The organism is Snodgrassella gandavensis, assembly GCF_914768025.1.
Classification (GTDB): domain Bacteria; phylum Pseudomonadota; class Gammaproteobacteria; order Burkholderiales; family Neisseriaceae; genus Snodgrassella; species Snodgrassella gandavensis.
Genome location: NZ_CAJZCE010000003.1, coordinates 173,014 through 230,684, shown reverse-complemented (window position 1 = coordinate 230,684; position 57,671 = coordinate 173,014). Strand labels below are relative to the sequence as shown.

Genomic DNA, 57,671 nt, shown 5'->3' with positions numbered 1-57,671 from the left:
CAGAATCATTGGTAATTAGCTTAATTTCTGCCTGTTTGATGCGATTTTGCTATTGAGCTGGTTATTTTTAGTTTGATGCTCAAGAAATTACGCAATATTTGTAATCCTTTTTCAGCGTGTGGCTACTATTATTTTAATAAAGTCTGTGTAAGTGAAGTATGCTTGGCATGTTGTTGGTATATTGAGGAAATTCTGAGTTGTATGAGAAAAATTTTGGTTTATATTTTATATGCTATATTTGTGCTAATGTTTTAGTTTTTGGTATGCGTATATATTTTTTATAAAATGTGTTTAGTATCGATATATTTATAGATTTGTTGAATAATTTAATAAAAAGCAGATTTATCAATAAATTCTATAAATAATTATAATTTCTTTTGTATTTTTTATGTTATATATAGAAGTATTATAAATATAAAAGATGAGGTGTGTGATAATGGAATTACAAAAATTTTTAAGTCATTATGTGGATAAAGCTTTTGAAATTAGTGGCTTGTTTTTATATCCAGTTTTATTACGTCTGCATTGAAAGCTGATCTGTCTAAAAATAGAACTAGTGATTATATCTTTAACTGGGAAGGCATGCTGTCTTTCGATGGGAATACTGCGCCTTATTTATAATATGTTTATACACGTATTCAAAGTTCGCTTAATAAAAGCGGACAGTCTATTGAGCCTGATGTTGATCATGTTATCAGGGCAATAGAGTAGGATGAGATAAATCTGTTATGCTTATTGTTGCAGTTTGAGGATGTGATGATTTCTGTGGCGAAAGAATGTATGCCTCATTATCTTGCTAATTATTTATTTCAATTAGCCTCTTCTTTCTCTAAATTTTATGAAAAATATCTGATTTTAAAAGAAAAGGATGAAATCAGAAATAGTTGTTTACAGATGGCCAGATTAACAGGGAAAACCTTAAAACAGGGAATGCACCTTTTGGGGTTAGATGTATTAGATAAAATGTAAGAAATAAAAAAGCCTGTAAATTCAGGCTTTTTTATTTCTATATTTAAATTTCTATTTCTGTTGTCCATTTCACAACCTGTAATGGTATTTCTGTTCTGATATTACAGACGCCTGGTAACAATGCTAAGGTATTGACTTGAAAACTTCTATACTCTTCTAAATCTTTACACAAAACCCGCAGTAAAAAATCATTTTCTCCTGCCATTACATAACATTCTTGGATTTGTGACAGTAATTTTACTTCATAAATAAATCTTTCGATGGCAGCAGAGTTTGTGTTGGCAATATCTATCTTTATTCTGACGTATACTATTAGTTGTTTGTTAATGGTTTTTTTATCGAGTAGTGCTACGTATTGTTTTATAAATCCGGCATCTTCTAATATTTTTATGCGTCGCAAACAAGGGGATGGAGATAATCCTACTTTTTTGGCAAGCTCATTATTTTGAATATTACCTTCTCGCTGAAGTATTCGAAGTATTCTTTTATCAATGTTATCCAATTTCATTATATATGCCTCATTGTTAGTACAGCAATTGCATAGAAAATTATGTATCTTGTTCAAATAATTTATATTTTATTGGTATCATATTGCTTAATTCCTTATGAGGATGCTTGGTGCTATATATCGTTAATTTTTTATGCTTTTTGCATTTTAAAGGTTAGCAAAAAGATATACATTATGTACTCCTGATTAATCTATTTGGTTAAATCACTTAATATAGCTACGTTAGTTTAGGGTTGTCAGTTTATTTGCTCCTGTACTTTTAATTTCTGAAAACTAGCTGTTTTATCATTTCTGTAATGTATAAATACCTCTTTCGTATTGGCAGCAAAAGCTTTTGACAGGTATGTCAGCTTTGGCTTTTTCTGATATTGATACTGTTTGATGTTCTGCTGGTTTTGTCATGCTTCATGCTTCCCTTTTTGCTTAATGATAGAGAATTTTGAAGAATTTTGCAGAACTTTTTTCAGCTTGATTTACATTTAAAATCTGATTCTATTAATCATGGATTGTTTGAAACAAAATTTCAAAACATATTAAAAATAGATAATTAAAAAAATTTAATTTCAATACAAAAAAGTCATAATAGTTCTGAATTCAGTATCTTAATGTTAAATAATGTATTGAGGAGTTTTGATAATGTCAGGAAATTTCGGTGTTAATTCAGAGTGCGGTAAATTACGCAGTGTCATGGTGTGTCGCCCTAATTTAGCCCATAACAGATTGACCCCAACTAATTGCCATGATCTTTTGTTTGATGATGTGATTTGGGTTGAAAAAGCTCAACGTGATCATGATAACTTTGTGAAAATAATGAAAGATCGTGGTGTTCATGTCATTGATGCCAATATTGCGTTAAGTGAAGTATTACAAAATAAAGAACATAGAAACTGGATTCTTGATCGTCTTTTTATTCCTCAAAACATTGGGGCTCATATGCTAAGTGATGTGCGTGCCTGGTTAAATGAGCTTGCTGCTGAAGATTTATCTGCGTTTTTATTCGGTGGTATTACAAAATCAGATTTACCTTTTAAGACAAGTAGTGATTTGATGTTTAATTATATGAGCGATGATGATTTTTTAATTGCTCCTACGCCAAATGCTCTTTTCCAACGTGATCCAAGTTGCTGGATCTATGGTGGTGTCAGTTTAAATCCGATGTATTGGCCTGCACGTCGTCCAGAAACATTAATCATGCGCGCAATCTATAAATTTAATCCTTATTTTGCAGGTAAGGCCAAAATCTGGTGGGGCGATACTGATGAAAATTCAGGAACATTATCGGTAGAGGGGGGAGATGTTATGCCGATAGGAAACGGCATTGTTTTGCTTGGTATGGGCGAACGCACTAACCCGCAAATGGTATCTCAATTAGCTAAAAGTATTTGTGGTCAAGAGGATGGAGCAACTAGGGTAATTGCATGTCAAATGCCTAAATCGCGTGCCGCCATGCATCTGGATACCGTATTTTCGATGTTAGATTATGATTTATTTTCAGTTTTTCCGGAAGTTGTCGATCAGATTAAATGCTACAGCTTATATAGAAGGAGTGCTGAAGAAGAAATCACTATTGAAGAACATAAGGGGCAACATTTTGTTGATGTTGTTGCCGAAGCAATGGGCAAGGTAACAGGTTCGCAAGTTACCCGTATTCAAACTGGCGGGAATAGTTTCCAAGCTCAAAGAGAACAATGGGACGATGCTAATAATGTAATTATGCTGGATAGACGGGTTTGTATTGCTTATGACCGTGATATTTATACAAATAAGATAATGCGTGATCACGGTGTAGAGGTATTAGAAGTGGATGCAGGTGAATTGGGACGCGGGCGTGGCGGCGGCCATTGTATGACTTGTCCAATTATCCGTGACGCAATCATTTAAATTTAAATAAAGGAAATTCATTATGGCTTTCAATTTAAAAAATCGTAATTTACTTAGTCTGGTTCATCATACTGAACGTGAAATTAATTATTTAATTGATTTGGCTCGTGATCTTAAAAGAGCTAAGTATGCAGGTACTGAACAACAGTTACTGAAAGGTAAAAATATTGCTTTAATTTTTGAGAAAACTTCAACTAGGACACGTTGTGCTTTTGAGGTGGCTGCTCATGATCAGGGCGCCAATGTAACTTATATTGGTTCAAGTGGTTCACAGATTGGTCATAAAGAAAGTATGAAAGATACTGCCCGTGTGTTAGGACGTATGTATGACGGGATTGAATATCGTGGTTATAAGCAATCTGTTGTGCAGGAACTTGCTGATTATGCCGGTGTTCCTGTATGGAATGGTTTAACCGATGAATTCCACCCAACGCAAATGCTTGCCGATGTATTAACGATGTTGGAATATTCTAATGGCAAACCAATAAATGAAATTAAATATGCATATGTTGGTGACGCGCGCAATAATATGGGTAATTCATTGTTGTTAATCGGGGCGAAGTTAGGGATGGATGTTCGTATTTCCGGCCCGAAATCATTGTTGCCTGAGCCTGAGTTAGTAGCAATGTGTGAAAAATTTGCAGAGGAAAGTGGTGCTCGTATTACGGTTACTGATGATGTCAAAAAAGCAGTAAAAGATGTGGATTTTATTCATACGGATGTTTGGGTTTCTATGGGTGAACCTATTGAATCTTGGGGGGAACGTATTGATGCATTAACTCCCTATCAGGTTAATAAAGAATTAATTGCGGCTACAGGTAATCCGCGAGTTAAGTTCATGCACTGTTTACCGGCTTTTCATAATTCTGAAACGAAAGTTGGTAAGGAAGTTGCCGGACAATATCCCCAATTTAAAAATGGGATTGAAGTTACAGAGGATGTATTTGAGTCTCCTATTAACATTGCGTTCGAACAAGCAGAAAACAGGATGCATACCATTAAAGCAGTTATTGTATCCAGCTTGATTTAAAATAAAAACGATTGGAATTAAAATGAGAATTGTCATTGCTTTAGGTGGTAATGCGCTCTTACGCAGAGGAGAGCCTTTAACGGTTGAGAATCAACGCCAGAATACTAAAATTGCTTGCCAGCAAATTGCTAAGGTTTACCCGGGAAATGAGTTGGTTATTGCGCATGGCAATGGTCCGCAAGTGGGATTAATTGCATTGCAGTCTTTGTCATATACTGATGTTCCTTCATATCCTTTAGATGTTTTGGGGGCAGAATCTATTGGGATGATTGGTTATATGATTATGCAGGAATTAGGTAATTTGCTTCCTCTTGAGACTCCATTGGCAACGTTATTATCTCAAGTGGAAGTTGATAAAAACGATCCGGCATTCATGAATCCAACTAAGCCTATTGGTCCTGTTTACACAAAAGAAGAGGCTGAAAAGCTGGCAAAAGAAAAAAATTGGAGTATTGCTCCTGATAACGATCAATACAGGCGTGTTGTTCCTAGCCCGATTCCTAAACGTATTTTTGAAATTAGGCCGGTTAAATGGTTATTAGAAAAAGGTACTGTGGTTATTTGTGCTGGTGGTGGTGGTATACCGACATTTTATGACGATGATGGTACTTTAAAAGGAGTCGAAGCGGTAATAGATAAAGATCTTTGTTCGGCGGTGTTAGCAAAGCAGGTTGCGGCTGATATTTTTATTATTGCAACGGATGTATCTGCAACTTTTGTTAATTGGGGCAAACCAAATCAACATGCGATTAAGAAGGCACATCCGGATACGTTAGAGAAAATGGGCTTTGCCGCCGGCTCTATGGGGCCAAAAGTACAGGCTGCCATAAATTTTGCACGAGAAAATCCGGGAAAATCAGCAGTCATCGGGTCTTTGGCTGATATTGATGATATTGTTAAAGGTATTGCTGGTACGAAGATTAATACATCGTTTTCTGCTGAGCTAACATACTATTAATTAAAGCAAATTAGGTATCGTATTGAATAAATGCGGTACCTTTTTTTTAAGGATTCGTTATTATGCAATCTGAAAAAAATACTCAATCAAAAGAAAAGAAAAAATCCTTATCAGCATTTAGTATTTTATTTATTATTCTGACTTTGCTATGGATTATTTCTAAATTATTATCTGGTCATTCATTTACTCCGGTCACTCTGCCTGAAAGTTCAGAAGTAGTCTCTACTGTTATTTCTCCATCACTTAGTAATCTGGTGATGGCTCCGTTCAAATCTTTTCAAAATTCAATCAATATAGCGGTATTTATTCTTGTTTTGGGCGGTTTTATCAATGTGGCGATGAAAACAAATTCTTTAGAAGCTGGTATTTCTGCATTGGTGCAGAAATTAAAAGGAAAAGAATTGGTGCTTATCCCGCTGCTGATGTTTTTGTTTTCTGTTGGCGGAACTGTATATGGCATGGCTGAAGAAACTATTGCATTTTATGTTCTTATCACTGCAACTTTAGTTGCTGCTGGTTTTGATACTTTGATAGCAGTGGGAGTTATTCTCTTAGGAGCAGGAGCGGGGGTATTGGGATCAACGGTAAATCCTTTCGCTACTGGTGTGGCTGGTGATGCGTTGAAGGGTGTTGGCTATAATCCGAATCAGGGAACCATAATTACGGTAGGAACAGCCCTCTGGCTGTCAACGCTTGCTTTCTGTATATGGTATGTGATGAGATATGCCAAAAGGATTAAAAAGGATAAAACAGTTACATTATTGTCCCAGCAAGAACAAACGGAAATGAATTTGTATTTTAATACGGAAAATACAGAACATCTTAGATTCGGACGGCGTGAAAAAAATATTTTAATTTTGTTTGCATTCACTTTTATTGTAATGATAATTTCATTGATACCTTGGGGAGAGTTCAATATAACCGTTTTTAATGATTGGACGTCATTTTTGACTGGCAGTAACTTCGGAGACTGGACCTTTGGTGATTTAGCCATGTGGTTTTTGCTGATGTCAGTAGTCATTGGTATTGCGGCAAAAATGTCAGAAAAAGAAATTGTTGATAATTTTATTGCGGGAGCTTGTGATATTTTATCTGTAGTGTTGATTATTGTTGTTGCTCGTTCTATTTCGGTATTAATGGGGGAAACACATTTTGATCTATTTATTTTAGATAAAGCCCAAAATCTGTTAACAGGATTGTCGCCAGTTATTTTTGTTCCTGTAGCCTACTTGATTTATTTAGGTCTGTCTTTCTTGATTCCTTCAACATCTGCTCTGGCCTTTGTTTCTATTCCAATTCTGGGACCGCTGACGGCTAAGTTAGGGATGGATCCTAATATTATGATTATGATTTTTGTGGCTGGTAGTGGTTTGGTAAATTTGATTACGCCAACATCTGGTGTTGTTATGGGCGGCTTGCAATTATCTAAAGTAAATTATAGTACTTGGTTAAAATTTATGGGGAGTCCAATTGCTGTTATATTGATTATGAATATAATTATTTTGACTGTATCGATGATGTTATTAACTAAATAGTTGTTGAATTTATGTTGGCTATTTTTCTTCTGCCCCCACTAATCTTTAGCAGATTATAGGGGGCATGGTTATTATGAGCTAAATTGAGAATCAAGCTCTGGGAGGTGGTCTATTTTATGCAGGATAAGTTTAATCTGAGAAATTTAACGGTATTTTTTATTTAGATTAGAATAAAAAATAATTGCACCCATAGCTCAGTTGGATAGAGTATCTGGCTACGAATCAGAGGGTCAGGCGTTCGCATCGCTCCGGGCGCACCATTTTGGTAATTTGTATTTGTTAGCTTATATCATAAGCTAGTTTTAGAATTTTGAGTTGGGTTTGATTTTATATCAAAATTTTGTAATTAAATTCGTTAAATAATTTGTTATTGCATTTTCAAAGTAGTTCATTGGCTGTCATTACTCCACTGAAATAGTATAACTATGATTTCTCTTTCTGGTGTGGCAATATGTTGGCACTCAATAAAATTAATATGTGGATGTTTTTAAATTCCGCAGCAGGCAGGTTGCCTAATGATGGATGCAACCATTTGTGTATGTACTAATGAGTATAAATAGCAAAGGCCTGTAGCAATTTTTGAGCTGGCATAAAATTTTCGCCTTTGGCAAATTTCGCTCTGACTGTTTTAATTTTTACATGCTCTACTGCATTATCATATGAGCATGCTTTTTTTACTCGGGGAGCAGCGTTGAATAGTCAATGCGCTGCATGCTTATTTGGTAATTGATTAGCACGCTTCTTTTCTCTATTAAAATGAAATAAATTTAATGATGATGGTGGTTGCTTAATCTGGTTTTAAGTGTAACCAGTTTTAAAGAATATAAGTGTTTCTATCATTATTATTCATGATATGGTACTAGTGAAAGCTATATTTTTAAAGTTATATTATTATTAATCTTTATTTTTTTAGCAAATGTGTGCGCAGTTGCTGTGTTTTGATATCGCAGTGTATCGCTTTCTATTTATACAGCTCTTATATTTCGTATGCTGGGTTGATCGGGGTTTTCAGGTTTTGGTTTGGCGATAATCTGACTTGATTTTTTTGGCCGGTGCGACCATATTGGCTGATTATTTTGCTGGGATGGTAATGATGACGGAAAGTAAGATGGCTAAGGCAGATCAGTTGACGCGTTTTATGTTTGATGATTGTCCGGTGCGTGGTCTGCATGTGAATTTGCAGCAGGTATGGCGGCATGTGGCGCAGAATAAGGCTTATCCAAAGGCGATTCATCAGGCTTTGGGGGAGCTGACGGTAGCGGCGGTGTTGCTGGCCAGTAATCTGAAGTTTGATGGTAATCTGATTGTGCAGGTGCAAGGTAAGGGGGTGTTGAAAATGCTGGTGGCAGAAGCTACGTCAGCAGCAACCTGCCGGGCAACTGCGCGCTGGGATGAGTCTGCGGTAATTGATGAGAATATGAAGCTGGCGGATTTGCTGGGTGAGGGCGGCATGTTTGTGCTGACTTTGCAACCGGCTCAGGGTGAGTCATGGCAGGGGGTGGTGGAACTGGCCGGTGACAGTATTGCGCAGATGCTGATGAATTATATGGCGCGCTCGGAACAAATGGCGACTCATATTACGCTGGCGGCAGATGATGAGCATGCCAGTGGATTGTTGCTGCAAAGATTGCCAGAACAGGATATTGAGGAAGATAGCTGGACGGAATTGTCTGCGCTGGCTGGTACGCTTACCGGGGATGAGTTGTTGCAACTGGATGCTGAGACTTTGTTGTACCGGCTGTTTCATGAACATGAGGTAAGGCTGTTTGCGCCGCAGGATGTGGAATTTGCCTGTACCTGTTCCCGTGCCAAGGTAGGTGATATGCTGCTGTTGCTGGGCGGTCAGGAGGTAGGTGAAGCGGTAGTGGAGCAGGGCAGTATTGAGGTGAATTGTGATTTCTGTTATGCGCGCTATGTGTTTGATGAGGCTGATGTGAATGCTCTGTTTGGCAGTGATGTTGTGGCAACGGCACAGCAGGAGCTGGCGGCGCGGCAGTTGAATCATTAGTACTGAGTTTGCAACAGAAAGCAGCCGGCGGTATTCGCTGGCTGCTTTTTTTGCAGGCAATCAATTCAAATAATAGCTTTATATTATTTTTGATAAAGGTCTGTATGCAGGTAGCGAAAATCAATTACGTCATTTTTTCCAAAGCCATACTTGATATTATTGGTATAGGTTGTAAAAGAATTAATTGTATTTATCTTATCCTGAAAAGAGGCTTTACTTGATTGTCAAAATTAACTTAGTTTTTTGATGAGGTAGAAAATAATAAGGGTACATAATAAGGGAACACCAAAAATAACCCATAATCCAGATGGGTTAAATTCACCATCAGCCAATGCGATTCCAGTTATATTTAGTAAATCATCTATGAGGAATGATAATTTTTCTATGAGTTGCCAAACAGGGTGGACGAAAAATACTATTCCCTGACATATTATGTAAATAACTATGAATAATGCAATAGAATGAAAGCGACTATTTGATTTTGCAGTTTGCATAATTGGTGTTTCCTCTAATGACAATTTGTCCATATGCTTGAACGCCATCTTTGACTTTAACTTTTTTTGTAGAAAGAAGTGCCCATCTAAGCATTTGAAACTGCGAATATTGGCGAAATGTTATACAACCCCATGATTCACCGGAACCATTTGGGCGTAATGGATGTAGCCTAAATCCGCCTCTTTCAACGCCATTAACAAAAAGGTGATCACTCATCGTTAAATTGCTATACAGCCCAAACTATTCACTGTGGTCTGTTCCATTTATATAATCTTTTATGAAAGTCTGTACACGATTAGCAAAGCTACCCTCAGGACGCGGGACTATCCCATAAGTTCCAGAAGGAAGGGCTGCCTTATTCTTAAATGCACATTCTGCAATATTTGTTGTTGGATTTACGCCCGAAAAGACGTCAAATACTCCTATCCCAAAACATATTTAATTTAATAGATTTACCATCTGCCGTAACGTTATTTTAATCCTTAGCACACTGAATCATCGATTATCCTTTTGTCATTTATAACGGTTATTGCTTGATCATGTTTATCCATCTATGGCCAGTACGTGATATATATATATTTGTTATATATAAAAATATAACTATTTCTATCACTATTGTTAATGATATTATATTATTGAAAATCGTAATTTCAAAATGATATATGGTGTAATTGTTTCTTTTTTATCTATCAGCTAACGTGAGTGCTTTATTTGGCAGTGATGTTGTGGCAACGGCACAGCAGGAGCTAGCGGCGCGGCAGTTGAATCATTAGTACTGAGTTTGTAACAGAAAGCAGCCGGCGGTATTCGCTGGCTGCTTTTTGGCTGTCTGATTGTGGTAATGCTGCTGTTTTAATGCTGCATTAATGTTTCTATCTCTGTGGTGGTTTTGGGCACGGAGGCGGTAAGGACTTCGTTGCCTGTTTCGGTAACGAGTACGTTGTCTTCTATGCGGATGCCGATGTTATGAAATGCTGCTGGTATGTCATCGGCAGCGCTGATATACAAGCCGGGTTCGACTGTGGTTACCATGCCGGGCTGTAACAGGATAGGCTGTTCGTTTTCATCAAAGCGGCCGCCAACATCATGGACATCCAGACCGAGCCAGTGGCCGAGGCCATGCATGTAAAAGCGTCGGTAGGCTTTAGTTTCGATATTCTGTTCAAGGCTGCCATGCAGTATACGCAAATCTATGAGCCCCTGAGTAAGCATGCCGATGGCTGTGGCGCTGATAGTTTGCCAGTTGGCTTGTTTGACGGTAGCAGCAATGCTGGCCTGATTAGTGGCCAGTACGATGTCGTAAATATCTTTTTGCGCGCTATTGAAGCGGCCGCTGATGGGGAAGGTACGGCTGATGTCGCCTGCATACATCTGGTATTCGGCACCGGCATCTATCATGAGTAGTTCGTTGTGCTGAAGCTGGCTGTTATTGCTGACGTAATGCAGGCAGCAGGCATTTTTGCCACTGGCGACGATGCTGTTATAGGCAGGGTAGCGTGCTCCGCGCTGCATGAATTCGTGCAGGATTTCGGCTTCTATCTGATATTCATATTGTCCCGGGCGGGTGGTCTGCATGGCGCGGATATGCGCTTGTGCACTGATTTCGGCGGCTGTGCGCATTAATGCCTGCTCATGCTGATCTTTAATGAGACGCATTGGGTCGAGTATGGTGGCAAGATTGACCATGCTGTCTGGTGCGAGGGTGCTGCCATTGGCGCTGCGGTAGTTGGCAATACGGGCAACTTCGTACCATGATTCGATTAGTTTCGGGTCGTTTTCAGGATACAAACCCCATAGGGCAAAAAGTCGCCGATGCCCGGGCAGGGCATTTCTGAGATAAGTCGGCCATTGGCTGATGTCGTCGGTGGCATCGAAAGCAAATATTTCCCGTGCTGCTGTGTAGCCATAGCGAAAGCCATTCCAGATTTCTTGTTTGGGGTCTTTATTGCGGCACAGCAGGGTGGCGCTGTGTTCTCGGCCATTTAGTATCAGTGCGGCGCCGGTTTCGGGAAAGCCGGTTAGGTAATGAAAATAGCTGTCCTGCCGGAAAGGGTATTCTGTATCGTTGCTGCGGCGCTGTTCTGGTGCAGCAAAAAGAATGGCAATGCCATCTTCGCCGATTTGTTCCAGTACTTGCTGACGACGTTGCTGATAAACGGTAATGTCGATATCCATTGTTAGTATTTCTCCTTGCTGTTGTTGCGACGAGCAGTTTGTATTTGTTGAGCCAGCCACAGTGCCAGTGCTGCACCGATGAGGTCGGCAATGGCATCTATTATATCCCCCTCACGGGTGGTGAATAGTGCCTGAATGGTTTCGCTGGCTGCTGCCCAGATGATTGCTGTTATGATAAACAGGCGTTGTGGTATGGTGATGTTGACGCTGAAGCAGGCTTTGGCCAGTAACCAGAACTGACCGAAAAACAGGCCGAAGTGGCAGATTTTGTCGAACTGGGGAATGGGTACTGGATTGCCGCTGGCTTTGAAAAACAGAAAGTAGATGCTGGCGATAAACCAGCAGGTGGCCAGTAACAGCCATTTGTTAAGGTAGGCGGTTTTCATTGGGGGTTGGTTTCGTTCAGCCATTGCTGGCATAGGGAGGCCAGACGGATAAATTTGCTGCCACGCTGCTGGAAGAGTTGCTGCCATTGCTGCACTATCTGTGCATCCGGTGCTTGATCAAGACTGCATTCGTTTAACCAGAAATCGAGAACTTCGGCACATTCTCCGGCTGAAGCTGTTTGGAAAAGTTGGGTTGTGGCTTGCATGAATCTGTAGGTACTAATGGTTGTAGGGCGGTGAATAATAAAAAACGGACTGGATTGCAGTCCGTTTTGTTTTATTCAGTTTCCAGTACGGCGGTGGTGTATACGTTCTGGACATCGTCCAAATCTTCGAGTGCATCCAGAAGTCGCTGCATTTTTTCTGCTTCGGCTCCTGCCAGTACGGTTTCGTTGACTGGGCGCATGGTTACTTCGCCATCTGCGGCATGAAAGCCGGCAGCTTCGAGGGCTTCTTTGATGCTGCTGTACTGATAGGGCTCGGTGATGACTTCTTTGGAACCGTCTTCCTGAATAATAACATCTTCGGCACCTGCTTCGAGTGCGGCTTCCATTAAGCTGTCTTCGTCTACATCCGGGCTGAAAAGCAGATAGCCCTGATGGGTAAACTGGAATGCCACGGAACCATCGGTGCCCAGATTACCGCCATGTTTGGTGAATGCGTGGCGTACGTCGGCCACGGTACGGGTTTTGTTATCGGTGAGGCAGTCTACCATGACTGCTGCGCCGCCGATGCCATAGCCTTCGTAACGCAGTTCTACATATTCAACGCCTTCGAGATTGCCTGTGCCTTTGTCTATTGCACGCTGAATATTGTCTTTGGGCATGTTGGCATCGGTGGCTTTATCCATGGCCAGACGCAGGCGCGGGTTGGCGTTTGGATCACCGCCTCCAAGTCTGGCGGCAATGGTAATTTCTTTAATCAGGCGGGTGAATATTTTACCGCGTTTGGCGTCCTGACGTCCTTTACGATGCTGGATATTGGCCCACTTGCTGTGTCCTGCCATTTTGAAATCCTTGTTTTTGTGATGATTTTATGCGTTAAAACAAAGCCAAAGCTTGGGGCTTTGGCAGGTTGGAACGCCATCAAATAGTTGAAATATGGTATTAATTTTACCATATTGCTTTTTTATTGAGTAGGTTGCTATCTTGTATAAATTGGGTGGGCAATCTGGGCTATTTTGTACGGTTGTTTTGCCAGTGGTTTAGCCAGGCGATGCAGCCGGCGTGGACGATGGTGTAGGTTTCGCTGAAATTGCCGCTGAAATAGGGGTCGGGTACGTAATCGTATTCGCTCTCTGGCAGTAAGTCGGTAATTTTATAGACTTTGTCTGGGCGATTGCTGCCAAAAATCCGGGATAAATCTTGCAGATTTTTGTCGTCCATGGCGATGATATGGTCGTAGATGGCGATGTCTTCCGGCTTTACTTCGCTGCTTTGGAAGTCATTGGTGTTGATGTTGTGCGCATGCAGAATGTTTTTACTGCCTTGATGCATGTCTTCGCCATTGTGCCAGCCGGAAGTACCGGCGCTGGCAATTTCAATTTGTTGACTCAGGCCTTTTTGGGCTACCAGATCACGCAGAACATATTCAGCCATGGGTGAGCGGCAGATGTTACCCAGACAGACAAACAGGACTTTGGTGACAGACATGTTAGTGACTCCGTGGAAAAAGGGGATTGTGCCCTATCATGTTGATGGACTGGGCATAACTAGGCAGTTGCGCCTGTGTGCTGATGGGTTCGTGCAGCAGGCGGATATTTTCAACTTGGCATTCGGCCAGTAAATCAATGAAATTTTGTACGATGCTGTCGATATTATCAGCCTGAGTGAGCGGCCAGTGGAAAATTTGTGGCTGTAGTTCGAATGCGCTGTCGGTAGCGTTAAAGCCAAACAGAATTTTTCCACCTTCCTGTGCTGCGATGACGACACCTACGCGCGGACTTTGCAGGCGTATGGCGCGTATGGCGTTGGTGGTGAATACATCGCAGGCCATGCGCAAACGCATGGCATTGCCTGAGCGTAAGGCATTCAGGGGCGATTGCGGAGAAAGCGGGTTGATGAATAAAGTGGCACCGGCGGTAGCCAGATGGGTTTGCCAGACTTGCATCAGGGGCAGAGCGGTGTCGGCCAGATTGCAGTTTAGGGCAGGCTGAATGTCTGTGCCGGCAAAACCCAGGGCGTAGAAAACCTGTACTGATTGTCCGCTTTCTACCAGTAACGGTGAGTACGGTAACTGGCTAAGGAAGTCGGCGGCCACGTGTGGGTTTTGTTTGGCTGCAAACCACTGGCTGGCCTTGATATGGGTTAAGGTGGTGTCGTTGATGAGGTGGGCAGCCCAGTGAATGTTATTCCAGGCTTCAGCCCAGGGCTGGTTTTTAAAGGTTTCGGCGATGGCGGCTGTGGGAATGGTTTCGGGCAGGCGGATATTTTCTTTGGCACCACCTACTACTATGACAGGTAAGGCCAGCCACTGTACTTCTGTCTGGTTGTGTGCCTGTAATACTGTTGCCATGGTGTCCCACAGGATATTGTAGGTATCGCTATTGGCAGCCATGGCCAGTGCTACTGAGAGGTTGGTGTAATTATTTTGTGCCAGCATCCGGGTGATTTCTGCTTGCAGGCTTTCGCGGGCGAGGGTGGTTTGGGCTTTTGATGTAGGCGTTACCAGACTGGCTGCATGCAGTAACAGCTCGTTTTTAACGTGGTCGGTAGGATAGGCACGTGTATCTGGCAGGCAGTGATGTGTGGTATTCATAATGTTGAGTCAATTTTAGTATACTTGTGTAAATGCGTTATTGTAGCAAATTAGTTTTGGCTGAAATGCAGATGCTGATATGTGGTTGTATTTATTTGCTTGCTGGTGTAAGTGGGCAAGCTGGTAATTTGGGCAACAGGCTGGCTTGAAACTGGATTGTGCTGCCCTTATTTTGAATCTACAACAATTATTTTTGGGTATTTTGAGAAAGACTATGAAACAGACACACAGTTTCCAGACTGAAGTAAAACAGTTGTTACAGTTGATGATTCATTCTTTATACAGTAATAAAGAGATTTTTTTGCGTGAGCTGATTTCCAATGCGGCAGATGCCTGCGATAAATTACGCTTTGAGTCATTGAATGATGCTTCTTTGCTTGGGGATGATACGGAATTCAGAATTACTGTTACTGCGGATGCGGAGGCTAAAACGATTACGGTATCTGATAATGGTATTGGTATGAATGAAGCAGATGTGATTGAGCATCTGGGTACGATTGCCAAATCTGGTACTAAAGCATTTCTGGAAAAGCTGACGGGTGATGATAAGAAAGATGCCAATCTGATTGGTCAGTTTGGGGTGGGCTTTTATTCTGCATTTATTGTGGCAGACGGGGTAACTGTTGAAAGCCGTAAGGCTGGTGTGGCTGAAAATGAGGCGGTGCGCTGGGTGAGCGCCGGTGATGGTGAGTTTACTGTTGAATCCATCAGCAAGGCTGCGCGTGGTACGGATGTGATTCTGCATCTGAAAGAAGACGAAAAGGATTTGTTGTCTGACTGGACGTTACGCCGGATTGTGACTACTTACAGTGACCATATTTCTGTGCCGATTTATATGAAAAAGGCGCCGGAATATGATGAGGAAGGTAATGTAAAACCTTCAGATGAGCTGGAGGTGGTTAATCAGGCTCAGGCTTTATGGCAACGGCCGAAAAATGAAATTACTGCTGAGCAGTATCAGACTTTTTATCGTCATGTATCACATGATTATGATGATGCTCTGGCGTGGACGCATTTTCGTGTGGAAGGCCGGCATGAATATACGGGATTGCTGTATGTGCCTAAACATGCGCCGTTTGATTTGTATGAACGTGAACCCAAGCACGGAGTGCAGCTGTATGTAAAACGTGTGTTCATCATGGACGATGCGAAAAAGCTGATGCCTTCCTACCTGCGTTTTATCCGCGGGGTAATTGATAGCAGTGATTTACCGCTGAATGTATCACGTGAAATTTTGCAGGAAAGCCGTGATCTGGATGCTATTCGTTCTGGTAGTGTGAAAAAGGTATTGTCTTTACTGGAAGACCTGAAGAAAAACCAGCCGGAGAAATACACTGAATTCTGGCAGGTATTTGGCAATACGCTGAAAGAGGGTATTGCTGAGGATTATAATAATAAAGATAAAATTGCTGGCTTATGCCGTTTTGCCTCTACGCATAATGATAGCAGCGAGCAGAATGTGACGCTGGCTGATTATATTGCCCGCATGAAAGAAGGGCAGGAGAAGATTTATTATATTACTGCCGATAGTTATGCTGCTGCCAAGAACAGCCCGCATCTGGAAATTTTCCTGAAAAAAGGTGTTGAGGTATTGCTGCTGACTGACCGTGTGGATGAATGGGTGGTAAACAGTCTGCCGGAATTTGATGGTAAAGCTTTGGTGAGTGTGGCCAAGGGCTCACTTGATTTGGGTAATCTGGCCGATGAGGAAGAAAAAGCGGCACAGGCTAAAACTGAAGAAGACAATAAGGATTTGGTTGAACAGGTTAAAGCAGCTCTGGGTGATAAAGTAGATGCTGTGCGTGCAACAGCGCGGTTAACTGAAAGCCCGGCCTGTCTGGTGGTTGGTGAGCATGATATGAGCCAGCATCTGGCGCGCATGCTGGAAGCTTCTGGCGCGGCCGGACAGATTCCGCACACCAAGCCAACGCTGGAAATTAATCCGGAGCATCCGCTGATTAAAAAAATTGCAGGGGAACAGGATGAAACCCAGCGCAATGAGCTGGCTGAGCTGGTATATGATCAGGCGCTGCTGGCCGAAGGTGGTAAACTGGAAAATCCGGCTGCATTTGTAAAACGCATGAATCATTTGTTACTGACGTTAAACCAGTAAGCTGTTTATATGGTTTATAAAGGCTGTCTCGTCTGAGGCAGCTTTTTTATTGCTGTTTGAATAGTTGTTTTATTGCCTGACAGGGCTTATGGCAGGTAGGTATGGCATAAGGTAGATAGATTCAGTTATTTATTTTGCTGTGATTATAATTTCTTTCCGATATGCTTTGTTTGATAAGAAAAATTAAATATATTCAAAAAGATGATTAGTGGTATGAGATTGCGTACTATCTTTATCGCTTAGATAGGTTAGTTCAACACGGGTTTATGGTTTCAGAAGCTGTTTTATCAAATAAAATGTAAAGAAAATTTTGATTAAATTATTTTAATATATTTATATTAATAAAATAGATTAGATTAATAAATCAAGTTTAAATTTAAGATTGAATTTCGAGTAAAAATTATTATTTGTTAAATATAATTAAAATTTATTTTTAATTGTTTGGATATCATTTGATTTTGTCAATTAGGGCTGAGTAAGGCATGGCAGTTCAGATTTCAATTTTACGAAGAAAATGGTTTACCAAAATTAAAACCCACTGCTCAATATAAAGAAAAATTTAAAGCTTTATCATTTGGGCAGAGGATTATATTAAGCAGTAATTTTTGGGCAGCTTTTTTCGGATATTTTTATTTTTAGGTATGTGGCGTAAAGCAATAGCGCTAGTGTTGTTCTTGTTTGCTATTAAGGTGGTTTTAGTTATCTGTGGAGCAACTGGCGGTGCTGTAGGCGGTGCTTATGCTGCTTTTTCAATGACACTTGCTAATCCGGCCTATTATTTACATAGAGTAAAAAAATCCAAATCCTTTAATATATTTGAGAGAGTATTTTAATAGCTTAAGTAATATTTTATTGATAACGGCTATCTATCGTATTCTCAGGAATTCGTTATTTAGCCGTTTTATTTATTTCTATTTTGAAAAATAGGAGTTTTGCTGATGATATTTATGAAAAAATCAAAGCTTTATACTAACAGTTTTGTACTGACAGAATGTGCAGTATGGGTATAATTAGTTAATTAAATTACGCAAATTGAATAAAATAGATTGTAGTATATCTTTTATGTTGTTGATTGAATTTTTGGTTCGATCTCAGACAATATTTGCCACTGCTAAATAAGCTGCAATTTATATTTGTTACGGTTAAATCCTGATATGGAAGTATGAAATAGCAGCTTCATGGCTGTTACTATTGAAGCTGCTATTGTATGCGATTAAGCATGGGCTTATTTATTTGCCTGTGCTTTTTTTATGATATGCCTGAATAATATACACCAGAATTAGAAATGCCAGAAAAGGAATGCCAAATAACAAGGTGGCATGGAAGATTGGTGTAAACCAAGTAGTAATCATGATACTGATGATGGCAATCAGGCCGGCTAGGGTGATAAATGGAAATCCTGGAACTCGGAATTTAAGTGTTTTTTGCTGCTGCCGCATGCGGATGCGAAAACACAGATGCGTTAGAAACACTGCACCCCAGCTAAACAGTGCCCCAAACATGGACAGGGCTATCATGATGGGAAAGGCGGTTTCTGGATTAAACACATATACCAGTGCTGCCACAGCAATGCCTGCAGAAGACAAAGCCAGTGCATTGAGTGGTACGCCGTTGCCTTTTACTTTGCCAAATATTTGTGGTGCTTCGTGGGCACGTGACAGGCTGAACATCATGCGGGTGGCGATATAGAGCATGCTGTTCATGGCTGAAAGTGCGGCTACAATGACAATAAAGTTAAGTATGCTGTCGGCAAAGGGTATTCCCACATTTTGCATCACGGTAACAAACGGGCTGGTGCTGTTTTCTTGAATCAGCTCGCGCCACGGCACCAGCATAACAATCAGGCTGAGGGCTAGCAGGTAAAATATCAGTAGTCGTGCTAGTGTGCCCTTGAATGCTGTTTTTACTGCCTGCTCGGGATTGGTGGCTTCGCCTGCGGCTATGGCAATCATCTCGATACCCAGATAGCTGAATATGGAAATGATGACGCCAGTCCAGATACCGGAAAATCCATGCGGGGCAAAGCCGCCGCTGAAAAGATTATGCTCAATCCTGCTGATACTGCCCTGTGACAGTAATACGCTTACCGCCAGTACGATGAATACCATAATGGCGAAAATCTTGATGGTGGAAAACCAGTACTCTACTGAACCGAATGCTTTGACACTATAGGCATTGACGCCAATCAGGCTACAGGAAAACAGGGCAATCCATATCCATGAGTTTACCTGCGGAAACCAGAATTTCATGTATTCGGCAATGGCGGTGACTTCTGTGCCTACGGCCAGTACGATACACGCCCAGTAGCTGTAACGCACCAGAAAACCGGCCATTGGGTGTAGATAGAATTCTGCATAGGCGCCAAAAGAACCGGAAGTAGGGTGTTGTACGGTCATTTCTGCCAGACATCCCATCAGCGCCAGTGCAATCAGCCCGCCCAAAGCATAGCTGATTATCACGGCCGGACCGGCAAAACCAATAGCAAATTTGCTGCCCAGAAACAGCCCCGTACCAATTGCACCGCCAATGGCAATCATACTCATCTGGCTGGCAGACAGTTTTTTGTGTAACCCCGTTTCCCGCGACTGTATTCGCTCGAAATTACCCATCGTTTTTCCTTATGATGAGAAGCACAAGCCGAGCAGAATATTTATGCCCGGCCTGTAACTGTTTGAGTTAAAAATGCAAATCAGGTTACCTGTCCGCGCGTATGAAACTGGGGTTGTGCCCATTCCTGATTGAGCAAAACCTGTTTTAGGTGTTGTACAGCTTGCCAGATATCGACGTGACTGAGATATAGCGGGGTTACGCCAAGACGGATAACTTCGGGTTCGCGGTAGTCACCTATCACACCGCGGGCAATCAGTGCCTGAACGATGGCATAACCATGCGGATGGCGCAGACTGACGTGGCTGCCACGCTGTGCATGCTCACATGGGGTAATCAGGGTGAGGTCAAAGCCGGCACATTCCTGTTCGGTTAGCGCAATCAGTAAGTCGGTTAGTTGCAGGGATTTGCGCCGCAGAGCATGCATATCGGTCTGTAAAAAGATATCTATACCGCTTTCTATCAGACTCATGGAGACAATCGGCTGCGTGCCGCATAAATAGCGGCGTATGTTGTCGGCAGGCGTGTAGTTTACGGCCATATCAAAGGGTTTTGCATGTCCCCACCAGCCGGAAAGGGGCTGGCTGAATGCAGTCTGGTAGCGTTCATGTACCCACAACATGGCTGGTGCGCCGGGGCCACCATTCAGGTATTTATAGGTACAGCCAATGGCAAAATCGCTGTTACTGCCATTTAAGTCAATGGGTACGGCGCCAATTGAGTGACACAGGTCCCAGATGATCAATGCGCCATGGGCGTGTACCAGTTCGTTGGTTGCGGCCATATCATGCAGGTAGCCGGTGCGGTAGTTGACATGCGAAAGCACTACTACGGCGGTATGCTGATTGATACTGGTAGCCAGATCAGCAGGTGTGTCAATTAAATGAAGCTGATAACCCTGATTAATCAGGGCCATAAAGCCTTCAATCATGTAAATATCGGTGGGGAAGGAGTCGCGTTCGGCAATAATAACTTTACGGCTGTTATCATTATTCTGCTGAATGTGTACCGCAGCAGCCAGAACTTTAAACAGGTTGAGGCTGGTGGTATCGGTAACCACAGTTTCATGTTCCTGTGCCCCAATCAGCCGGCCGATTTTGTTGCCCAGCCGCACGGGTAAATCCCACCAGCCGGCCTTGTTCCAACTATTAATCAGGTCTGTGCCCCATTGCTGATTAATCACAGCCTGTGCGCGCTCTGCTGCCTGTTTGGGTTTGGCACCCAGAGAGTTACCATCCAGATAAATGATGCCTTGTGGCAGTTCAAACTGGTTTTTGAGTGATGCCAGAGTGTCGGCGGCATCCCATTGCTGACATTGTTCTAGTGTAATCATTTTGCGCAGGTTGAGTTTGAAAAATGAATAGTGTACAGAATAGTTGCTTGACATGGCGAATAAATTTTAAATTAATTTATCTGAATGCTTACCTTAAACTAACTTTGTGAATATTTTGATATAAAATGATAAAGCCAGTGTGGTGGATACTGGCTGTCGGTTTTATTTTGCTCTGGTTGTGTTACTGCCCAAGTTGCATGCCTGTGCCAGTATGCCCATAAGCAGAATGATGGCTGCCAGTATGCTGGTGTAAATCACTTCATGTTTATAGGTGCCCTCAATAACCATGGTGATGATAGAGGCGATAATCAGCCCGATAATTATGTAGGTTAACCACGGAAAGCACCACATTTTGTATGTCAGTATCTGCCCCTGTCTTTCTAGTTTTTTACGCAAAAATAACTGTGAAAAACTGATGGCCAGATAGACATACAGGGCAATGGTGCCGGTAGCGGTCATCAGTAAATCATAAACATTCATTTTGGCACTGGCAGTCAGGTAAACGGCGAACAGGGTAAAGATACAGGAAATGAGCACGCTGATTTGCGGACTGCCGTTTTTCGAGGTATAGGCCATTATCCGGTGTGCATCGCCACGCTTGGCCAGTGAATACAGCATGCGCGAACAGGTATACAGGGCAGAGTTAAAGCAGCTTAATACTGAGGTGAGTACGACAAAATTGACGATATGACGAGCCTGCGGAATACCTAAAGAGGTTAATACTACGCTGTATGTGCCCCATGTAGGATCGTTCAGGTGTGGGTCGTTGTAGGGAATTAGGCACACGGTGATGAAAATTGAACCGACGTAAAATAGGATAATGCGCCAGACTACGGATTTGGTGGCTTTGCGGATTTCTGTTGCCGGATGGCTGGATTCTGCTGCGGCAACGGTAACGATTTCCGCACCAATATAGGCAAACATTACTCCCAGTAGTGCGGTGATAACTGAGGATACGCCGTTGGGCATAAAGCCCTGATTGCTTAAATGTGACCAGCCTTTGGCATCTGCCAGCCCCCAAGGCCATAAATGCATAATGGCCAGACTGCCCACAATCAGAAAGAGGACGATGGCTATCACTTTGATTAGGGCAAACCAGAATTCAAATTCACCATAATTTTTGACATCCATCAGGTTAATGATGACTAAGGCTATTGTTACTGCCAGCATATAGCCCCAGATGGGTATTATTGGGAACCAGTTATTAAGAATTTTACCGGCTACATACGCTTCCCAGCCCATGAGCAGTGCCCAGAAATACCAGTATAACCAGCCGATGCTGAAACCGGCCCAGCGGCCGATAGCAATGTCAGCATAGGTAGAGAAAGAGCCACTGTCTGGATGGGCAACAGCCATTTCACCGAGCATGCGCATAATCAGCATAACCAGTATGCCACCGGCGCCGTAGGCAAGAATAGCGGCTGGTCCGGCATGGTAGATTACTGGTCCGGAACCGATAAATAATGCGCCACCAATGACGCCGGCAATGGATATCATGGCTAAATGGCGTGTTTTAAGTCCGTTTTTGAGTGCGGATGATGTACTCAACGTGTTCTCCTATGTGATAGTGAATGCCAGACTGGTAAGCTGGAATGAGCAGATTACAGTCGGCCACGGGCTCTCCTGATTTATGCAAAGCATTCAGGATTTTTTTACTCTTGCAGAAAAGAAGGCGGCAGCATCGTGTGTTGATGCTGCCTTAGATTCAGGAATTACTGGTCTATACCGGCCAGAAGTACATATTTGATTTCAAGGTAGTCTTCAATGCCATATTTGGAACCTTCGCGTCCAAGGCCAGACTGTTTAACGCCGCCAAATGGGGCTGCTTCATTCGAAAGCAGGCCGGTATTGATGGCCACCATGCCATACTCCAGATTTTCGCTGACACGCACAATCCGGCCGATGTCACGGCTATAGAAATAACTAGCCAGTCCAAATTCAGTATCATTAGCCCAGTTAACCACTTCTTCTTCGGTTTCAAAGCGGAATACTGGAGCCAGCGGGCCGAAAGTTTCTTCGCGGGCAACTTTCATCTGCTGCGTGACATTTTTCAGCAGGGTAGGCTGAAAAAACAGCTCACCGTGATGGTCTGCTGTCCCGCCGGTAACGATTTCTGCTCCTTTGCCAACGGCATCAGCAATATGTTCCTTAACTTTGCTGACTGCACTGGCGTCAATCAGGGGGCCAACGGTTATACCTTGTTCTAGCCCATTGCCGACTTTCAGTTTGGCAATGGCTTGTGCCAGTTTGGTGACAAACTGATCATATACTGCACTTTGTACATATAACCGGTTGGCACAGACACAGGTTTGGCCGGCATTGCGGAATTTGGAAATCATCGCCCCTTCAACGGCTGCATCGATATCAGCATCGTTAAAGACAATAAAAGGTGCATTACCACCGAGTTCCATGGAAACTTTTTTTACGCTGCTGGCACACTGGGCAATCAGTTTGCGGCCTACTTCAGTGGAACCGGTGAAGCTGAATTTTTTAACTCGGTCGTCTTCGGTTAATACCTTGCCGATTTCACTTGAGCTGCCGGTAATCACATTCACTACGCCGGCTGGAATACCGGCGCGCTGTGCCAGCTCAGCGATGGCCAGTGCTGATAGGGGAGTTTGTGAAGCAGGACGAATAACAAAAGTACAGCCAGCCGCCAGAGCCGGTGCAATCTTGCGCGTAATCATTGCATTGGGGAAGTTCCACGGAGTAATCGCTGCGCATACGCCGATAGGCTGCTTGAGCACCATAATCCGCTTGTCGTTTGCCGGAGCAGGAATGGTATCGCCATAAATGCGTTTGGCTTCTTCTGCATACCATTCCAGATAGGATGCGCCATAAGCAATTTCGCCTTTGGCCTCAGCCAGCGGCTTGCCCTGTTCTGAAGTCAAAATAATACCCAAGTCTTCCTGATGCTGCATCATCAGTTCAAACCAGCGGCGCAGCAGATTGCTACGTTCTTTGGCTGATTTGGCCTGCCAGGGTTTCAGAGCTGCATAAGCTGCGGCTACGGCACGTTCTGCTTCTACTGCACCCATTCGGGGCACATCGGCCAGATTGTCTCCGCTCGCCGGATTAGTCACTGAAATTACTGCGCCGTTGTCGGCGTTTACCCATTGACCATTTATATAGCACTGGGTTTTTAATAGTGCAGAATCATGCAATTGCATAGGTTTTTCCCAAAGTAACTAAAACACACACAACAGGCTGCCTGCAACCAGTTTGCACAGGCAGCCTCAAGACACCGGATATTATTGAGCTTGACGCAGGGCTGCTTCAAGTATATCCAGTGCTTCGTCAAACACGTTGTCTTCGATGGTCAGCGGATACAGGCAGCGAATCACGTTATAGTACTGGCCGCAGGTCAGAATCATCAGGCCGTTTTCCAGTGCTAGCTGCTGTACTTTTTTAGTCATCTCGGCATCTGGTTCGGTGCTGCCGGGTTTGACTAATTCAATGGCAACCATTGAACCGGGGCCACGTACTTCGGCAATTGCTGGAATAGTTTGTTTCAGGCCGTTGAAGCGTTCTTTCAGCCGGTTACCCAGAATATTGGCGCGTTCACACAGTTGTTCTTCTTCAATAACGTCAATAACGGCATCGGCCGCAGCCAGCCCCAGCGGGCTGCCGGCATAAGTGCCACCCAGACCACCAACAACAGGAGCATTCATGATGGCTTCCTTGCCCACTACGCCAGACAACGGGAAACCTCCGGCCAGAGATTTGGCAATGGTCATCAAATCCGGCTGTACACCAGTCAGTTCGGTAGCAAACATTTTGCCGCTACGGGCAAAGCCTGATTGGATTTCATCAAAAATCAGTACGATTCCGTGTTCATCGGCTAGCTGGCGCAAGGCGCGCAGGAATTCATTTGGTGTGACATTAAAGCCACCTTCACCTTGTACCACCTCGATAATGATTGCCGCAACATCACTGGCGGCCAGATGGCATTTGAAAATATTGTGCAGTCCATGCAGCGCATCTTCTACACTGACACCATGCAGGGCATTGGGATAGGGTGCATGCACGATATCTGCCGGAAATGGCCCGAAATCGACTTTATAGGGGGCAATCTTGCCGGTTAAGGCCATGGTCAGGTTAGTACGTCCATGAAAAGCACCATTGAATGCAATTACGCCACGTCTTTTGGTATAGGCTCGTGCAATTTTAATGGCATTTTCAACCGCTTCCGCACCAGAAGTGACAAACATGGTGCGCTTGTCGCCGGCAATAGGGGCGCGGGCATTGATTTTTTCTGCTACTTTGGCATACAGCTCATACGGTACGGTATTAAAGCAGGTATGCGAAAATTTCTGTAACTGGGTAGCCACTGCCTGTTGTACTTTCGGATGCAGGTGGCCGGTATTCAGAACGCCAATACCGCCAGCAAAGTCAATATAACGCTTGCCTTCAGGTGTCCAGAATTCGGCATTCTTGGCATGATCAATGTAAAAATCACACATAAAGCCGACACCACGCGGAGCGGCAGCCAGTTGACGTTGGCGGACGTTGCCTGTTTGATTCATAAATTCTCTCCAGAAAAATGTAGACCGGCCTGAGCAGGTATATCACGCATACCACCGGTATGATGTGCGTTGTAACAGTATAATTAACTGGCTGAAATGAGTCAGTCAAGAGGGGGATTGCATTATTCCGGCAAGTTACGGGATTAAATTTATGCTGTCAATCCAGCCAGATACTTCGCTGATATGGCTTGTAAGTAAAAATTTCCTATTAATTGGAATAAAATAGTTTTTATGAAATGAATATTGGCAAATTATATTAAAAATCATTATTAAGAATTAATTTGATTGCTTAATTTATGCATATATTCTTATAGATATGGATTTTTAGTAGTTATTTGATTCTTCTCGCTTATGCTTAACGATATTGAGGCGGCTGACATTACCGCTACAGGCTCAACCAGAATGGTTTAGCTGAAAATATGATAAATAATTATTTGTTGGCGCGAAAATGCCTGATGGGTGCAGTATTTTTTACAGCAGTTCAGGAGCGTACCTTAATACGGGCTGGCTTGCCGATGAGCAGACAGAAAACAAAGGAAACAGATACCATCACCAGTGCAATTTCATAAATCACATGATGGCCTAAATTGGCAGAAATTACTCCCTGTAGCATACCGGCGAGAATAATGCTGCAAGATACGCAGTTATTAAACAGTGTAGATGCAACACCGGTGCGCCCGGGTAGCAAATCCTGAAAATAAATCAGGCCGATACTGGCTACGATGCCGATAAAAAGGCCATTGAACAATTGCAGGGCAATCAGCATCCGTTCATTCTGGGTAAAAAGCATACCAATATAGAATATGATGCCGCAAATAACAGCAAAGCAAATCAGATTCTTGTTGCCAAAACGCGGTACCAGCATACTGGCCACCAGCATAGCCGGAATTTCAATTGCTGCGGCAATACCCATTAAATGGCCGGGCAAGGAGGGGGAACCGGGCAGAATCTTGTCGATATACAAAGGCATGTCAATCATATACATCATGTTGGCCGTACCCATGCTGATAGAGGCGATAAACAGCAAGACAACATTGTGATTACTGAAAATCTTTTCTTTCTGCTCCTGCTGCTTACTGACAGGCGCAGGACGTCTGATGGCTGGAAAAAACAGAAAAACAATCAGCAAGGCCACAAAGAACATGGCTGCGGCACTCAGATACATGATGGTAAAGCCGTAATTTACCGCCAATAAAAATGATAAGGGCGGCCCGATTACCCACGCCAACGATAATTGTGCCCGTAAAATGCCATTAAAAACCACGACATTGCGGCCAGTCTGGTCGGTATATTCACGTGCAGAGGCGAAAATCTGCGGCATGGCTGCCGAAGCGAGTGCAGAAAAAAAGATACCAATCGTGACCAGTATCAGGTACTGGCGAGAGTACGCAAATGTAATGCAGTTACCGATACCCATCAGGCAGCAAAATAAAATGATGTTGCGCCGGATACCTTTATCATCCGAGTACTGTGCCAGTAGAAAGCTCACTACTATTCCGGCAATAGCATTTATTGAATAAAACAATCCTACCTGATACGGATTTACTTTAACATCTTCAGCTAAATAGCGGCTGAGAGTAGGCGCCTGTAAGGCACCGGCAATACCAATAATAAATGCAGCTACCAGAAAAGACCCCAGAATAATGTAAGTCTTTTGTTTTATAGCAATATTTTCTTCCACGGGTAACTTTTCTATTCTGAAAAGAAAGGGTTATATCACATCTCATGCTGATGGATATCTAAAATTCTACCTGAATAGGCTGTTGCAGACAGTATGATAGTATAAATTATTGTTAATCTGTTAATTAATTGGCTAGCTAATTTTAAATTATTATTTATCTGATAGATATGTATTGGTAATTAGTATCTGAATAGTAGTATAAACAATTGGCGGCTGGAGATAATAGGGGCTGGTTGCTATGCACTGTATCAATCAGGCATGGCTGGCATTTTATTTTGCAAGAGCAGATATGTTTATATAATTGATATACGCTTTTAAATGATGGTTTATTTGTTCAGAAAATTCTTTCAATATGCATGATATGCTATTCATAATGAAAAGATAATTATTAAACCGGATTATTAATGGTTAAAAGCACAAGATTAAACGGTTTTTAAATTGACCGAATAATCCTGTGCTGACACAAAGGTTTAGATCAACTGCTGTTGATGCAGCAGATTTTCAATCTGTGCTTTTTGCCAATGATTGCTGACGGCCAAAGTCAGGATAGCCAGTGCGGTTTCCAGATTGCATTTCCCACCATTAATCACACCAGCCGCGCGCAGCTCATGCCCTTGCGCATAAACCGCGGAGGCACAACCCTGTAAAACCTGACTGATATTCAGAACAGGTATGGATTGCTGGCCGATTTGTCTGATTGCAGCCAGAAAGCTGGCATCAGTTGGCGTATTACCATTGCCATAGCTTTGCAAAATCACACCATCGGGTGGATTGTGAGTCAGGCTGGCGGTAATCATGTCTAAATTGGCGCCCGGAGTAAGGGTAAAGCAGTGAATTCTGGCAGCCGAGCTGATGTTATGGCACATTGGCGCAGCAGAGGGGGTGCTGACAGGCAGATTGATGTTGAACCAACCGTCTGTGGCCGACCATTGTGCCAGTGTGCCAAATTGCGGGTTGGCAAATGCGTCTGCCCGCTCCGTACTGATTTTGCTGCTGCCAATGGCAGGCCAGAGCTGGCCGTTGAAAGCTATCGCTGTCTGGGTAAACCCAGACAGGCTGAAAGCAGCCAGCGCTGTGCGCAGATTCAGTGGCGCATCACTATTGGTTGCAGCCAGCGGCAACATGGCACCAGTAAGGATGACGGGAATACCAAATTGTGGCCGTGCCAGTGCAATGATATTGGCACTATAAGCCATGGTATCGGTGCCATGCAGGATAAGCAGGCCATCATAATCTGCGACCTTGCTGTCTAACCAGTTAAGCCACGTCTGCCAGTTGCTCAGGGTAACGGCTGAAGAGTCGATTAAAGGTTCGCTGATAAACCAGTCACACTGAAGTTGATGACTGTATTCCTGAAAGATGGGCGCGGCCAGACTAGCGAGGCTGGCTGCGGGTGCCAGCCCGGCAGGGGTTTGCTGCATACCTATGGTACCACCGGTGTAGTAAACAGCCACACGTTTCTGGGTTGTCATATGCGTATACCGCCTTTCAGACAATAAAAGTATCAGATGCAAGCATAGCACGGATGGGTTTTGTTTAGTTCGGCTTGCGCGTACAATAGCGGTTTTCTGTGTCCGAATGGTAATCATGATACGTACTCGTTTTGCTCCCAGTCCTACCGGTTTTCTGCATATTGGCGGTGTGCGCACAGCTTTGTTTTCATGGGCGTTTGCGCGTAAACAGCAGGGTAAATTTGTGTTACGGATTGAGGACACGGATCTGGAACGTTCTACGGCTGAATCGGTGCAGGCTATTCTGGATGGTATGCACTGGGTCGGTCTGGATTATGATGAAGGTCCGTTTTACCAGACGCAACGCTTTGACCGCTATGCGGAAGTTTTGCGTGAACTGCTGGCATCCGGCCATGCCTACTATGACTATACCAGCCGTGAAGAACTGGAAGCGATGCGGCAGGAAGCCGAAGCGCGTGGTGAACATTTCTGGTACGACCGTCGCTGGCGTCCGGATGAGGGTAAAACCCTGCCGCCTGTACCAGAAGGTGTGCAGCCAGTAGTGCGTTTTAAAATGCCGCTCACCGGTGAAACGGCTTGGGATGATTTAGTTAAAGGACACATTGCCATTGCCAATCAGGATTTGGATGACCTGATTATTGCGCGTGCTGATGGTACACCTACCTATAATTTCTGTGTCGTAGTAGATGATTATGATATGGGTATCACACAGGTAATTCGTGGTGATGACCATGTCAACAATACTCCCAAGCAGATTAATATTCTGCGTGCCATGGGCGCTACATTGCCGCAATATGCTCATTTGCCAATGATATTGAATGAAAAAGGCGCGAAAATGAGCAAGCGCCGTGATGCGGTAAGTGTGGTTGATTACGATAAGCAGGGTATTTTGCCGGAAGCCTTGCTGAATTATCTGGCGCGGCTGGGCTGGGGTCATGGTGATGATGAATTCTTCACCATGGCACAATTTATTGAATGGTTTGACTTAAAGGATGTCAGCCCCTCAGCCAGCCGTTTTGACCATGAGAAACTGTTGTGGCTGAATGCGCAGCATATTAAGGCCAGTGATGATACCCGGCTGGCTGAGCTGATACGTCCGCGTCTGGCACAATCAGGCATTGAAGTTACTGAACAGCCGGCTTTGACTGCTGTAGTTGCCTTAGTTAAGGAGCGTGCTCAGGATTTGAATCAGTTGGCCGAAGAATGCAGATATTTCTATGCAAAAGCCACGCCGAGTGAGAAAGAAGTAGCTAAACACTGGGATGCAGATGCGCCTGTGCGCATGCAGCGCTTTGCTATTGAGCTAGAACGGCTGCCACAGTGGAATGCAGAAAGTATTCATGCACTGTTTGCGCCATTCTGTGAGGCAGAAAATATTAAAATGGGTAAATTGGGTATGCCTTTACGTCTGGCCGTATGTGGCACAGGTAAGACCCCTTCGATTGATCAGGTACTGGCGTTACTGGGGCGTGATGAAGTATTGCGCCGACTGCGCCAGAATTGAGTCTGATTTGCATTTGCACAGGCTGCCGGTATTGTGATTGTTTGTCCGTGGGCAAATAAAGCAGTGCTGGCAGCCTGTGTTATTTATTCTGTTGCTGCTCTGTTAGATTTTTTTTATGTTAAATAATGCTGTTTTTTTGCTGATTACTGTGTATTTATGCTGGCAGAAAGTTAGTTTGCTACAGAATTAATTATGCCGGTAAGTTGTGGCTAAGCTCTGGCTGTGGCACAATCTGCGCCGGTTTTGGATGAATGTAAATGAATACAAAAGCAAATTTATCACAACGTATTGTTGTTGGTATGTCCGGTGGTGTGGATTCATCGGTCACTGCTTGGCTGCTCCGACAGGGCGGTTATGATGTGCGCGGTGTTTTCATGCAAAACTGGGAAGACGATAACGATGACGAGTATTGCTCCATCAAGCAGGATTCACTCGATGCGGTAGCAGTAGCCGACCTGATTGGTATGGATATCGATATTGTTAATTTTGCCGGCCAGTACAAAGACAATGTTTTTGCGTATTTTTTGCAGGAATATCAGGCTGGGCGTACCCCCAATCCTGATGTACTGTGCAATGCTGAAATTAAATTCAAGTGTTTTCTGGAGCACGCACTGGCCGGTGGTGCTGATTTGATTGCTACCGGACATTATGCGCGCAAAGATGTGCGTGATGGCGTACATTATCTGCTCAAGGGGCAGGATCAGAATAAAGACCAGAGCTATTTTCTGTATCGTCTGCAACCCTATCAGTTGCAACGCGCTTTGTTTCCGCTGGGTGAGCTGGAAAAATCTCAGGTACGTCTGCTGGCTGAACAGGCACAATTGCCGACAGCAAAGAAAAAAGACAGTACCGGTATCTGCTTTATTGGTGAGCGACCTTTCAGACAGTTTTTACAGCGTTATCTGCCTACCAACCCGGGTGCAATGGTAACGCCAAAAGGCAAAGTAGTCGGCGAACATGAAGGCCTGATGTATTACACTCTGGGACAGCGTAAAGGTTTGGGTATTGGCGGTGATGGCGAACCTTGGTTTGTTGCGGGTAAAAATCTGCCGCGTAATGAGCTTGTGGTGGTGCAAGGACATGATCACCCGCTGTTATTCAGTCGCAGCCTGATTATGCATGATTTGAGTTTTACTACTCCACAGCGGCCGGCTGAAGGCCGTTATGGGGTAAAAACCCGTTACCGGATGCCAGACGCGCAGGCTACTTTGCGTTATCTGGATGATGGGTGTGCCGAGCTGGTGTTTGATGAACCGCAATGGGCAGTGACGCCCGGGCAATCTGCGGTACTGTATGCTGGCGAGATTTGTCTGGGTGGTGGTATTATCAGCGATACCGATAGTCACAGTATTTATAATAATTAGTTTAGTTTCAACAGATTGTCTGGATGCAGGCAGTCATCTTACTGGCAATGATGCTGAAGTTCTGATTTGATGTTTTCTTTACAGTCGGTTTCGACTGAAATTTCCTTACTTCCTTTTAAATCAGCCGCATTGTTGCAAAGGATAAAAGATAATGGAAAAAATCTGGTTACAAAGTTATCAGGAAGGGGTGCGGGCAGAAGTAGATGTGCGTGCTTATTCGTCGATTATTGACGTGCTCCACACCAGTGTGAAGAAGTTTGGCCCACAGCCAAGTTTTTCCAATATGGGCACAACGCTTACTTATACGCAAACTGCTACTTATGTGAATCAGTTTACTTCTTATTTACAGAATGTACTGAAGCTGCAAAAAGGTGAACGGGTAGCAATCATGATGCCGAATGTATTGCAATATCCGATTACCGTATTTGGGGTATTGCAGGCTGGTGGCGTAGTGGTAAATGTCAATCCGCTGTATACACCAAGGGAGCTGGCACATCAGCTAATTGATTCAGGTGCCACTGCCATTATCGTGCTGGAAAATTTTGCCCATACAGTGGCTGAAGTATTGGCGCAAACCGCAGTTAAGCAGGTAATTGTTGCCAGTATGGGCGATATGCTTGGCTGGCTGAAAGGCAGCGTCGTCAATTTCATGCTGCGCAAAGTTAAAAAAATGGTGAAGCCTTTTCATCTTCCCCAGTCGATAACTTTTGCTCAGGCATTGGCGCTGGGGAAAAAACAGCGTTTTACCCCAGTACCATTGGAACTGGAAGATTTAGCGTTATTGCAGTATACCGGTGGTACAACTGGTGTTTCCAAAGGGGCAATGCTGACACATGGCAATATCGTGGCCAATATGCAGCAGGCATCGGAATGGATTAAGGCCAATCTGACGCCGGGCGAGGAAGTGGTGGTAACGCCATTGCCGCTGTATCATATTTTTTCACTCACTGTGAATATTATGATTTTTGCCAATACCGGTTCCAAGAATATTTTGATTACCAATCCGCGTGATATCAATGCTTTGGTTAAAGTATTGAAAAAGAATCGGGTAACGGTAATGAGCGGAGTCAATACACTGTTTAATGCGCTGATTCATAATGAGGAATTTAAAACCATTGATTTTTCATCATGGAAATTGGTTCTGGGCGGCGGGATGGCTACTCAGAAAATAGTGGCGCAGGAATGGAAAGCCATTACCAGTGTACCGATTATCGATGCCTATGGCCTGACTGAAGCCAGCCCGGGCGTGTGTGCCAATCCTTTAAATAATCCTGAATACACAGGTACGGCTGGCTTACCGGTATCGAATACGGATATCGAAATCCGTGATGATAATGGTAAGGTGCTGGGTATTGGTGAAGTAGGTGAATTATGGGTACAGGGGCCGCAGGTGATGAAGGGCTACTGGAACCGGCCGGAAGAAACCGCTAAAGTACTGGATAGCCGTGGCTTTGTGGCTACTGGTGATATGGCTGAAATTGATGCCAAAGGCTATGTACGTCTGGTTGACCGCAAGAAAGATATGATTCTGGTATCGGGATTTAATGTTTATCCGAATGAAGTGGAAGAAATCGTGGCCGCCATGCCTGAAGTATTGGAAGTAGCCTGTATTGGTGTACCCAATGAGAAAAGTGGTGAGGCGATTAAATTATTTGTGGTTAAGCGCGACCCCAATCTAACGCGTGAACAGATTATTGCCCATTGCCGCCAGAATCTGACTGGCTATAAGGTGCCAAAAGATATTGAGTTCTGCACGGAATTGCCTAAATCTGCGGTAGGCAAGATTCTGCGTAAGGATTTACGCACCAACAAATAATTTTTCAGATACAGAAAAACGGTTACTGCCATTATGCAGTAACCGTTTTTGTTCTATCCGTGTGTATTATTTGCGGACAGGATAATAATATTTAGTTATGACTAAATACTGCTCGAATCTGATTTGTATTTTTCAGTAATGAAATAGGTAGTATATAAATATATTATAAAAAATAATTATATTTATAAGTATATAACTCAACCATTATTATGGTGTACAGGATTTTTGGTTAAATAATTTATTGTCAATATTTAAAATAGGAATGAATCCTGCGCAGATAAACTATGCAATTATCTCACTAAAAAGCTGTATGAGTTAGTATAGCCTATCCAAGTATTAAAACTAAGTTGGTTAAAGCAGAGAAATATAATCACAAACGAGTGAGTGCAACAATTTTTTTGCGGCTTATGTTTATTGATACAATCACAAACGATTACATTCATCCTTGGGTTATTAGCCCCTAGCGGAATTTAACAAATAACTACCCCTTAATTTTATTATTTGAATATGTCTTGCCATTCCACAAATCAGGATATGATATCTATATAGAATGCGATGTTAGAAAATTACCGCTTCTTTGAGATACAGAAAATATAGGTGTATTTTCTGTTAATTCGCATAGCTCTGGTTTTCGGTATGCGAATGGCTGGAAATTATCTTCTGATGACTTTGAGAAAACTTACATTATTAAGGTGAAAGAAGCAGGGGAGTGAAACAAGAAATTTTTCTCCCATTTATTAAGTTGATTAATTAGCTCGAACCAGTTCATGAAATTTTGAAATAATATTTTTAATCAATGAATTAGATGTATATAAAATCTTAAAAAAGAGAAAATGAAACATTCTAAGAGTTTAAAATAAGTGAACTCTTTTTTTAATATCTTTTTTAGTCTCATTTCCTCCTTTCTAGTCTCATCTTCTCTTTTTAAGAAAATGGTTATAGGATTATTTTAATTAGTTTGTTTGTGTACCAACTTAACTATTTAACCACTAAACAGCGTTTATAATTACGCGTAATAGGTACAATATTGGGAATTATTATTGGCGTACAATTAATCTTTTCACTCCCAAGTATAGAAGAATAGTTGCTCTTAATTGTGATTACAGGGTGATTATTTTTTTATTTAAGAATTGGCAATACGTTTATGTGATTGCATTTATTATGCTAACAGTATTTTTAATTTTAGTTTGTATGGTGAAAGTAGCTTTTTCACTTTGAAGACTTGGTCATTTATTACTGTTAATCGCGGAATCTAATCAATAATTGTTATTATGGTACATTCGCTAATATATTAAAAAAGAGAGTGTTATATACCCAAAATATAGATTGAGCCATATTTTTGTATATTGCCATCAATCCATGTTATAAAGTCACTAATCATCTGTGACAACGGTAATTTATATTGGGAAAAATTTTTTGTCATTTCTTGTAAATCATCATCATCAAAAATAAATTTAAAATCAAATAAATCATGTTTAAGCTCGTTTAGCTTTTGGGAGTGATCAACCTTATATTTGAGTTTAATTAACTCTGATTTTATAGAGAACCACTGTGCTTTATTCACTTCAGTTGTTCCCCAATGGCCATAGTTTTGATACTTGGATACATTGTTGTATATAATACCTTCAATAAAGCAAAATGCGCTTTCTGCCAGATATTTTGATGTTTCACTCCAAGCATTATCTTTGGTTGCTGGTATAGCGAACTCAAAAGTTAACCCAGGCAAGCCTTTTTCTAGTGACTGCAAAGTAAAATTAATCATAAATATACCATTATTACCAATAAATTTAAGGCACTATCAAATATCAATATAATATTTTTAGCGTACTATTGAGTTAACTCATCTTTAGTATAATTATATTGATTAAAACTAATTTGTTTTTCTGGTTTTAATATTTTTTAGTTCACCTAATTTGTAAAAAATTTATTTAACACTATTTTTTCTATCTTCTCGGCAGTTATCTAATGCTTTTGTGTTTTATTCGCTGTATTAACTCGATATTGTTGTTTTGCAATAATGCGGCGATAGAACCGCAGGCAGGTAATGATGTAATATTTAATCTGCGTGGGTAATAAACATATATCATACTAACTGCACTAGGGTAATTCTGTTCAGCATGGGCTGTTATTCAGAAGATGGCTACAAGAACTTATTGCAATCAGGCAGGCTGGCTGGGTAAATTCATGGCCAGAACGCTTTGCTTCTGATTTTCACGAAAATCAGTCAGTTTCTGTGCCAGCTCGGGATTATCATTGGCTAGTAGTGAGATGGCAAACAGGGCGGCATTGGCTGCACCAGCCTCACCAATGGCGAATGTGGCTACGGGTACGCCTTTAGGCATTTGTACGATAGATAATAATGAATCTTCACCACGCAGATATTTGCTCGGAACAGGTACACCCAATACTGGAACGGTAGTTTTGGCGGCAACCATGCCTGGCAGGTGAGCAGCGCCTCCGGCACCGGCAATAATTGCTTTCAAACCACGTGCACGAGCACTTTCGGCATATTCAAACATTAAATCCGGAGTACGATGGGCGGAAACAACGCGTATTTCATATGGAATGCAGAATTGTTGCAAAAATTGTTCTGCCTGCTGCATTACTGGATAATCGCTGTTACTGCCCATAATGATGCCGATTAGTGGAGTGTTCATGTTGTGCCTTATTTACTCGGGTTATTTTTTTAACAGATGTCTGGCTTTGCTGGCCGCACTGCTGTTGGGATACGTGCTAATAATGTGCTGATAGGTGGTACGGGCAATATCCTGCTGCTGTAAATGTGCCTGACATTGTGCCACCTGATACAGAGCATTGGGGCTATGGTTATTCTGCGGGAATAGGTTGGTAAAGCGTTTGCCAATATTGATAACCGATTCACAGTTGTTTAATCGGGAATGGCTTTGCAGGAGTAACCACATGCGTTCCTGTGCCGGAGCACTACCATTACCACCACTATCAGCATTTTTTAGTAGTCGGATACTTTGTGCATAGAGCCCTGCATTGTATAAGTGGCGTGCTTCGCTGATATTGTCGTTAGCAGCCGGGTCGCTGGTTGCAATCACATCACTGGCCGGAATATGTACATTTATATAACGCGACAGGGTTGTCTGTTGCTGGCGAATATCGTTCATCTGATTTTGCAGGCCATCAATCTGGGTTTGCAGGTTCGCCAGTTGTATCTGAATCTGGCTGAGCTGGTCAGCAGTTTGGGTAGTATCAGCGGCTGATTTAGTTGAAGTAGCGCTAACAGGTGTGCCAGAAAAAGCAGGTATGGTGCTACATGCGCTGATGGTTAGGATGGCCATTAGTGCCAGACTGAAATAGCGATAGTTTGAATGTGGCATGAAGTGCTTTTCTCCTCTGGGTAATTGTTATTATTTTTTCTGAATAAGTGTCAAGCCATCGCCTAGCGGTATGGTTAATGGACGTATGCGCTGATCGTATATCAGGCCAGCATTAAACTGGCGCATGATAAGGACACTTTCAGATTCACCGCCATGGGCTGCCTGAGCAACACGGCCATGCAGCAGTACATTGTCTATGGCAATAATGCCGCCGGGGCGAACCAATTGCAGGCAGCGTTCAAAATAATGGGGGGTGGGTGTTTTGTCGGCATCTATCAGTGCCATGTCGTAATGATTGGTCTGATTGCTGGCAATCAGTTTATCCAGTGTGATTAGTGCCGGTTGCAGGTGTAACTGTATTTTGTGGCTGACATTCGCCTGCTGCCAATAGCGACGGGCAATATCGGTATAAGTAACATTGATGTCGCAGGCTGTAATGTGCCCGTCTTCAGGCAGTGCCAGTGCCATTGCTGTGCTACTGTAGCCGGTAAATACACCGATTTCCAGATAGTTGCGCGCCTGAATTAGCTGTGCCAGCCACACCATTAAATTTGCCTGTTCCTGTGCAATGCCCATATCACCCTTGCGGTGCCGCGCAGTTTCTGCTCGAAGCTGTGCCAGCAATGGCTCTTCTACAGGGTTAATCCCGGCCAGATATTGCTCTAATACGGGCGTACTCAGACAGGTGTGTTGACTCATGACAGGCCGACCAGCGATTATTCTGTCAGATAGGTATAGCCTTTTTTCGGCAGTTTGGCTGCGGCGAAATTTGCTTCATCTTCTGGATTGAGCTGAACATCCCATAACATGGCACGGTGTTTTAGCTGAACCTGAGCTTCTTCGGGGTGTTTAGCCAGAAATTCATTCAGAAACTGGGTAGTATCAGACTGATAATTGTACATATTGATTTCTTCTGCATATGGTATTCAGGAACGAGTGTATTATTATATACAAATTAGACCATTCTGGTGTAGATGCTGATCCAATTGCACTGGTTTAGCAGCAAGGAATGATGAGAGATGGACAGATAGGTTATACTATGCCGCTTTATCGGTCGTGTTTGCTGCGGCACGCGAGTATTTTTTTTATAAATTATTGTATTATTTATGCTAACAAAGTGGTTACACAGGGTTTTGCCGCGAAGGACTGCCCGTGGTGGCAGAAAACGGGAAATACCATTAGCACAACACCATATTCAGGCAGATGAGCTTAGTTTTGCTGCGGAAAAAGTTATTACCCGCTTGCAGAAAGAGGGATATGAGGCTTATGTGGTGGGTGGTGCCGTGCGTGATTTGTTGCTTGGTGTGACACCTAAAGATTTTGATGTGGCGACTAATGCCACGCCCGAGCAGGTACGTAAGCTGTTCAGGCGCAGTCGCATTATTGGGCGGCGTTTCCCGATTGTGCATGTTATGGTGGGCCCGGAAACGATTGAGGTAACAACTTTCCGAGGAGGGGTTGTCAATAGCCACAATGAGCTGGGTCGGATCATGAAGGATGCCAGTTTTGGCACTCTTGAACAGGATGCAATGCGCCGTGACTTTACCGCCAATGCTTTGTACTATGATCCGAAACGTCAGATTATTCTGGACTTCCATCATGGCGTTGAAGATATCCGTAACCGACGTCTGGTGATGATTGGCAATCCACTGGAGCGCTATCAGGAAGACCCCGTACGAATGTTGCGTGCAGCTCGACTATCAGGCAAACTCGGTTTTACTGTGGATAAGCATACGTCTATGCCGATTGCTGAATGTGCGCAGTTATTACAGCGGGAACCGCCAGCCCGACTGTTTGATGAAGTACTAAAAATTTTATTCAGTGGCAATGCGCAAGCATGTTTGCATCAGATGGCTGTTCTTGGGCTGAAAAATGTTCATCCACTGCTGGATGCACTGATGCCGGGCGGTGAAAGTAATGATAATATTGTTGCACTGGCTCTGCATAATACGGATGAACGTCTGCGGGCAGATAAATCGGTTTCGATGGGTTTTGTACTCGCTGCTGTATTGTGGCCGCACATCAGGGATGCGTGGCAGCGCGAACAAGCTGCTGGTATGCGTACCAATGCGGCTATGAATGCGGCCATCGCTTCGGAGCGTCAGTATGTGGACAAACGCTGGGGTGTGCCGCAGCGGTATAGTGTTACTATGCGTGAAATCTGGTCTTTACAACCTCAGTTTGAAATTATGCGCGGGGCACGGCCTTATCGTTTACTTGGCCAGCCGCGTTTTCGCGCCGCTTTTGATTTTATGTGTCTGCGTGCAAGTCTGGGCGAATTGCCGCAGGAAGTCGTTCAATGGTGGCAGGCTTTTCAGCATGGTTCGGATGCAGAGCGTGAGCAGTTGATTGGTACTGCCATGCAGATGGAAAAAACATCCACAAGGCAAAAACGATATCGTAACAGACGAACCAAGCAATCCAAGCAGGAGGAAGCATGAATACAGTGACAGCGGTTATTGCTTTAGGGGCTAATCTGGAAAATCCGCGCCAGCAGGTTAAAGCAGCCATGGCTGCCTTAAATCAGGTTAAAGGCGTCCGGGTCAAGGCAATTTCACCACTTTACACTACTAAGCCGGTAGGGCTGACTGCCCAGCCTGATTTTGTCAATGCGGTGGTATTGGTTCATACTTCGCTGAGTGCACCTGAGCTGTTACAAGTCTTGCTAAAGCTGGAAGAGCAGCAGGGGCGGGTGCGCGATGTGCCTAATGGTCCGCGTGTTATTGATTTGGATCTGATTGATTATCATCATCAGATTTTTAATGATGCTGATTTAGTACTGCCTCATCCACGCGCACATGAGCGTGCTTTCGTGATGGTTCCGCTGGCTGCCATTGCGCCGGATTATGCGATTGGTAATCATGGCAGTGCTTCGACTCTGGCAGCAAAATTATTGAAGGCACAGCCAGATGCGGTAACAATTATGGCTAACGGTCAGGACTAGGGCGGGGGAAAATATGGATTATCGCTACATTGTCGTAGAAGGGTCTATAGGCAGTGGCAAATCAGCTTTAAGCCGTCGTCTGGCGCAGTATTTCGATGCTTTATTGTTATCGGAAATACCGGAAAGTAATCCGTTTCTGGAAAAATTTTATCTGAATGCCACGAATCATGGCTTGGCCACCGAGATGCATTTTCTGATGCGTCGTTGTGAAGCAATCAATGTGATTTATGCTGAGGATGAGCGGCGTTCACGGATAATTGCTGATTTTCTGCTGGAAAAAGATCAGATATATGTACCGGTAATTTTGCGTGAAGGTGAACAGACTCTGTACTGGCAAATCAAACAGAAAGTGATGCCGAAATTTCCGGTACCCGATCTGGTGATCTATCTGGAAGCAGATGATGACTTGTTGGACAGGCGTCTGCATCAGCGTGAAGATGGGATGATAAACCTGTTCCCTGCGGGTTATTTACAGCAGATTCATGCAGAATATCGTCGTTTTTTTCACTTATACCAGCACGCTCCTCTGTTAATTGCCAATACCAATGAGCTGGATTTTCTTGGCAATGACGACCATTTTGAGCTGTTGCTCAATACCATTGCCAATATGCAGGGTAGTCGTAATTATCTGAATTTGAGTGAGTAACTGCCTGATGTGGCCTTGCAAAAAGGCTGTTCATATCTGCTGGTTGTGATAATTATTGCAGCCTGTATCTGTCGTAAATGTGTTATTTTAGCTAGTTACGCTGTTTAACTAAGGTAAAAATATATCAATGATATTATGCTGTTTGTCTGCTATTTAGCAGACTGATTTGCAAATGAGCATGGTAGTAAACTGTATTTTTCTGTTGGAAAAGTACAGTTTTTCTATATTGGCTTGCTGAATAATTGGTTGTTGGCTGCAAAATTCAGCAGTCAATAAAACAGCTCAAGTCTGGTGGTAAAGCAGTGCGACCAAATTTAGCTGCCCAGCTTAATTACTATGCTCGAATTGAATTAATTGTTAGCGATTATTTATTAGGTTAATGAAAATGCGGCTGCTAGCAAAATGTTTGTTAATCTGCTCTGGTATGACGGGTGTCTATGGTATTTTGCCGGTCATTAATTCAGGCTGGATGCTATTTGCGTTAACTTATACCCATGTCTTTTGTCAATTTTCCGACAACAGGCAAATAAGCAATAGCCACCGGCAATATTTTTCTAATGAACATAATTAACGGATTTATCTGTTTATGCATACTATTCACACTTTAAGAAAGATGAAAGCGGCTGGCGAAAAAATTGCTATGCTGACCTGTTATGATGCCAGCTTTGCCCACCTGATGAGTGATGCAGGTGTTGATGTGCTGCTGATTGGTGATTCACTTGGCATGGCAGTACAGGGGCAAACTTCTACCATTCCAGTTAGTGTGGAGGATATTTGTTACCACACGGCTGCGGTGGCGCGTGGCAATCAGCAGGCATTGATTGTGGCCGATTTACCGTTTGGTGCCTATCAGCAAAGTAAGGAGCAGGCTTTTGCTGCGGCTGTGCGCCTGATGGTGGCTGGTGCGCACATGGTTAAACTGGAAGGCGGAGCATGGATAGCTGAAACCACGCAGTTTTTGCAGCAGCGCGGTATTCCGGTTTGTGCACATATCGGGCTTACTCCGCAATCCGTTCATACGCTGGGCGGCTATAAAGTGCAGGGTCGTGGCGAGGCTGCGGCACAATTGCTGGCCGATGCTCAGGCGCATGCACAGGCCGGGGCGGATATGGTGTTGATGGAATGTGTCCCCAGACAGCTGGCAGCACAGGTTACTGCCACAGTAAGCTGCCCTACTATCGGCATCGGTGCTGGTGTGGATTGTGATGGTCAGGTACTGGTAATGCACGATATGCTGGGTATTTATCCGGGTAAAACCGCTAAATTTGTCAAAAATTTCATGCAGGGGCATGACAGTATTCAGGCCGCAATCAGTACTTATGTAAATCAGGTAAAGGCAAAAATTTTTCCGGGCGCTGAGCACAGTTTTACTGACTGATTGTTTTGGTTAAGTTTCTGTTTTTGTTTGAAAGAATCCACGCTTTGCCCGCTTTTGTCTTTACAAACGGGCAGATTGGGCAGCAGGTGGATATTTTCACAGGCTTGTTTTTTTTGCAGGAAGTATATATAAGTTAATTCGTTGACTAATAGAAATATTTAGAGAGATGCCTATGGCGCTGGCCAAGCCTTACCCTCGTGCAATGACTATTGCTGGTTCTGATTCCAGTGGTGGTGCTGGTATTCAGGCGGATTTAAAAACTTTTGCTGCACTTGGCGCATATGGTACCAGTGTTATTACCGCCATTACTGCGCAAAACACTTTTGGTGTACAGCAGGTAATGGTTGTACCTCCGGATATGCTTGAGGCGCAGTGTGCTGCTGTGATGTCGGATATTCGCATTGATGCGGTTAAAATCGGTATGCTCGCTGATACTGACAGTATTCGTACGGTGTCGGAAGTATTACAGCGATATCACCTGCCTTTTACCGTATTAGATCCGGTGATGGTGGCTACATCTGGTTCGGCATTGTCTATAGAGAATACGGTACAGACAATGAAGCAACTGCTAATGCCGCTGGCTGATATTCTTACGCCTAACCTGTTTGAACTGGCTACGCTGACGCATAAACCAATTGCCACCACGGATAAGGAAATGCTGGAACAAGGGCGGATATTGCTGGATGAGGGGTGTCAGGCTGTACTGGTAAAGGGGGGGCATCGCGATGATTCTGAGGAGGCAACTGACTGGTTGCTGGAGGTGGATTGTGAACCGGTATGTTTCAAAAGTTTACGAATTAATACTTCTCATACTCATGGTACCGGTTGCACACTTTCAGCTGCGATAGCTGCGTTGCGTCCCAAGCATGAGAGTCTGGCCAATACGGTTGCAGCAGCTAAAAGCTATGTGCATGGTGCGATTGAGGCTGGCCGGCACTGGCATCTTGGCCATGGTTATGGTCCATTAGCCCATTTCTGGCGCATAAAACGTGATTAATGGTTTCATCTGTATGCTAAAATTGCTTGCTTGACAGTTAATCAGGGTAAGGCAGGAATTGCCCTTTTTTCACACAGGGGAGTGCTAATGCAGACATGGCATCAGGCAATTGGTGCAGAGAAACAGCAACCATATTTTCAGCATATTCTTGAAGTAGTACGTGCGGAAAGATTGGCCGGCAAGGTAATTTATCCGCCTGCTCAGGATGTGTTCAACGCATTCAAGGCAACTGAGTTTGCTCAGGTTAAGGTGGTGATTCTTGGTCAGGACCCCTATCATGGCCCGCAACAGGCACATGGCTTATCTTTTTCCGTACGGCAGGGTATTGCCATTCCACCTTCATTAGTCAATATCTATAAAGAGCTGGCGGATGATATTCCCGGCTTTCATATTCCACAGCATGGTTATTTGCAGCCTTGGGCAGAACAGGGGGTACTACTGCTGAATACTGTTTTAACCGTGCGCGCCGGACAGGCTCATTCACATGCAGAACTGGGCTGGGAAACTTTTACTGATCGGGTAATTGCTGTGCTGAATGCCGAGCGTGAGCATGTGGTGTTTATGCTGTGGGGTAGTCATGCACAGAAAAAAGGTGCCATGATCGACCGCCATAAGCATCTGGTATTGTCTGCACCACATCCCTCGCCTTTATCAGCTTATCGGGGTTTTTTTGGCTGCAAGCATTTTTCCAAAGCCAATGCATACCTGCAAGAGCACAGCATGACTCCGATCGACTGGCAGCTATAAAGCATGCTGCTTATCGGCCAGCATGCCGTAGCTACGGTTTTCAGGTACATAACCTTGTTCTGCCTTGCTGGAAAGCATCATTAAAACCATGTTAAATTTAAACCCGCAACAACACGAAGCCATTCATTATCTTGCTGGACCACTCTTGGTACTGGCTGGTGCTGGCAGCGGCAAAACGCGTGTTATCACCGAGAAAATTGCTTATCTGATTACTCAGGCAAATTATCCACCACAGCAGATTGCCGCTATCACTTTTACCAATAAAGCAGCACGTGAAATGCAAGAGCGGGTGGGGCATTTATTGCGCAAACCGCAGACACGTGGTTTAACCATATGTACCTTTCATTCACTGGGGATGCGCTTTCTGCGCGAAGAAGCGGCGGCCGCCGGATATAAAAAACAGTTTTCCATTCTGGACAGCGCCGATGCGGGCAAAATTATCAGCGAGTTACTGGGCAGTAGTGGCCGGGAAATGGTATTCAAAGCGCAACACCAGATTTCACTGTGGAAAAACAGCCTACTCACACCTGAAGCAATTATTCAGCAGGCAGAAGACCCGTGGACACATCAGATCGGGCAGTTATACGCTTCCTATCAGGATACCCTGACCAGTTATCAGGCGGTGGATTTTGATGATTTAATCCGCATTCCGGTTGAGCTGTTGCAATCAGAGGCAGATATTCGCTATAAATGGCAATTACGTTTGCGTTATTTGCTGGTGGATGAATGTCAGGATACCAATACCTGCCAGTATGCTTTAATGCGTCTGCTTACTGGCGCGGAGGGTAAATTCACCGCCGTAGGCGATGATGACCAGAGTATCTATGCGTGGCGTGGCGCCAATATGGAAAACCTGCGTCTGCTACAGCAGGATTATCCGGATTTGAAAATTATTAAGCTGGAGCAGAACTACCGCTCTACAGCACGCATATTACGGGTTGCCAATCAGGTTATTGCGCATAATCCCAAGCTGTTTGCCAAAACCTTGTGGAGTGAATATGGCCTTGGCGACATGATTGATGTGATTGCCTGTAAAAATGAAAGCCATGAAGCTGATTTGGTGGTAAGCCGGATTGCTCATCAGAAGCTGGTTGGTGGTGATGCGGTGCATTACCGGGATTTTGCTATTTTGTATCGAGGTAATCATCAGGCAAGGGTATTTGAAGAAGCCTTGCGCAGCCGGCGTATCCCGTACCGGCTTTCCGGGGGACAAAGTTTTTTTGATAAGGCTGAAATCAAGGATGTGCTCGCTTATGTGCGTTTGCTGGCCAATCCTGATGATGATCCGGCATTTTTACGCGCAGTGACGACACCACGGCGAGGAGTAGGCGAAACCACGCTGGCCAAACTGAATAATTATGCCAAAGTGGCACAATGCAGTCTGTTTGAAGCCGCACGCAGTATGGATGCTTTAGTGGAACTGTCGCCAAAAAGCCGCGAACCTTTACAGCAGTTTATGGCTATGCTGTCCGATTATCAGGCACGTGCCAGTACAGAAGCTGCCGCTAGCCTGCTGCACAATCTGCTTTCTGATATTGCTTATGAGGCACATCTGCTCAATACCGAAGAAGGGCGTGCCGGAGAAATTAAATGGTGCAATGTTCGGGATTTGCTTGGCTGGATAGGCAAAAAAGGCGAAGAAGACGGCAAAAATATCCTTGAAATAGCCCAGACGATTGCACTGATGACATTGCTCGAGGGCAAAGAAGATGAAGATGCGGATATGGTAAGCATGTCAACGCTGCATGCTTCCAAAGGACTGGAATATCCGCATGTATTTCTGGTGGGCTGCGAAGAAGGTGTTTTCCCCCATGCCGACAGTGTGGAAGAAGGCAATATTGATGAAGAACGCCGGCTGATGTATGTGGGTATTACCCGGGCACGGCAAACCCTGACGCTGACTCATTGTCATAAACGCAAACGTGCCGGTTCATGGGAGTTTCATGAGCCTAGCCGTTTTATCGACGAGATGCCGGCTGAAGACATTCGTTTACTCGGACGCAAGGGCAGTGAACCCATTGTTAGCCAGTCGGAAGGCAAAAGTATTCTGGCCAGTATGATGGCACGGCTGAATAGTCTGCAATCCTGATGGCGCACTTTACGGCTGCGGCATGTGGCTTTGCCTGTTCCATGTTAAACTAGACACTGTTTGCTGCGAATGCAGTTTATTATGGAAAAATGTTATGAAAATCGCCAAAAACTCTGTTGTGATGCTGGATTATGAAATGTTTAATGCTGATAACCAGCTAATAGACAAAACTGAAGAACCGATTAGCTATTTGCATGGTGGTTATGATGGTATTTTTCCACTGGTGGAAGAACAGTTACATGACAAAGAAGTAGGCGATGTAGTGGATGTAACACTGGCACCGGATGATGCATTTGGTGAACAGGAAGAAGATTTGATTCGCATTGAACCGCTGGATGTTTTTCCGGTTGAAGTGGAAGTGGGCATGATGTTTGAAGCTGACGACCCGGAAACTGGTGAGGTAATGGTATATCGCATTACCGATGTGGCCGATGGCAAAGCAGTGGTGGATGGTAATCATCCATTGGCAGGCCAGCGCATTCGCTTTATCGCAACGGTGAAAGACATTCGTCCAGCTACTGCTGAAGAGCTGGAACATGGCCATGTGCATGGCGCGCACGACCATCACCACTAATGACTGATACAGCCACGTAGTGGCTGTACCGCACAATTAAAGGGAATATTTGCTCAGGGCTGAATATTCCCTTTATTTTTACCTGTTAACTGGCGCTGGCCAGTGTTGCGCGGGCAGACAGAAAACGATTGTATTTTGGCTGCCGGTTCACAGCGCCAGAACCAGACGGTATGATGTAACCATGCGTTAATTTTCTTATTGATAGCATCATGACTCCCGCACAAATTCTCGCCACTGCCCGCCCATATTCACTATTTCTTAGTCGTTTACTGGATAATCATTTACTTGATCAGGATAAGCTTTATCCATGGCTGCAACGGCGTCTGACAGCAGATGATTTTCATGATTTTGCTGATTGGACGCAATTACAGCTTAGCGAAAATGAGGCCGAACTGGCACGGCAGTTACGCCTGCTGCGTCGTTATGTAATGGCACATATTATGGCGCGGGATTTGGCGCGCGTGAGTGATTTGGCTGAAGTTACCACCACCATTACCCATCTGGCTGATTTTGCTATCAATGTTGCCGAGCAGTATGCGCATGCCTATTATGCAGGCCTGTATGGCGAACCGATTGGTGATCACAGTGCCATGCCACAGCGCCTCAGTGTAGTGGGTATGGGCAAGATGGGTGGTTATGAACTGAATGTTTCTTCTGATATTGATTTGATTTTTGTTTTTCCCGAAGCTGGTGACACCAATGGCAAACGACAGAAAAGCAATCAGGAATTTTTTACCAAAGTTGGTCAGAAAATCATCGCTCTGTTAAATGATATTACTGGCGACGGGCAAGTTTTTCGCGTTGACATGCGGCTGCGTCCTGATGGTGATGCCGGAGCACTGGTGATTAATGAAACGGCACTGGAACAGTATCTGATTCAGCACGGGCGGGAATGGGAGCGCTATGCATGGACAAAAGCGCGCCTGATTACTGATTATCCGAATAATATAGCCGCACTGGTACGGCCGTTTGTGTACCGTAAATATCTGGATTTTAATGCCTACGATGCCATGCGCAGCCTGCATCAGCAGATTCAGCGCGAAGTTACCCGTAAGGGCATGGCCGATAATATCAAACTTGGCGCTGGCGGCATCCGCGAAGTGGAATTTGTCGCACAGATTTTCCAGTTGATACGTGGCGGACAAGTACGCAGCCTGCAACTGAAAGGTACACAGGAAACCCTGCAAACACTGTTACAGCAAGGCATGCTGCAACAGGATAACGTGGATACCTTGCTGCAAGCCTACCATTTTCTGCGTGATACCGAGCACCGCTTACAATACTGGGATGACCAGCAAACCCAGATGCTGCCCACAGGCGCAGAACAACAGCAAATGCTGGCACAGAGTATGGATTATGATGATTATGCCGATTATCTGGCTGCACTGAATCAGCACAGAGAGGACGTAAATCAGATTTTTAATGCCATATTTCTTGATCCGGACGATAAAGCCAAGCCGCAAAACCCGGATATGGTACGCGTATGGCAGGATGAAAGCGACTGTGAAGAAAAAACAGCCCTGCTGGCAACGTACGGATTTGATGCTAAAAAGGTAGTGCCGCGTCTGCAACAGCTACATCATGGCAGCCAGTACCGACAGCTATCGCCCGCAGCGCAACAGCGTTTTGATGAAATGATACCATCCGTACTTAGTGTGGCGGCCAAATATCCCCAGCCCGATGCCACCTTAACCCGCTTACTGGATTTTCTTGAGGCCATAGGCCGGCGCAGCTCCTATCTGGCTTTTATGCATGAGCACCCAGAAACGCTGGAAAAACTGGCCGGACTGATGAGCCAGAGTAGCTGGGTGGCTACCTATTTACAACAGCATCCGGTGTTGCTGGATGAACTGCTCAGTAATGAATTAATGCGCATAGATACCGATTGGGCAGCACATGCACAGGAACTGGTACGTTTACTTGATGACTGCCATGGGGATGTTGAAACACAAATGGATGTGTTGCGCCGGTTTCAGCATGCGTGGACTTTCCGTCTGGCTGTGCAGGATTTGGCGGGTTTGTGGACGGTGGAAGCATTATCTGACCAGCTTTCTGCACTGGCCGATTTAATCATTGAAAACGCACTGGCAAGAGTGTGGGCACAATTGCCGCGCCGGCACACTGATACTCCTCATTTTGCCGTGATTGGCTATGGCAAACTGGGTGGCAAAGAGCTAGGCTATACCTCTGATTTGGATCTGGTTTATATTTTTGCCGATGACCACCCGGATGCTATCGATATCTATACCCGTCTGGCACGCCGTTTGACTAGCTGGCTTACTGTACCTACTGGTGCTGGTATGCTCTATGATATTGATTTACGCCTGCGCCCGAACGGCGATTCAGGTTTTACTGTTACTCATATACAGGCATTTGAACGCTATCAACGCGAAAGTGCATGGATATGGGAGCATCAGGCCTTAACCCGGGCGCGTTTTATTGGCGGAGACGGAGCAGTGGGTACCCGCTTTGATGCAGTGCGTAACGAAATCTTGTGCCGCCAGCGTGATATTGATGAGTTGCGCACTGAAATCATTGCCATGCGCGAAAAAATGTTTTCTACTCATCCGCCCGTAGACAGTAATGTGAAATATGCCCGTGGTGGCGTCGTGGATGTCGAATTCATCGTGCAGTATCTGATACTGGCCTACGCACATCAGTACCCGCAGTTATTACAGAATTACGGCAATATCGCCTTGCTCAGCATCGCAGCCGAACTAGGGCTGGTAGACAGCAGTCTGGCCGAAGGCAGTCGTATTGCCTACCGCTATTATCGTCAGCAACAGCATAATACCCGCCTGCGCGATGCCGTCACTCCCCTCATAGATGCCACTTTACTGGCGCATTATCAGGTAGTGAAGCAGCTATGGACACAAGTATTTGCCGCTGCGCCGACTGAATGAGTATTTCTCTGCATCTGCCCAAACAATACTGACAGACATAAAATCCTTATTCCTCAGCAGAATTACTCCATTGTGCTGCTTGAAATAAACAAAGCAGACAGCGTACAATCAAAGGCCGCACTACCTTTTCAAACTGGTCTACCGTAGTGAACCAACTGATATTTGACTTTGATGATCGCAGCTATCCCGGATTTGATAAATTTCTTGGCCATACCAATGCAGAATTGATTTACGTATTACAGCAGCAGGCCGACCCGTTTATTTTTGTCTGGGGGGAGGCCGGCAGCGGTAAAAGCCATTTGCTCAAAGCATGGGTGGCACAGGCGCAGTCGCGCGGGCTGAAAGCTGAATATGTTGATGCCGCCAGAGAAGGCCTTGGCTACTGGCTGTTTGACCTCGACTGCGTTGCCGTAGACCAGATTGAATTACTTAGTGCCACCGAGCAGCAGCAACTATTTTCTCTTTTCAACCATTTTCGTAATAGCCGTCACGGTAATTTACTTCTGAGCTCAGCCATTCCGCCCCAGCAGCTCATGATTCGTGAAGATTTACGTACACGCATGGCCTTTTGTCTGGTGTACGAAATCAAGCCATTAAGCGATGATGAAAAATTCAATGCTCTGGTAGGCATGGCACATGCGCGGCAGATACCAGTGGATGCCGAAGTTATCCGCTACCTGCTTGCTCACTGGCGGCGCGATCTGGACAGTCTGCTTCTGATGCTCAATACCCTGAATGACTACTCACTGGCGCAGGGACGACGCATCACTCTCACATTACTGCGCCAGCTACTCAAACAACAGGAACATGCATGAATCTGGCTATTTTTGACCTTGATAACACTCTGATTAATTGTGATTCGGATAATGAATGGCCGAAATATCTGCTGCAAAAAGGATTGGTAGACCAATCAATTGTCGATATGAAAAACGACAAGTTCTATCAGGATTACCTTAATGGCTGTTTGGATATAGATGAATTTCTGCAATTTCAGCTTGCCCCACTGGCACGTTTCAGCCGTGCCGAACTGGATGAAATGCATGCCGAATACATGCGCGACTTTATCGTACCGCATATTTCTACCATGGCGAAAATGCTGGTACAGGGGCATCGTGATGCCGGCGATGAAATGTTGCTGTTATCCGCCACCAATGAATTTATTATCGCCCCGATTGCAAAAACATTTGGTATTCAGAATATTATCGGGGTACAGTTAGAAACGGATGCAGCAGGTAATTACACCGGACGCTATATTGGCACGCCCAGCTTTAAAGAGGGCAAAGTTACCCGCTTGCAACAATGGCTGGCACAGCGCGGGCAGCGGCTGAGCGATTTTACCAAAGTGTATTTCTACAGTGATTCGCACAACGATCTGCCACTACTGAAAGAAGTAACCGACCCAGTGGCCGTTAATCCTGATGAAAAACTGGCGCTATATGCGCGCCGCCATGGTTGGCCGATACTCAATTTCATGTAAAGGATGCAGCATGAGCGCAACAGAAAAAATGCAGATTGTCGATTATAACGACCGCTATCAGTCTGCTTTTCGGGATTTAAATGCAGCATGGATAGCCAAATACTTTGAAATGGAAGACAGCGATTATCAGCTACTGGATAATCCCAGACAGGCCATTATTGAAAAAGGTGGCTACATACTGGTTGCACTGGATAATGGAAAGCCCGTAGGCGTATGCGCGCTGGTAAAATTGGATGGTGATCCCTACGATTTTGAATTGGCCAAATTGGCTGTGGCACCAGAAGCTCAGGGCAAGCACATTGGTTCACAGCTAATAGAGGCTGTGATAGCCAAAGCGCGAGAGCAGGGCGCGAAAAAACTGTATATAGAAAGCCATACCAGCCTGAAACCGGCCATTCATCTGTACCAGAAAGCTGGCTTTAAAGAAATCACCGGTCATCCCAGCTCATTTAACCGAGTGAATATCCAGATGGAACTAGTCCTGTAATATTCGGAACATAGCTGCATAAATAGTTGTGAATCACGCCGGTATGCGGCAAAAAAGCCAGTATATCTGTCAAACGGATACACTGGCTGCTTTTTAGCCTGAATGCATTATTGTTTTATGGTACTCGCATGATATAGGCTAATAGCAAGTGCATGTTGCCTGATTTCGGCCATACAGTACCACAATCCTCCTAGCAGCATATTTATTCAAATTGCCAGAAAAATTCAGCATTTCTGCCATACTTGCCGTAGCCATTATCAAAAGATTGAAATTAAACATCCAGTTGTATATCACATCGCAATCATCGTGTTGGCATTTTAAATAAACTATTTTAAAGTATTAACAATTGATGTTTTATGCAAATAATAAAGATTTATGATTACTTTGGCTCAAGGCACTATTTTAAATAATAAGCAGATGTGCGAATTATTTCTCTGTTCACCACAAGGTGGGATGCGTAAATCAAATAAAACAAACACATTAGTGCTCATTACTAATCATCTCGAATCTGTATATAACGATGTATGGGAAGATGATATTTTACATTACACTGGTATGGGGCAATCGGGTAATCAGTCTTAGGAATTTGCCCAAAATAAAACTTTAGCTAATATTGAGAATAATGGTGTGCAAGTACACTATTTTGAAGTATTAAAAGAACATGAATATACATATATAGGTGAAATGCTCAAAGCTGGTGAGCCTTATATTGCTCAACAATTAGATGTGAGTAACCAATGGCGCCAAGTTTATATTTTTCCACTGCGATTGAAGCAAGGTGGCTTACCCGTTGAAATGATAAACCATCATGAAAGTGATAAATTATCAGCATTAAAGCGCTTATCAGATAAAAGACTAGTAGCTAGGATTCAATAACAAACGCAAGAATTTAAATAGGCTAATAAAATAACAGTGAAAACACCGCGCTATCGGCGCAGTATGGAGTTAGTAGAATATGTAAAGCGCCAAGCTCAAGGTTATTGTGACTTATGTGAACAGCCTGCACCTTTTGCTAATAAAGACCAACAACCTTATTTGGAATGTCATCATGTAATATGGCTATCGCAAAACGGCGCAGATTCATTAGATAATATAGTAGCCCTATGTCCTAATTGCCATCGAAAGATGCATATTGTGCAAGATGAAAATGATATTAAGAAATTAACTGCAATTGCCCGCAATCGTCAGCACTTATTAAATACAAATTTCTAATTCTGGAAAAAATTTGTTTGTAGAATAAACAAGCAATATATATCAACTAAATTATCAAAAAATATTTTAGGAAAACCAATTATATTTATTGATTTAATTTTCCCAATATGGCGTTGAATAACATTAAGTATTCAAGCTCTTGGTGAGTGAATGCCACTAAATAAGTAATATATTCAGCTTATTCCTTACCGTTTAATTTAATAAACGACAATACATAATTTTTATGTTTTATTCCCTCTATTTTTTGCTTTAATGATGTAAATTTTTTAAAGTCAGATTTTGTATTTATAGTTTAAGGTTGATAGTGTTTTGTTAATGCGTTAGACTTTCAATCATAATACGCAGTTTTTATTTTTATTATGTCTAATTTAGCTATTAATAAGAAATTAAATTCCCCCAGCACCAGAATTGATTCCATTGATTTCATTCGTGCAATAAGTTTTTTGATGATTGTTGCAAGTCATTTTGTTGGCGAGTTGTCTCAAAATGGTGTTGATTATCCTTACTTCCATAAATATTATTTGGGTGGGATTGGTGTTGCTTTTTTTATTATTACATCAGGTGCTTCACTATACATCTCAACAAAAAATAAATTTGATTTAAAAATTTATATAAAAAAGAGAATTGCGAATATTTATCCCTATTTCTGGATTTGTTATATTTTTGTTGCTGTTTTTTTATTTTTGTCATTCTCAACTGTTTGTCTAGGAAATGACCCTGTTAGATTACTAATAACATTTTTAGCTTTAGATGGATACTTAAATTCAACCGTTCCAAATACTTATTATTTAATTGGAGAATGGTTCACAGGCTTTATACTTCTTGTATATATATTATTTCCGTTCGTTTTTTGGTTAAAAAATAAAAATATTTATATTGCTACCACGATCATTATTATTTCATCTTTTATTGCCATTCAAAATACTCCTTACATAATTGAGCATTTTTTTCTGTGGAATAAAGATCCATTTTGGAACCCTATCTCCAGACTACCAGAAATTTTACTAGGCACGATGGTTATTGATCTATTATTATTGAAAAACAAAACAGCAAATTTCTTTGTGGCATTTGTAGCATTACTATATATCGTAATTGTTATTACATTTATTGAAAATCACTACATGGCATATAACATGTGGGGAATTAGTATGTGGGCAATGACTTATGTCATAATTTCTTGTTTGTATGAAAATATAACAATCCCAAACGCAGTTAAAAAAATCATATTATTTTTATCAGAATATTCATTTGTGGCGTTTTTGCTACATCATCAATTAATAGGTTACCTGGTATCAAAGATACAGTTTCATGAATTCAATAGATTTCAGTTTTTTTATTTCTATGTTGTGATTGTTTTTCTTTGTTATGTTTTAGCTTATTTAATAAAGCCTATTGGAGATAAATTAAAGGCAAAAATTCTGAAATTTTAAATACTCGCTCTCAACAGAGCTGTATTCTATTCGTTTTATTTGGTTATTGGCTTACCTTTTTTATCCGCAACAGTTGATCATCGCCAAAATATTAGATAGTGCCTACCTCTATCATTTTATCATTTTGGTAATATTGTTATTCATATTGTTCAGGTGATACTCAGCCATTGGCTAAATGACGGCGTATTCGACTATAATAGATTTCAATATATTCAAATAGTGCTTTATTAGCCAGCTTCCTAGTTTTATAGTAACAGTCATGAATAATATGTGTTTTTGTAACCACATCCTAAAATAGTACAGCAGGAAAGTAGAAAATTCTCTATGATAAAAGTAAAAGAGGATTTACTCATGAAAAGATGACTGAACACCAAGTTGTATCGATATTAAAAGAAGCTGAAGCAGGCATTTCTGTTAAAGAGCTTTGCCGTAAATACGATATGGGAAACTCTACTTTTTATAAATGGCAAGAAAAATATGGCAGTATGGAAAGTTCATATATAAAACGCTTAAAATAACTCGAGTCTGAAAATCGCAAGTTTAAACAGATGTTTGCTAAGTTAAGTTTAAAATCAAAGCTTTAGAAAGAAATTATAAAAAGCGCTAATGCTCACTCAGGTACGTTAAACTTGGGCAAGGGTTGGTGCTGTTTTACATCGAATTGTAACTGTAATATCTTCTGTAATTTAAAGAATATCCTTTATAGTTAAATGATTATAATCAACTAAATCATTTTTATGCGTACCTGCAACGATTAATATAGGACACTTCACAACGGCAGATATCAATCTTAACTTACTTGCTTCAGTAAAGATTTTAAGTTCGGCATAATATGGCTATTCCCACAATAGTAGTAGGCAAACTATCACAACTAAAAGTAATCTTTTGAGCACATGCCCCTAAAAGAAATAATACGAATAAGAGCGTTATTTTTCATAATTTTTACGGCCTCATCGTAAATACGAAATTATTTATATTGGCGGTTGTATATATAAATCTGTGATTTATATTAACTGTTTATGAATTAAGTCTGAGCAGGCTAATTTCTGTTGTAATTCGGTTTTGTTATAGCACCAGTATGGCTCGAAAATCGTTGATATTGGTGCGGGTGGGGGCGGTCAGCAGTAGTTGTTCTGTTGAGGCAAAGAAGTCGTAAGCACGGTGTTGCTGGAGCATAGTAGTAGCGCACAGTCCGGCCTGCTGTGCTTTGAGCAGGCTGTCTGGGGTAAGCCATGCGCCGGCGTTGTCTTCGCTGCCATCAATGCCGTCGGTGTCTGCGGCCAGGGCGTATATGTTATCGGCACCATTCAGGGCAATAGCCAGTGCCAGCAGAAATTCGCTGTTACGGCCGCCGCATCCCTGTTGCTGATTCAGGGTAACGGTGGTTTCTCCGCCACTGAGAATTAACAGTGGTTTGCTGTTCTGGCGCTGATGACGCTGAAACAGGGCAATTCCGGCCATGACCTGAGCAACTTCCCGTGCCTCGCCACCAATACGGTCGCCCAGATAAAGTACATCGATGTTTTGATTTTGTGCCCAGTTTTGCGCGGCGCTGAAAGCCTGATGCGGGGTAATGATGATATGTGCACTACTGTTGGGGAGTTGTTTAGGTGTTTCTGCTTTGGCCGTGTGCAAATAGGTGGTGACGCTGGCAGGCAGGTTAAGCTGATACTGGTTTACGATATGTTCAATGTCGGCCAGTGTGGTTGGATCAGCTACTGCGGCGCCGGAACCGATGGTGCTGATATCGTCGCCGACTACATCGGAAATGGCCAGTGTGGTGATGTGTGCTGGCGCAGCAGCTTCTGCCAGCCGACCACCCTTGATGCGCGACAGATGTTTGCGCAGGGTATTCATGGCTTCTATGGGGACGCCGTGGCTGAGCAACTGGCGGTTGATGCATTGTTTGTCGGCCAGTGTGATACCCGCTACCGGCAGGGTAGTCAGGGCTGAGGCACCACCTGATACCAGATAATATACCTGATCATCTGCATTTAACCCGCTTACAGCATTGAGTAAGGCCTGAGCGGCTGCCTGTCCCGCAGAGTCCGGCAGGGGGTGGCTGGCTTCCAGTACTTTGATATGCTTTGTTGGTACGCTATGGCCGTAACGGGTAACAACCACGCCGGATAGTGGCGGATAATCCTGTGGCCAGATTCTTTCCCATTCAGCGGCCATGGCTGCTGCTGCTTTGCCTGCCCCCACGACAACTACCCGTCCACGGGGTTTTTGTGCTGGCAGCCACGCGCTCATTTTATTAGTCGGGCTGGCTTCTTTGACGGTGTAATGAAACAGTTGCTGCAAAAAGCTGATGGCGTTGGTGTGGTTGAGCATGCAGTTTCCCCTATGGCTGTTTGGCTGAATTTTAGTGGTTTTGGTCGGTTGCAAATTTCATGGCCAGAAAGTCGATAAAGCTGCGTACTTTGGCACTGAGAAATTCGCGGTTCATATAGGCGGCATACAGGGTATGGCTTTGGGGACAGGCGAAGTGGTCAACGGCTTGTAAGCGCTGGTGTTCGATATCTTCTTTTATCATCCATTCGGGCAGGTAGGCCAGTCCCATATGGTTGAGTGCCATCTGATGTAATAGCAGGGCGCTGTTGCTGGTGCAAGCAGGCATAAGGGGCAAATCAAGATGGACATACTGTGGTAACAGGCCATAGTGCTGTTTCAGATCGGCTATGGTGTGCGGTATTCCGTGCTGGTGCAGATATTGCGGGCTGGCTACCCATAAAAAATCAATTTTGGTAATGGGTTTGACAATCAGGTTTGGTTCGGGATGATTGGTAACGCGCAGTGCCAGATCGATGCCTTCGGCCACTAAATCCGTACGCCGGCTGTCAAGATAGATGGATAAACTTACATTCGGATATTGCCGTTGGTATTCGGCCATCAGTTCGCCGAAATGATGTGAGGCACACCAGTTGGGAGCGGTAATTTTAAGCACCCCCTGTGGTTTGACTGTACCAGCCTGAGCAATGTGTTTGGCTTCGGTAAGCGTATCAAGTGCTTCTACACAGCGGTGATAGTATTCTTGCCCGGCTTCGGTAAGGCTGATGCGGCGGCTGGTGCGGTTGAGTAGTTTGGCCTGGATGCTTTTTTCCAGATGATGCAGGTGCTTGCTGGCCATTGCAGTGGAAATATCCATGAATTCAGCTGCTTTGGTAAAGCTGCCTAATTCTACTACATTACGGAAAACCCACATGCTTTGTAATGTGTCCATTTATGTTTCTTTACAGGAAATAATTATTCTATAAAAATGATATCGTTTCTCAATGGTAAATTCAATACACTACCGTCCGTTTTCTTTTTTATGGACAAAGAGAAGGGATTACCATGATTAATGCACAAAAAATTTATGCTAAGGGTGCTGGCTATGCACTAGGTTTACTGCGTCTGGTTACAGGGTTTTTGTATATTCAGCATGCCACGGCGAAATTCTGGCAATGGCCACTATCGATGACTGATGGACATGGTGCGGTGCCGTTATTCTCGATGATGGGGGCGGCAGGTGTGTTGGAGTTAATTGGTGGTGTTTTATTGTTACTTGGTCTGTTTGTGCGGCCTACGGCTTTTATTCTCTGTGGCCAGATGGCAGTGGCGTACCTGTTTATTCATATGCCGTCTGCCGGTATCCATACTTTGCTTATGCCACAATTGAATAAGGGAGAGATGGCGGTATTATACTGCTTTATTTTTCTGTATCTGTCTGTGGCAGGTGGTGGCTGTTTGGCACTGGATAACCGGCGTAAATAATTTTTAGATTGGCATCGGTAATTGATTTTCGGGTGGATATAGGAGCAGGTATGTAACTGACATACCTGCTGGAACTGTGCTTTTAGACAAAAAGATCGGCCGGGTAGGCGCAGTGCTGGTGGAGTTATGTCGGTTTTGAAAAAACTGTCAGGTATTGGTGATGGTTTTATATTAATTATGGGTAATTATTCTGTGTTTATCAGCGGTGTGATTTTGATATTGATGAAATTAAAGTAACTCTAAATTTATAATTTATGCTAAAAATAATATCCATATTGCATTGTAATGCTTTGGTTGAAAATAATGGTTTAGCTTACATTGTTGTTTGTTGCTTAATAAAATAATTCGAATTTTAATCTTATATTAAAAGGATGATAAGGATAAAAAAATCGAATGAATATGCAATTAAATTATTTTTGTGTATTTGGTTGTGCTGATGATTATAAATTTTATTATTTTTACCAGTAAATTCGGCTATGAATCTGTAAATTGCTGATATCTGTATTGTTGCGACAATTAAAATATGCCTAATGCTGAGTAAAAATAATAAAGCCAGATGTGCAGTA

At 43.4% G+C, this 57,671-nt stretch carries 51 protein-coding genes and 3 pseudogenes; 29 read left to right on the top strand and 25 right to left on the bottom strand.

Annotated features, from left to right (window positions below; translation table 11 throughout):
• The first annotated feature begins 717 nt into the window (after window positions 1-717).
• Window positions 718-969 (top strand): DALR anticodon-binding domain-containing protein, encoded by a 252-nt coding sequence (locus MJ764_RS04155; RefSeq protein ID WP_338053819.1) that lies wholly within the window; start codon window positions 718-720, stop codon window positions 967-969.
• Between the two features lie 43 nt (window positions 970-1,012).
• Here the strand turns inward: MJ764_RS04155 and MJ764_RS04150 are convergent, their stop codons facing one another.
• Entirely contained in the window at window positions 1,013-1,477 is a 465-nt protein-coding gene (locus MJ764_RS04150) for an Lrp/AsnC family transcriptional regulator (RefSeq protein WP_239324884.1), read from the bottom strand.
• A gap of 636 nt (window positions 1,478-2,113) precedes the next feature.
• Between MJ764_RS04150 and MJ764_RS04145 the strand changes: the two genes are divergently transcribed.
• The 5 genes from MJ764_RS04145 to hslO all read left to right on the top strand — a co-directional run bounded on the left by MJ764_RS04145 (window position 2,114) and on the right by hslO (window position 8,889).
• Window positions 2,114-3,358, top strand: coding sequence for an arginine deiminase (locus tag MJ764_RS04145; RefSeq protein ID WP_239324882.1), 1,245 nt, complete (start codon window positions 2,114-2,116; stop codon window positions 3,356-3,358).
• A gap of 22 nt (window positions 3,359-3,380) precedes the next feature.
• A complete protein-coding gene (locus MJ764_RS04140; protein WP_239324880.1) occupies window positions 3,381-4,388 on the top strand; it encodes an ornithine carbamoyltransferase in 1,008 nt (335 codons plus the stop codon).
• 22 nt (window positions 4,389-4,410) lie between these two features.
• Entirely contained in the window at window positions 4,411-5,346 is a 936-nt protein-coding gene (arcC, locus tag MJ764_RS04135; RefSeq protein WP_239324878.1) for a carbamate kinase, read from the top strand.
• 62 nt (window positions 5,347-5,408) lie between these two features.
• Window positions 5,409-6,881 (top strand): YfcC family protein, encoded by a 1,473-nt coding sequence (locus MJ764_RS04130; RefSeq protein WP_239324876.1) that lies wholly within the window; start codon window positions 5,409-5,411, stop codon window positions 6,879-6,881.
• 1,093 nt (window positions 6,882-7,974) lie between these two features.
• Window positions 7,975-8,889, top strand: coding sequence for an Hsp33 family molecular chaperone HslO (gene hslO / locus MJ764_RS04125; protein WP_239324928.1), 915 nt, complete (start codon window positions 7,975-7,977; stop codon window positions 8,887-8,889).
• Window positions 8,890-9,119: 230 nt separating this feature from the next.
• Here hslO and MJ764_RS04120 read toward each other — a convergent pair whose 3' ends face one another.
• The 8 genes from MJ764_RS04120 to MJ764_RS04090 all read right to left on the bottom strand — a co-directional run bounded on the left by MJ764_RS04120 (window position 9,120) and on the right by MJ764_RS04090 (window position 14,702).
• On the bottom strand, window positions 9,120-9,416 hold the full coding sequence (locus MJ764_RS04120) for a hypothetical protein (protein ID WP_239324874.1): 297 nt from the start codon (window positions 9,414-9,416) through the stop codon (window positions 9,120-9,122).
• Window positions 9,361-9,618 carry a tlde1 domain-containing protein gene (locus MJ764_RS11600; RefSeq protein ID WP_420853924.1) on the bottom strand — a complete coding sequence of 86 codons (258 nt, stop codon included), beginning with the start codon at window positions 9,616-9,618 and terminating at the stop codon, window positions 9,361-9,363. The genes MJ764_RS04120 and MJ764_RS11600 overlap by 56 nt, the downstream gene beginning before the upstream one ends.
• Window positions 9,619-10,236: 618 nt before the next feature.
• Window positions 10,237-11,559 (bottom strand): aminopeptidase P N-terminal domain-containing protein, encoded by a 1,323-nt coding sequence (locus MJ764_RS04115; protein WP_239324872.1) that lies wholly within the window; start codon window positions 11,557-11,559, stop codon window positions 10,237-10,239.
• A 2-nt stretch (window positions 11,560-11,561) separates the two neighbouring features.
• Window positions 11,562-11,945: a VanZ family protein gene (locus MJ764_RS04110; RefSeq protein WP_239324870.1), complete on the bottom strand. Its 384-nt coding sequence runs from the start codon at window positions 11,943-11,945 to the stop codon at window positions 11,562-11,564.
• Complete coding sequence (locus MJ764_RS04105; protein WP_239324868.1) at window positions 11,942-12,151, bottom strand: dioxygenase; 210 nt, start codon at window positions 12,149-12,151, stop codon at window positions 11,942-11,944. Before MJ764_RS04105 ends, MJ764_RS04110 begins: the two co-directional genes overlap by 4 nt.
• A gap of 71 nt (window positions 12,152-12,222) precedes the next feature.
• Entirely contained in the window at window positions 12,223-12,951 is a 729-nt protein-coding gene (locus MJ764_RS04100) for a YebC/PmpR family DNA-binding transcriptional regulator (RefSeq protein WP_174827668.1), read from the bottom strand.
• 169 nt (window positions 12,952-13,120) lie between these two features.
• A complete protein-coding gene (locus tag MJ764_RS04095; RefSeq protein WP_239324866.1) occupies window positions 13,121-13,597 on the bottom strand; it encodes a low molecular weight protein-tyrosine-phosphatase in 477 nt (158 codons plus the stop codon).
• Window position 13,598: 1 nt separating this feature from the next.
• Window positions 13,599-14,702, bottom strand: coding sequence for a conjugal transfer protein (locus MJ764_RS04090; RefSeq protein ID WP_239324865.1), 1,104 nt, complete (start codon window positions 14,700-14,702; stop codon window positions 13,599-13,601).
• Between the two features lie 214 nt (window positions 14,703-14,916).
• On the opposite strand from MJ764_RS04090, the gene htpG reads away from it, so the two are divergent.
• Both htpG and MJ764_RS11595 read left to right on the top strand, forming a co-directional pair.
• A complete protein-coding gene (htpG, locus tag MJ764_RS04085) occupies window positions 14,917-16,815 on the top strand; it encodes a molecular chaperone HtpG (RefSeq protein WP_239324863.1) in 1,899 nt (632 codons plus the stop codon).
• Window positions 16,816-17,286: 471 nt separating this feature from the next.
• Window positions 17,287-17,648 (top strand): annotated as a pseudogene (locus MJ764_RS11595) (DUF2628 domain-containing protein).
• A gap of 396 nt (window positions 17,649-18,044) precedes the next feature.
• Here the strand turns inward: MJ764_RS11595 and MJ764_RS04075 are convergent.
• The 3 genes from MJ764_RS04075 to MJ764_RS04065 form a co-directional block, all read right to left on the bottom strand.
• Complete coding sequence (locus tag MJ764_RS04075; protein WP_239324860.1) at window positions 18,045-19,424, bottom strand: amino acid permease; 1,380 nt, start codon at window positions 19,422-19,424, stop codon at window positions 18,045-18,047.
• 80 nt (window positions 19,425-19,504) lie between these two features.
• Entirely contained in the window at window positions 19,505-20,755 is a 1,251-nt protein-coding gene (kynU, locus tag MJ764_RS04070) for a kynureninase (protein WP_239324859.1), read from the bottom strand.
• Between the two features lie 162 nt (window positions 20,756-20,917).
• The gene (locus MJ764_RS04065) at window positions 20,918-22,252 is read right to left on the bottom strand and encodes an amino acid permease (protein ID WP_239324857.1); all 1,335 of its coding nucleotides are present in this window, start codon (window positions 22,250-22,252) and stop codon (window positions 20,918-20,920) included.
• Here MJ764_RS04065 and MJ764_RS04060 point away from each other — a divergent pair.
• Window positions 22,251-22,382, top strand: coding sequence for a VPS9 domain-containing protein (locus MJ764_RS04060; protein ID WP_239324856.1), 132 nt, complete (start codon window positions 22,251-22,253; stop codon window positions 22,380-22,382). The genes MJ764_RS04065 and MJ764_RS04060 overlap by 2 nt on opposite strands.
• A gap of 85 nt (window positions 22,383-22,467) precedes the next feature.
• On the opposite strand, the gene gabD is transcribed toward MJ764_RS04060, so the two are convergent.
• The 4 genes from gabD to MJ764_RS04040 form a co-directional block, all read right to left on the bottom strand.
• Window positions 22,468-23,925: an NADP-dependent succinate-semialdehyde dehydrogenase gene (gene gabD, locus MJ764_RS04055; RefSeq protein ID WP_239324854.1), complete on the bottom strand. Its 1,458-nt coding sequence runs from the start codon at window positions 23,923-23,925 to the stop codon at window positions 22,468-22,470.
• 81 nt (window positions 23,926-24,006) lie between these two features.
• Window positions 24,007-25,281: a 4-aminobutyrate--2-oxoglutarate transaminase gene (gabT, locus tag MJ764_RS04050; RefSeq protein ID WP_239324853.1), complete on the bottom strand. Its 1,275-nt coding sequence runs from the start codon at window positions 25,279-25,281 to the stop codon at window positions 24,007-24,009.
• 481 nt (window positions 25,282-25,762) lie between these two features.
• Entirely contained in the window at window positions 25,763-26,962 is a 1,200-nt protein-coding gene (locus tag MJ764_RS04045) for a sugar efflux transporter (protein ID WP_239324852.1), read from the bottom strand.
• 470 nt (window positions 26,963-27,432) lie between these two features.
• Window positions 27,433-28,434, bottom strand: coding sequence for an asparaginase domain-containing protein (locus MJ764_RS04040; RefSeq protein WP_239324851.1), 1,002 nt, complete (start codon window positions 28,432-28,434; stop codon window positions 27,433-27,435).
• Between the two features lie 112 nt (window positions 28,435-28,546).
• On the opposite strand from MJ764_RS04040, the gene gltX reads away from it, so the two are divergent.
• The 3 genes from gltX to MJ764_RS04025 all read left to right on the top strand — a co-directional run bounded on the left by gltX (window position 28,547) and on the right by MJ764_RS04025 (window position 33,118).
• Complete coding sequence (gene gltX / locus MJ764_RS04035) at window positions 28,547-29,938, top strand: glutamate--tRNA ligase (RefSeq protein WP_239324926.1); 1,392 nt, start codon at window positions 28,547-28,549, stop codon at window positions 29,936-29,938.
• A gap of 257 nt (window positions 29,939-30,195) precedes the next feature.
• Complete coding sequence (gene mnmA / locus MJ764_RS04030) at window positions 30,196-31,302, top strand: tRNA 2-thiouridine(34) synthase MnmA (protein ID WP_239324849.1); 1,107 nt, start codon at window positions 30,196-30,198, stop codon at window positions 31,300-31,302.
• Window positions 31,303-31,453: 151 nt separating this feature from the next.
• Entirely contained in the window at window positions 31,454-33,118 is a 1,665-nt protein-coding gene (locus MJ764_RS04025) for an AMP-binding protein (protein WP_239324848.1), read from the top strand.
• A 1,306-nt stretch (window positions 33,119-34,424) separates the two neighbouring features.
• Here the strand turns inward: MJ764_RS04025 and MJ764_RS04020 are convergent.
• The 5 genes from MJ764_RS04020 to MJ764_RS04000 form a co-directional block, all read right to left on the bottom strand.
• Window positions 34,425-34,880, bottom strand: a complete 456-nt coding sequence (locus MJ764_RS04020) for a hypothetical protein (RefSeq protein WP_239324847.1) — start codon at window positions 34,878-34,880, stop codon at window positions 34,425-34,427.
• Window positions 34,881-35,277: 397 nt separating this feature from the next.
• Window positions 35,278-35,775 carry a 5-(carboxyamino)imidazole ribonucleotide mutase gene (gene purE, locus MJ764_RS04015; protein ID WP_239324845.1) on the bottom strand — a complete coding sequence of 166 codons (498 nt, stop codon included), beginning with the start codon at window positions 35,773-35,775 and terminating at the stop codon, window positions 35,278-35,280.
• A gap of 21 nt (window positions 35,776-35,796) precedes the next feature.
• Window positions 35,797-36,465 (bottom strand): tetratricopeptide repeat protein, encoded by a 669-nt coding sequence (locus MJ764_RS04010; RefSeq protein WP_239324843.1) that lies wholly within the window; start codon window positions 36,463-36,465, stop codon window positions 35,797-35,799.
• A 30-nt stretch (window positions 36,466-36,495) separates the two neighbouring features.
• Window positions 36,496-37,164: an O-methyltransferase gene (locus tag MJ764_RS04005; RefSeq protein WP_239324841.1), complete on the bottom strand. Its 669-nt coding sequence runs from the start codon at window positions 37,162-37,164 to the stop codon at window positions 36,496-36,498.
• 17 nt (window positions 37,165-37,181) lie between these two features.
• Window positions 37,182-37,367, bottom strand: a complete 186-nt coding sequence (locus MJ764_RS04000; RefSeq protein WP_239324839.1) for a DUF3460 family protein — start codon at window positions 37,365-37,367, stop codon at window positions 37,182-37,184.
• Window positions 37,368-37,571: 204 nt separating this feature from the next.
• Between MJ764_RS04000 and pcnB the strand changes: the two genes are divergently transcribed.
• The 8 genes from pcnB to MJ764_RS03960 all read left to right on the top strand — a co-directional run bounded on the left by pcnB (window position 37,572) and on the right by MJ764_RS03960 (window position 45,840).
• A complete protein-coding gene (gene pcnB, locus MJ764_RS03995) occupies window positions 37,572-38,906 on the top strand; it encodes a polynucleotide adenylyltransferase PcnB (protein ID WP_239324837.1) in 1,335 nt (444 codons plus the stop codon).
• Window positions 38,903-39,409, top strand: coding sequence for a 2-amino-4-hydroxy-6-hydroxymethyldihydropteridine diphosphokinase (folK, locus tag MJ764_RS03990; RefSeq protein ID WP_239324835.1), 507 nt, complete (start codon window positions 38,903-38,905; stop codon window positions 39,407-39,409). Before pcnB ends, folK begins: the two co-directional genes overlap by 4 nt.
• Before the next feature lie 13 nt (window positions 39,410-39,422).
• Window positions 39,423-40,055, top strand: coding sequence for a deoxynucleoside kinase (locus tag MJ764_RS03985; protein WP_239324833.1), 633 nt, complete (start codon window positions 39,423-39,425; stop codon window positions 40,053-40,055).
• Window positions 40,056-40,641: 586 nt separating this feature from the next.
• Window positions 40,642-41,433, top strand: a complete 792-nt coding sequence (panB, locus tag MJ764_RS03980) for a 3-methyl-2-oxobutanoate hydroxymethyltransferase (protein ID WP_239324831.1) — start codon at window positions 40,642-40,644, stop codon at window positions 41,431-41,433.
• A gap of 172 nt (window positions 41,434-41,605) precedes the next feature.
• A complete protein-coding gene (gene thiD, locus MJ764_RS03975; protein WP_239324829.1) occupies window positions 41,606-42,430 on the top strand; it encodes a bifunctional hydroxymethylpyrimidine kinase/phosphomethylpyrimidine kinase in 825 nt (274 codons plus the stop codon).
• Window positions 42,431-42,517: 87 nt separating this feature from the next.
• On the top strand, window positions 42,518-43,177 hold the full coding sequence (ung, locus tag MJ764_RS03970) for a uracil-DNA glycosylase (RefSeq protein ID WP_239324827.1): 660 nt from the start codon (window positions 42,518-42,520) through the stop codon (window positions 43,175-43,177).
• A gap of 88 nt (window positions 43,178-43,265) precedes the next feature.
• Window positions 43,266-45,266: a DNA helicase Rep gene (rep, locus tag MJ764_RS03965; protein WP_239324826.1), complete on the top strand. Its 2,001-nt coding sequence runs from the start codon at window positions 43,266-43,268 to the stop codon at window positions 45,264-45,266.
• Window positions 45,267-45,360: 94 nt separating this feature from the next.
• The gene (locus MJ764_RS03960; RefSeq protein WP_100113764.1) at window positions 45,361-45,840 is read left to right on the top strand and encodes an FKBP-type peptidyl-prolyl cis-trans isomerase; all 480 of its coding nucleotides are present in this window, start codon (window positions 45,361-45,363) and stop codon (window positions 45,838-45,840) included.
• 85 nt (window positions 45,841-45,925) lie between these two features.
• Here the strand turns inward: MJ764_RS03960 and MJ764_RS11425 are convergent, their stop codons facing one another.
• Window positions 45,926-46,051 (bottom strand): hypothetical protein, encoded by a 126-nt coding sequence (locus MJ764_RS11425; protein WP_275415238.1) that lies wholly within the window; start codon window positions 46,049-46,051, stop codon window positions 45,926-45,928.
• Here MJ764_RS11425 and glnE point away from each other — a divergent pair.
• The 7 genes from glnE to MJ764_RS03925 all read left to right on the top strand — a co-directional run bounded on the left by glnE (window position 46,050) and on the right by MJ764_RS03925 (window position 53,349).
• Entirely contained in the window at window positions 46,050-48,743 is a 2,694-nt protein-coding gene (gene glnE / locus MJ764_RS03955) for a bifunctional [glutamate--ammonia ligase]-adenylyl-L-tyrosine phosphorylase/[glutamate--ammonia-ligase] adenylyltransferase (RefSeq protein ID WP_239324825.1), read from the top strand. The genes MJ764_RS11425 and glnE overlap by 2 nt on opposite strands.
• Before the next feature lie 146 nt (window positions 48,744-48,889).
• A complete protein-coding gene (gene hda, locus MJ764_RS03950; RefSeq protein WP_239324824.1) occupies window positions 48,890-49,558 on the top strand; it encodes a DnaA regulatory inactivator Hda in 669 nt (222 codons plus the stop codon).
• Window positions 49,555-50,220: a histidinol-phosphatase gene (locus tag MJ764_RS03945; protein WP_239324823.1), complete on the top strand. Its 666-nt coding sequence runs from the start codon at window positions 49,555-49,557 to the stop codon at window positions 50,218-50,220. Before hda ends, MJ764_RS03945 begins: the two co-directional genes overlap by 4 nt.
• 10 nt (window positions 50,221-50,230) lie before the next feature.
• On the top strand, window positions 50,231-50,707 hold the full coding sequence (locus MJ764_RS03940) for a GNAT family N-acetyltransferase (protein ID WP_239324822.1): 477 nt from the start codon (window positions 50,231-50,233) through the stop codon (window positions 50,705-50,707).
• Window positions 50,708-51,334: 627 nt separating this feature from the next.
• The gene (locus tag MJ764_RS03935; protein WP_239324821.1) at window positions 51,335-51,583 is read left to right on the top strand and encodes a hypothetical protein; all 249 of its coding nucleotides are present in this window, start codon (window positions 51,335-51,337) and stop codon (window positions 51,581-51,583) included.
• Window positions 51,584-51,646: 63 nt separating this feature from the next.
• A complete protein-coding gene (locus MJ764_RS03930; protein ID WP_239324820.1) occupies window positions 51,647-51,919 on the top strand; it encodes an HNH endonuclease in 273 nt (90 codons plus the stop codon).
• A 359-nt stretch (window positions 51,920-52,278) separates the two neighbouring features.
• On the top strand, window positions 52,279-53,349 hold the full coding sequence (locus MJ764_RS03925; protein WP_239324819.1) for an acyltransferase family protein: 1,071 nt from the start codon (window positions 52,279-52,281) through the stop codon (window positions 53,347-53,349).
• A 163-nt stretch (window positions 53,350-53,512) separates the two neighbouring features.
• Here MJ764_RS03925 and MJ764_RS11590 read toward each other — a convergent pair.
• A pseudogene (locus MJ764_RS11590) lies at window positions 53,513-53,626 on the bottom strand (IS3 family transposase); the annotation flags it as partial.
• Window positions 53,627-53,708: 82 nt separating this feature from the next.
• On the opposite strand from MJ764_RS11590, the pseudogene MJ764_RS03920 reads away from it, so the two are divergent.
• A pseudogene (locus MJ764_RS03920) lies at window positions 53,709-53,930 on the top strand (transposase); the annotation flags it as partial.
• Window positions 53,931-54,414: 484 nt separating this feature from the next.
• Here MJ764_RS03920 and MJ764_RS03915 read toward each other — a convergent pair.
• Window positions 54,415-55,683 (bottom strand): glycerate kinase type-2 family protein, encoded by a 1,269-nt coding sequence (locus tag MJ764_RS03915; RefSeq protein ID WP_239324816.1) that lies wholly within the window; start codon window positions 55,681-55,683, stop codon window positions 54,415-54,417.
• Between the two features lie 31 nt (window positions 55,684-55,714).
• Window positions 55,715-56,572, bottom strand: a complete 858-nt coding sequence (locus MJ764_RS03910) for a LysR family transcriptional regulator (RefSeq protein WP_239324814.1) — start codon at window positions 56,570-56,572, stop codon at window positions 55,715-55,717.
• Between the two features lie 113 nt (window positions 56,573-56,685).
• Here MJ764_RS03910 and MJ764_RS03905 point away from each other — a divergent pair, with 113 nt between their 5' ends.
• Window positions 56,686-57,105: a DoxX family protein gene (locus tag MJ764_RS03905; protein WP_239324812.1), complete on the top strand. Its 420-nt coding sequence runs from the start codon at window positions 56,686-56,688 to the stop codon at window positions 57,103-57,105.
• Window positions 57,106-57,671 lie beyond the last annotated feature (566 nt).

Coding starts and splice junctions, on each gene's coding strand:
- MJ764_RS04150 (WP_239324884.1), bottom strand. CDS start 1,477: ATGAAATTGGATAACATTGATAAAAGAATACTTCGAATACTTCAGCGA.
- MJ764_RS04145 (WP_239324882.1), top strand. CDS start 2,114: ATGTCAGGAAATTTCGGTGTTAATTCAGAGTGCGGTAAATTACGCAGT.
- MJ764_RS04140 (WP_239324880.1), top strand. CDS start 3,381: ATGGCTTTCAATTTAAAAAATCGTAATTTACTTAGTCTGGTTCATCAT.
- arcC (WP_239324878.1), top strand. CDS start 4,411: ATGAGAATTGTCATTGCTTTAGGTGGTAATGCGCTCTTACGCAGAGGA.
- MJ764_RS04130 (WP_239324876.1), top strand. CDS start 5,409: ATGCAATCTGAAAAAAATACTCAATCAAAAGAAAAGAAAAAATCCTTA.
- hslO (WP_239324928.1), top strand. CDS start 7,975: ATGACGGAAAGTAAGATGGCTAAGGCAGATCAGTTGACGCGTTTTATG.
- MJ764_RS04120 (WP_239324874.1), bottom strand. CDS start 9,416: ATGGACAAATTGTCATTAGAGGAAACACCAATTATGCAAACTGCAAAA.
- MJ764_RS04115 (WP_239324872.1), bottom strand. CDS start 11,559: ATGGATATCGACATTACCGTTTATCAGCAACGTCGTCAGCAAGTACTG.
- MJ764_RS04110 (WP_239324870.1), bottom strand. CDS start 11,945: ATGAAAACCGCCTACCTTAACAAATGGCTGTTACTGGCCACCTGCTGG.
- MJ764_RS04105 (WP_239324868.1), bottom strand. CDS start 12,151: ATGCAAGCCACAACCCAACTTTTCCAAACAGCTTCAGCCGGAGAATGT.
- MJ764_RS04100 (WP_174827668.1), bottom strand. CDS start 12,951: ATGGCAGGACACAGCAAGTGGGCCAATATCCAGCATCGTAAAGGACGT.
- MJ764_RS04095 (WP_239324866.1), bottom strand. CDS start 13,597: ATGTCTGTCACCAAAGTCCTGTTTGTCTGTCTGGGTAACATCTGCCGC.
- MJ764_RS04090 (WP_239324865.1), bottom strand. CDS start 14,702: ATGAATACCACACATCACTGCCTGCCAGATACACGTGCCTATCCTACC.
- htpG (WP_239324863.1), top strand. CDS start 14,917: ATGAAACAGACACACAGTTTCCAGACTGAAGTAAAACAGTTGTTACAG.
- MJ764_RS04075 (WP_239324860.1), bottom strand. CDS start 19,424: ATGGGTAATTTCGAGCGAATACAGTCGCGGGAAACGGGGTTACACAAA.
- kynU (WP_239324859.1), bottom strand. CDS start 20,755: ATGATTACACTAGAACAATGTCAGCAATGGGATGCCGCCGACACTCTG.
- MJ764_RS04060 (WP_239324856.1), top strand. CDS start 22,251: ATGGCTAAATGGCGTGTTTTAAGTCCGTTTTTGAGTGCGGATGATGTA.
- MJ764_RS04065 (WP_239324857.1), bottom strand. CDS start 22,252: ATGATATCCATTGCCGGCGTCATTGGTGGCGCATTATTTATCGGTTCC.
- gabD (WP_239324854.1), bottom strand. CDS start 23,925: ATGCAATTGCATGATTCTGCACTATTAAAAACCCAGTGCTATATAAAT.
- gabT (WP_239324853.1), bottom strand. CDS start 25,281: ATGAATCAAACAGGCAACGTCCGCCAACGTCAACTGGCTGCCGCTCCG.
- MJ764_RS04040 (WP_239324851.1), bottom strand. CDS start 28,434: ATGACAACCCAGAAACGTGTGGCTGTTTACTACACCGGTGGTACCATA.
- mnmA (WP_239324849.1), top strand. CDS start 30,196: ATGAATACAAAAGCAAATTTATCACAACGTATTGTTGTTGGTATGTCC.
- MJ764_RS04025 (WP_239324848.1), top strand. CDS start 31,454: ATGGAAAAAATCTGGTTACAAAGTTATCAGGAAGGGGTGCGGGCAGAA.
- MJ764_RS04020 (WP_239324847.1), bottom strand. CDS start 34,880: ATGATTAATTTTACTTTGCAGTCACTAGAAAAAGGCTTGCCTGGGTTA.
- purE (WP_239324845.1), bottom strand. CDS start 35,775: ATGAACACTCCACTAATCGGCATCATTATGGGCAGTAACAGCGATTAT.
- MJ764_RS04010 (WP_239324843.1), bottom strand. CDS start 36,465: ATGCCACATTCAAACTATCGCTATTTCAGTCTGGCACTAATGGCCATC.
- MJ764_RS04005 (WP_239324841.1), bottom strand. CDS start 37,164: ATGAGTCAACACACCTGTCTGAGTACGCCCGTATTAGAGCAATATCTG.
- MJ764_RS04000 (WP_239324839.1), bottom strand. CDS start 37,367: ATGTACAATTATCAGTCTGATACTACCCAGTTTCTGAATGAATTTCTG.
- pcnB (WP_239324837.1), top strand. CDS start 37,572: ATGCTAACAAAGTGGTTACACAGGGTTTTGCCGCGAAGGACTGCCCGT.
- folK (WP_239324835.1), top strand. CDS start 38,903: ATGAATACAGTGACAGCGGTTATTGCTTTAGGGGCTAATCTGGAAAAT.
- MJ764_RS03985 (WP_239324833.1), top strand. CDS start 39,423: ATGGATTATCGCTACATTGTCGTAGAAGGGTCTATAGGCAGTGGCAAA.
- panB (WP_239324831.1), top strand. CDS start 40,642: ATGCATACTATTCACACTTTAAGAAAGATGAAAGCGGCTGGCGAAAAA.
- thiD (WP_239324829.1), top strand. CDS start 41,606: ATGGCGCTGGCCAAGCCTTACCCTCGTGCAATGACTATTGCTGGTTCT.
- ung (WP_239324827.1), top strand. CDS start 42,518: ATGCAGACATGGCATCAGGCAATTGGTGCAGAGAAACAGCAACCATAT.
- rep (WP_239324826.1), top strand. CDS start 43,266: ATGTTAAATTTAAACCCGCAACAACACGAAGCCATTCATTATCTTGCT.
- MJ764_RS03960 (WP_100113764.1), top strand. CDS start 45,361: ATGAAAATCGCCAAAAACTCTGTTGTGATGCTGGATTATGAAATGTTT.
- glnE (WP_239324825.1), top strand. CDS start 46,050: ATGACTCCCGCACAAATTCTCGCCACTGCCCGCCCATATTCACTATTT.
- MJ764_RS11425 (WP_275415238.1), bottom strand. CDS start 46,051: ATGATGCTATCAATAAGAAAATTAACGCATGGTTACATCATACCGTCT.
- MJ764_RS03945 (WP_239324823.1), top strand. CDS start 49,555: ATGAATCTGGCTATTTTTGACCTTGATAACACTCTGATTAATTGTGAT.
- MJ764_RS03940 (WP_239324822.1), top strand. CDS start 50,231: ATGAGCGCAACAGAAAAAATGCAGATTGTCGATTATAACGACCGCTAT.
- MJ764_RS03930 (WP_239324820.1), top strand. CDS start 51,647: ATGGAGTTAGTAGAATATGTAAAGCGCCAAGCTCAAGGTTATTGTGAC.
- MJ764_RS03925 (WP_239324819.1), top strand. CDS start 52,279: ATGTCTAATTTAGCTATTAATAAGAAATTAAATTCCCCCAGCACCAGA.
- MJ764_RS03915 (WP_239324816.1), bottom strand. CDS start 55,683: ATGCTCAACCACACCAACGCCATCAGCTTTTTGCAGCAACTGTTTCAT.
- MJ764_RS03910 (WP_239324814.1), bottom strand. CDS start 56,572: ATGGACACATTACAAAGCATGTGGGTTTTCCGTAATGTAGTAGAATTA.
- MJ764_RS03905 (WP_239324812.1), top strand. CDS start 56,686: ATGATTAATGCACAAAAAATTTATGCTAAGGGTGCTGGCTATGCACTA.